General features: G+C 55.3%; 54 protein-coding genes and 1 tRNA gene (1 of these 55 running past the window's edge). 36 read left to right on the top strand and 19 right to left on the bottom strand.

Translation table 11 applies throughout. From position 1 onward, the window contains the following. The 4 genes from ACK4S7_RS03280 to ACK4S7_RS03265 all read right to left on the bottom strand — a co-directional run. Positions 1-1157, bottom strand: the 5' portion of a protein-coding gene (locus tag ACK4S7_RS03280; protein WP_409644507.1) for a BCD family MFS transporter. The gene continues 169 nt to the left of window position 1, outside the view; the window shows 1157 of its 1326 coding nt (coding positions 1-1157); its start codon is at positions 1155-1157; the stop codon falls past the left edge of the window. Then, positions 1154-2068, bottom strand: a complete 915-nt coding sequence (gene chlG, locus ACK4S7_RS03275; protein ID WP_409644505.1) for a chlorophyll synthase ChlG — start codon at positions 2066-2068, stop codon at positions 1154-1156. The genes ACK4S7_RS03280 and chlG overlap by 4 nt, the downstream gene beginning before the upstream one ends. 71 nt (positions 2069-2139) lie before the next feature. After that, complete coding sequence (gene ppsR / locus ACK4S7_RS03270) at positions 2140-3558, bottom strand: transcriptional regulator PpsR (protein WP_409644503.1); 1419 nt, start codon at positions 3556-3558, stop codon at positions 2140-2142. A gap of 16 nt (positions 3559-3574) precedes the next feature. Further along, positions 3575-4534 (bottom strand): B12-binding domain-containing protein, encoded by a 960-nt coding sequence (locus ACK4S7_RS03265; RefSeq protein WP_409644500.1) that lies wholly within the window; start codon positions 4532-4534, stop codon positions 3575-3577. A 277-nt stretch (positions 4535-4811) separates the two neighbouring features. Between ACK4S7_RS03265 and bchF the strand changes: the two genes are divergently transcribed. Genes bchF through hemA form a run of 14 tightly spaced genes read left to right on the top strand, consistent with a single transcriptional unit; the run spans position 4812 to position 19965 of the window. Continuing rightward, a complete protein-coding gene (gene bchF, locus ACK4S7_RS03260; protein ID WP_409644527.1) occupies positions 4812-5279 on the top strand; it encodes a 2-vinyl bacteriochlorophyllide hydratase in 468 nt (155 codons plus the stop codon). Next, positions 5276-6559, top strand: coding sequence for a ferredoxin:protochlorophyllide reductase (ATP-dependent) subunit N (locus tag ACK4S7_RS03255; RefSeq protein ID WP_409644498.1), 1284 nt, complete (start codon positions 5276-5278; stop codon positions 6557-6559). The genes bchF and ACK4S7_RS03255 overlap by 4 nt, the downstream gene beginning before the upstream one ends. A 3-nt stretch (positions 6560-6562) precedes the next feature. Next, positions 6563-8104 carry a ferredoxin:protochlorophyllide reductase (ATP-dependent) subunit B gene (bchB, locus tag ACK4S7_RS03250; protein WP_409644496.1) on the top strand — a complete coding sequence of 514 codons (1542 nt, stop codon included), beginning with the start codon at positions 6563-6565 and terminating at the stop codon, positions 8102-8104. Beyond that, positions 8094-11681 carry a magnesium chelatase subunit H gene (locus ACK4S7_RS03245; protein WP_409644494.1) on the top strand — a complete coding sequence of 1196 codons (3588 nt, stop codon included), beginning with the start codon at positions 8094-8096 and terminating at the stop codon, positions 11679-11681. Before bchB ends, ACK4S7_RS03245 begins: the two co-directional genes overlap by 11 nt. A 13-nt stretch (positions 11682-11694) precedes the next feature. After that, complete coding sequence (bchL, locus tag ACK4S7_RS03240; RefSeq protein WP_409644492.1) at positions 11695-12585, top strand: ferredoxin:protochlorophyllide reductase (ATP-dependent) iron-sulfur ATP-binding protein; 891 nt, start codon at positions 11695-11697, stop codon at positions 12583-12585. After that, entirely contained in the window at positions 12582-13277 is a 696-nt protein-coding gene (bchM, locus tag ACK4S7_RS03235; RefSeq protein WP_409644490.1) for a magnesium protoporphyrin IX methyltransferase, read from the top strand. Before bchL ends, bchM begins: the two co-directional genes overlap by 4 nt. Next, positions 13277-14701 (top strand): BCD family MFS transporter, encoded by a 1425-nt coding sequence (locus ACK4S7_RS03230; protein WP_409644488.1) that lies wholly within the window; start codon positions 13277-13279, stop codon positions 14699-14701. The genes bchM and ACK4S7_RS03230 overlap by 1 nt, the downstream gene beginning before the upstream one ends. Positions 14702-14724: 23 nt before the next feature. Next, positions 14725-15498, top strand: a complete 774-nt coding sequence (gene puhA / locus ACK4S7_RS03225; protein WP_409644486.1) for a photosynthetic reaction center subunit H — start codon at positions 14725-14727, stop codon at positions 15496-15498. After that, positions 15495-16112: a photosynthetic complex putative assembly protein PuhB gene (gene puhB / locus ACK4S7_RS03220; RefSeq protein ID WP_409644484.1), complete on the top strand. Its 618-nt coding sequence runs from the start codon at positions 15495-15497 to the stop codon at positions 16110-16112. The genes puhA and puhB overlap by 4 nt, the downstream gene beginning before the upstream one ends. After that, positions 16109-16585, top strand: a complete 477-nt coding sequence (gene puhC, locus ACK4S7_RS03215; protein WP_409644482.1) for a photosynthetic complex assembly protein PuhC — start codon at positions 16109-16111, stop codon at positions 16583-16585. The genes puhB and puhC overlap by 4 nt, the downstream gene beginning before the upstream one ends. Continuing rightward, entirely contained in the window at positions 16582-16878 is a 297-nt protein-coding gene (locus ACK4S7_RS03210; RefSeq protein ID WP_409644480.1) for a hypothetical protein, read from the top strand. Before puhC ends, ACK4S7_RS03210 begins: the two co-directional genes overlap by 4 nt. Continuing rightward, positions 16878-17954 carry a magnesium-protoporphyrin IX monomethyl ester (oxidative) cyclase gene (gene acsF / locus ACK4S7_RS03205; protein WP_409644478.1) on the top strand — a complete coding sequence of 359 codons (1077 nt, stop codon included), beginning with the start codon at positions 16878-16880 and terminating at the stop codon, positions 17952-17954. The genes ACK4S7_RS03210 and acsF overlap by 1 nt, the downstream gene beginning before the upstream one ends. Then, complete coding sequence (puhE, locus tag ACK4S7_RS03200) at positions 17948-18730, top strand: putative photosynthetic complex assembly protein PuhE (RefSeq protein ID WP_409644476.1); 783 nt, start codon at positions 17948-17950, stop codon at positions 18728-18730. The genes acsF and puhE overlap by 7 nt, the downstream gene beginning before the upstream one ends. 14 nt (positions 18731-18744) lie before the next feature. After that, on the top strand, positions 18745-19965 hold the full coding sequence (gene hemA, locus ACK4S7_RS03195; RefSeq protein ID WP_409644473.1) for a 5-aminolevulinate synthase: 1221 nt from the start codon (positions 18745-18747) through the stop codon (positions 19963-19965). Positions 19966-20035: 70 nt separating this feature from the next. Here hemA and ACK4S7_RS03190 read toward each other — a convergent pair whose 3' ends face one another. The 4 genes from ACK4S7_RS03190 to ACK4S7_RS03175 all read right to left on the bottom strand — a co-directional run bounded on the left by ACK4S7_RS03190 (position 20036) and on the right by ACK4S7_RS03175 (position 23119). Beyond that, entirely contained in the window at positions 20036-20554 is a 519-nt protein-coding gene (locus tag ACK4S7_RS03190) for a c-type cytochrome (protein WP_409644471.1), read from the bottom strand. A 112-nt stretch (positions 20555-20666) separates the two neighbouring features. Further along, positions 20667-21947, bottom strand: a complete 1281-nt coding sequence (locus tag ACK4S7_RS03185; RefSeq protein WP_409644469.1) for a DUF3422 family protein — start codon at positions 21945-21947, stop codon at positions 20667-20669. A 57-nt stretch (positions 21948-22004) separates the two neighbouring features. Next, positions 22005-22952 (bottom strand): NAD(P)H-binding protein, encoded by a 948-nt coding sequence (locus tag ACK4S7_RS03180; RefSeq protein ID WP_409644467.1) that lies wholly within the window; start codon positions 22950-22952, stop codon positions 22005-22007. 93 nt (positions 22953-23045) lie between these two features. Beyond that, positions 23046-23119, bottom strand: a tRNA-Cys gene (locus ACK4S7_RS03175). Positions 23120-23392: 273 nt separating this feature from the next. On the opposite strand from ACK4S7_RS03175, the gene ACK4S7_RS03170 reads away from it, so the two are divergent. The 9 genes from ACK4S7_RS03170 to ACK4S7_RS03130 all read left to right on the top strand — a co-directional run bounded on the left by ACK4S7_RS03170 (position 23393) and on the right by ACK4S7_RS03130 (position 37691). Further along, positions 23393-23977: a protein-L-isoaspartate O-methyltransferase family protein gene (locus ACK4S7_RS03170; RefSeq protein WP_409644464.1), complete on the top strand. Its 585-nt coding sequence runs from the start codon at positions 23393-23395 to the stop codon at positions 23975-23977. Positions 23978-23988: 11 nt separating this feature from the next. After that, positions 23989-25440: a TolC family outer membrane protein gene (locus ACK4S7_RS03165; protein ID WP_409644525.1), complete on the top strand. Its 1452-nt coding sequence runs from the start codon at positions 23989-23991 to the stop codon at positions 25438-25440. A gap of 23 nt (positions 25441-25463) precedes the next feature. Then, entirely contained in the window at positions 25464-25880 is a 417-nt protein-coding gene (locus ACK4S7_RS03160) for a DUF2497 domain-containing protein (RefSeq protein ID WP_409644461.1), read from the top strand. An 81-nt stretch (positions 25881-25961) separates the two neighbouring features. Next, positions 25962-27272 carry an amidohydrolase family protein gene (locus tag ACK4S7_RS03155; RefSeq protein ID WP_409644458.1) on the top strand — a complete coding sequence of 437 codons (1311 nt, stop codon included), beginning with the start codon at positions 25962-25964 and terminating at the stop codon, positions 27270-27272. A gap of 375 nt (positions 27273-27647) precedes the next feature. Next, positions 27648-29711, top strand: coding sequence for a prolyl oligopeptidase family serine peptidase (locus tag ACK4S7_RS03150; protein ID WP_409644455.1), 2064 nt, complete (start codon positions 27648-27650; stop codon positions 29709-29711). Positions 29712-29828: 117 nt separating this feature from the next. Continuing rightward, the gene (locus ACK4S7_RS03145; RefSeq protein WP_409644452.1) at positions 29829-31211 is read left to right on the top strand and encodes an amino acid permease; all 1383 of its coding nucleotides are present in this window, start codon (positions 29829-29831) and stop codon (positions 31209-31211) included. A gap of 164 nt (positions 31212-31375) precedes the next feature. Next, the gene (locus ACK4S7_RS03140; RefSeq protein ID WP_409644450.1) at positions 31376-34066 is read left to right on the top strand and encodes a valine--tRNA ligase; all 2691 of its coding nucleotides are present in this window, start codon (positions 31376-31378) and stop codon (positions 34064-34066) included. Between the two features lie 55 nt (positions 34067-34121). Next, positions 34122-35531, top strand: a complete 1410-nt coding sequence (locus tag ACK4S7_RS03135; RefSeq protein ID WP_409644448.1) for an MATE family efflux transporter — start codon at positions 34122-34124, stop codon at positions 35529-35531. Positions 35532-35573: 42 nt separating this feature from the next. Beyond that, a complete protein-coding gene (locus tag ACK4S7_RS03130; RefSeq protein ID WP_409644446.1) occupies positions 35574-37691 on the top strand; it encodes a protein-disulfide reductase DsbD family protein in 2118 nt (705 codons plus the stop codon). Between the two features lie 30 nt (positions 37692-37721). Here ACK4S7_RS03130 and ACK4S7_RS03125 read toward each other — a convergent pair whose 3' ends face one another. Beyond that, a complete protein-coding gene (locus tag ACK4S7_RS03125; protein WP_409644444.1) occupies positions 37722-38084 on the bottom strand; it encodes a hypothetical protein in 363 nt (120 codons plus the stop codon). Positions 38085-38440: 356 nt separating this feature from the next. Between ACK4S7_RS03125 and infC the strand changes: the two genes are divergently transcribed. Then, positions 38441-38959: a translation initiation factor IF-3 gene (infC, locus tag ACK4S7_RS03120; protein ID WP_125231149.1), complete on the top strand. Its 519-nt coding sequence runs from the start codon at positions 38441-38443 to the stop codon at positions 38957-38959. A gap of 7 nt (positions 38960-38966) precedes the next feature. Here infC and ACK4S7_RS03115 read toward each other — a convergent pair whose 3' ends face one another. From ACK4S7_RS03115 to coxB, 9 genes are read right to left on the bottom strand one after another with little or no spacing between them, the layout of a single operon-like run. After that, positions 38967-39722 (bottom strand): sulfite exporter TauE/SafE family protein, encoded by a 756-nt coding sequence (locus ACK4S7_RS03115; RefSeq protein WP_409644441.1) that lies wholly within the window; start codon positions 39720-39722, stop codon positions 38967-38969. Continuing rightward, positions 39719-40300, bottom strand: a complete 582-nt coding sequence (locus ACK4S7_RS03110) for an SURF1 family cytochrome oxidase biogenesis protein (protein WP_409644439.1) — start codon at positions 40298-40300, stop codon at positions 39719-39721. Before ACK4S7_RS03110 ends, ACK4S7_RS03115 begins: the two co-directional genes overlap by 4 nt. Beyond that, a complete protein-coding gene (locus tag ACK4S7_RS03105; RefSeq protein WP_409644436.1) occupies positions 40297-40683 on the bottom strand; it encodes a DUF983 domain-containing protein in 387 nt (128 codons plus the stop codon). The genes ACK4S7_RS03110 and ACK4S7_RS03105 overlap by 4 nt, the downstream gene beginning before the upstream one ends. Then, positions 40684-41571 (bottom strand): cytochrome c oxidase subunit 3, encoded by an 888-nt coding sequence (locus tag ACK4S7_RS03100; RefSeq protein WP_409644433.1) that lies wholly within the window; start codon positions 41569-41571, stop codon positions 40684-40686. A gap of 37 nt (positions 41572-41608) precedes the next feature. After that, the gene (locus tag ACK4S7_RS03095; protein WP_409644430.1) at positions 41609-42175 is read right to left on the bottom strand and encodes a cytochrome c oxidase assembly protein; all 567 of its coding nucleotides are present in this window, start codon (positions 42173-42175) and stop codon (positions 41609-41611) included. Beyond that, positions 42175-42330: a hypothetical protein gene (locus ACK4S7_RS03090; RefSeq protein WP_409644428.1), complete on the bottom strand. Its 156-nt coding sequence runs from the start codon at positions 42328-42330 to the stop codon at positions 42175-42177. Before ACK4S7_RS03090 ends, ACK4S7_RS03095 begins: the two co-directional genes overlap by 1 nt. After that, positions 42327-43232, bottom strand: coding sequence for a heme o synthase (locus tag ACK4S7_RS03085; protein WP_409644426.1), 906 nt, complete (start codon positions 43230-43232; stop codon positions 42327-42329). Before ACK4S7_RS03085 ends, ACK4S7_RS03090 begins: the two co-directional genes overlap by 4 nt. Positions 43233-43280: 48 nt before the next feature. Then, positions 43281-44948 carry a cytochrome c oxidase subunit I gene (ctaD, locus tag ACK4S7_RS03080; protein ID WP_409644424.1) on the bottom strand — a complete coding sequence of 556 codons (1668 nt, stop codon included), beginning with the start codon at positions 44946-44948 and terminating at the stop codon, positions 43281-43283. Between the two features lie 13 nt (positions 44949-44961). Continuing rightward, complete coding sequence (gene coxB / locus ACK4S7_RS03075; RefSeq protein WP_409644422.1) at positions 44962-46089, bottom strand: cytochrome c oxidase subunit II; 1128 nt, start codon at positions 46087-46089, stop codon at positions 44962-44964. A 228-nt stretch (positions 46090-46317) separates the two neighbouring features. Here coxB and pyrE point away from each other — a divergent pair, with 228 nt between their 5' ends. The 8 genes from pyrE to recQ all read left to right on the top strand — a co-directional run bounded on the left by pyrE (position 46318) and on the right by recQ (position 54080). After that, the gene (pyrE, locus tag ACK4S7_RS03070; RefSeq protein ID WP_409644420.1) at positions 46318-46899 is read left to right on the top strand and encodes an orotate phosphoribosyltransferase; all 582 of its coding nucleotides are present in this window, start codon (positions 46318-46320) and stop codon (positions 46897-46899) included. After that, the gene (locus tag ACK4S7_RS03065) at positions 46896-47639 is read left to right on the top strand and encodes a pyridoxine 5'-phosphate synthase (RefSeq protein ID WP_409644417.1); all 744 of its coding nucleotides are present in this window, start codon (positions 46896-46898) and stop codon (positions 47637-47639) included. Before pyrE ends, ACK4S7_RS03065 begins: the two co-directional genes overlap by 4 nt. Next, positions 47636-48046 carry a holo-ACP synthase gene (acpS, locus tag ACK4S7_RS03060; protein ID WP_409644415.1) on the top strand — a complete coding sequence of 137 codons (411 nt, stop codon included), beginning with the start codon at positions 47636-47638 and terminating at the stop codon, positions 48044-48046. The genes ACK4S7_RS03065 and acpS overlap by 4 nt, the downstream gene beginning before the upstream one ends. Next, positions 48043-48990, top strand: coding sequence for a signal peptidase I (gene lepB, locus ACK4S7_RS03055; protein ID WP_409644413.1), 948 nt, complete (start codon positions 48043-48045; stop codon positions 48988-48990). The genes acpS and lepB overlap by 4 nt, the downstream gene beginning before the upstream one ends. A gap of 52 nt (positions 48991-49042) precedes the next feature. Next, positions 49043-50107, top strand: a complete 1065-nt coding sequence (locus ACK4S7_RS03050; protein WP_409644523.1) for an AI-2E family transporter — start codon at positions 49043-49045, stop codon at positions 50105-50107. Beyond that, on the top strand, positions 50104-50388 hold the full coding sequence (locus tag ACK4S7_RS03045) for a hypothetical protein (RefSeq protein ID WP_409644411.1): 285 nt from the start codon (positions 50104-50106) through the stop codon (positions 50386-50388). Before ACK4S7_RS03050 ends, ACK4S7_RS03045 begins: the two co-directional genes overlap by 4 nt. A 41-nt stretch (positions 50389-50429) precedes the next feature. Beyond that, positions 50430-52241 (top strand): ABCB family ABC transporter ATP-binding protein/permease, encoded by a 1812-nt coding sequence (locus ACK4S7_RS03040; protein WP_409644521.1) that lies wholly within the window; start codon positions 50430-50432, stop codon positions 52239-52241. A 72-nt stretch (positions 52242-52313) separates the two neighbouring features. Continuing rightward, positions 52314-54080 (top strand): DNA helicase RecQ, encoded by a 1767-nt coding sequence (gene recQ, locus ACK4S7_RS03035; RefSeq protein ID WP_409644409.1) that lies wholly within the window; start codon positions 52314-52316, stop codon positions 54078-54080. On the opposite strand, the gene ACK4S7_RS03030 is transcribed toward recQ, so the two are convergent. Continuing rightward, entirely contained in the window at positions 54077-54940 is an 864-nt protein-coding gene (locus ACK4S7_RS03030) for a glycosyltransferase family 2 protein (RefSeq protein WP_409644407.1), read from the bottom strand. The two genes, recQ and ACK4S7_RS03030, sit on opposite strands and share 4 nt — an antisense overlap. A gap of 141 nt (positions 54941-55081) precedes the next feature. Between ACK4S7_RS03030 and ACK4S7_RS03025 the strand changes: the two genes are divergently transcribed. The 4 genes from ACK4S7_RS03025 to ACK4S7_RS03010 form a co-directional block, all read left to right on the top strand. Next, on the top strand, positions 55082-55513 hold the full coding sequence (locus ACK4S7_RS03025) for a TIGR01244 family sulfur transferase (RefSeq protein ID WP_409644405.1): 432 nt from the start codon (positions 55082-55084) through the stop codon (positions 55511-55513). Next, the gene (locus ACK4S7_RS03020) at positions 55510-55926 is read left to right on the top strand and encodes a hypothetical protein (protein WP_409644403.1); all 417 of its coding nucleotides are present in this window, start codon (positions 55510-55512) and stop codon (positions 55924-55926) included. Before ACK4S7_RS03025 ends, ACK4S7_RS03020 begins: the two co-directional genes overlap by 4 nt. Next, the gene (locus ACK4S7_RS03015) at positions 55919-56815 is read left to right on the top strand and encodes a sterol desaturase family protein (RefSeq protein WP_409644401.1); all 897 of its coding nucleotides are present in this window, start codon (positions 55919-55921) and stop codon (positions 56813-56815) included. Before ACK4S7_RS03020 ends, ACK4S7_RS03015 begins: the two co-directional genes overlap by 8 nt. Positions 56816-56883: 68 nt before the next feature. Further along, a partial coding sequence (locus ACK4S7_RS03010) for a GMC family oxidoreductase (RefSeq protein ID WP_409644399.1) occupies positions 56884-57671 on the top strand: 788 nt, incomplete at its 3' end.

Below are 57671 nucleotides of genomic sequence, written 5' to 3'. Positions count from 1 at the left end.
AGGCCGCCGGAGCCAAACGCAATTGCCTGCGCTGCGCCCCACACGCCCATTCGCGCGCCCTCGCCCGATGTCCGGCCGTCGCTCGCCAACTGAAGCATCGCACCCACCGCTGCGACCGCGAAAATCCCGTTGGCAACGCCAAGTGCGAAGACATTTGCTTTTAAGGGCCAAGCTGGGCCGACCGTTGCCGAAAAGGACAAGCCGAGCAGCATCACCGCCGAACTGAAGCAGCCCAAAATAATCCAGGCCCGTGAATTTCGCCCATATTTTTTGGCTAGCAGGCTGCCACCCGCGCCCGATATCAGCATGCCAAGCAATATGCCGCTATGCTGCACGCCCGCCAATCTGGTCGACTCACCGGGCGTCATGTTGAAGACAAATCCTGCAAATGGCTCAAGAATGAGGTCCTGCATGCTGTACGCGAGCATCGATATGAACACGAAATAGGTAAAGCGGCGGGCTGGAGCATCTTTCCAGATATTTTGAATGACCTCGCGCAAAGCTATATGCGGGTTTGGCGGCCCATTGGCCACGGGCGCGCTGCCGCGTTCAAGTCCATGCAGCGCCAACACCGCAGCGCAAAACGCGACCAGAACCACAAGGCTTGTCACGACAGCCAGCCGCGTTTCGGTGAACGGGTCAAGATAGCTGCCTGAAACGCCCGCGGCGACAACTATGCCAGCGACCATCATGGTCCAACTTATAGCTGCGGCGGCAGGCTTTCGCTCGAGCGACACCCGGGAGGCGAGCAAAGCAAGCAAAGCCGTACCGGACATGCCAACGCCTAGGCCAATCATAGAAAATCCGACGATAGCGAAGAGAACGGGAAATACGCCCTTCGACCCCATCATGATGGTCGCGTCGACCGAGAGCAATGTGCCCAGGGCCAATATGCCCAAGCCGCCGATGATCCAGCTGCTGCGATGAGCGGACCGGTCGGAGGTGTGCCCCCACACCGGCCGGGAAAGTTGAACGCCATAATGCCACGCCACCAGCGCGGCGGGAATTGACGCGGCGATGGCATATTCGACCACCATCACACGGTTCAGCAACGATGTTGCGAGCATGACAATGGCGCCAATTGCAGCCTGAACTGTGCCAAGACGGACAATGGAAAACCATCCAATGCCGGCAACCATTTGATGATCCGCGGTCATATATAACCCCCAAGTCCGAGCGCGGCGGCCAACATACCAAATACGTATAGCGACACACCGGTAGCGTTATACCAGGGTGCATGTTTCGCAGGGTCGCCGACAAGCCGCGTCATCAAGAGAAGCTGAAGCAGGGTGAATAACGCAACGATCGCCGCCGACAGCGGCAATGATTGGAAAAACAAAACAGCGATGACAGCGATCTGCGCAAGCGCCATGACCACACACGCGAAAATGGCAGCGGGACGGACCCCCATGGTCACGGGCAGGGAGCGCAGACCGGTGGCCTTGTCGCCCTCCACCGCCTTAAAGTCGTTTAAAGTCATAATGCCGTGCGCGCCAAAGCTGTAGAGCAATAAGACAAGCAAGACCGTTGCATCCGGCAACGCACCGAGCATGACGCTCGCTCCGGTAAACCATGACAAGCCTTCATAGCTCAACGCGCACAAAAGTGGTCCAAACCAGCCGCTGCGCTTGGCACGAAAGGGGGCAGCACTATAGGCCCAGCCGCTGAACAAGGCGACGCAAGTGGCTATGAATACCCACTGTCCCAACGCGGAGGCTAGAATTAGCGATATTAACGCCCCACTGATCGCAATGCCGAGCGGCCAATATCCTGGCACACGTCCCGACGGAATAGGCCTTTCGGGTTCGTTGATCGCATCGACATGACGATCACAATAATCGTTGATTACTTGGCTCGTGCCACACACCACGGGGCCCGTCAGGGCAATGCCCGCCACCAGAAACACCCAGTTTTCGCTGATAGAGACGCCCGAAGACACCACTCCGCACATGAAAGCCCACATTGGCGGAAACCATGTGACGGGTTTGGTGAGTTCAACAATATCGCCGATGCGCGGGCGTTTAGGGCCAAAGCGCGGGATTAGCGGCGAAATCGTTGAGTCTGACATACGCGGAAGCTATGGTACTTCACTTGCACTGTCAAATTAATTGGACATTAAATTGTCCAATAGTTTTGACATTAGTCGTCTCGGCCGATCAGATTTCCAAGACCATGCCTGTGAAGTTTCGAATATAGGCTTTGGCGGCTAAGCCCAAGGATTTCAGCCGCCGAAGCCCTATTATCCGCAGTGTGAACCAGGGCAGCCTCAATACACATGCGTTCGATCAGATCCGTACTCTCGCGGACAATTTCCTTAAGCGTCTTGCGGCCCACCAATTCGGTAAGTTGTTCGACAGAGCGGGGAAATTCGTTCCTGCTTTGCGGCAAGTCGCGCTCACGCCGACCGATGCCGCGGACCGAATATCCGAACAGCGGCTGTTCATGGTCGATCATAATGGCGGATATCTCAACAGGCTCTTCACCGCCGTTCAGATCATTGATGATAGAGCTGAAATTACGGACATTCTGGTGGTCCTTAAGCTGCTTTTTCAACAAGCCAACGTCGACGTCCGGCCGACCAACGAACCGGCTAAGCGACACGCCCAAAAGCTGTTCAACCGACCCTGCCTGGACGAGTTCAGCAAAAGCCCGGTTGGCCACAATGATTGCCTGCTTTTCATCCGTCAGAACAAATGCGTCAGGCATTTTTTCAACAACATCGAGTACGTAGCGATCCGACTGTTTGCCAGGCACTTCATGTAGGCCGTCGTCGATATTCACCAACCAGTATTGCTTGCCGGATTGCCGGAAGGCCGACGCTGCAATCTTGACGGACCCTGCCCGGCCAGCGAGCCGCACATTGGCGGGAACGGTCTGACTATTTACTGTCACTGCACCGATATAAGCAACAAGATCGTCCCGATAATCGGGATGAACAAGGCTTAATAGATTCTTGCCTTCCAACGATCCCGGAGCGGCGTTCACAAGCGCATGACATGCGCGGTTTGCTTGCTGGATATCGTGACTTTCAGCGTCAGCAATCAAGACAGGATAAGAAATATTGTCGAACAACAGCCGATATCGCGTTTCGGTCTGGCGCAGATGCAGATAATCGCGCTCCATCGACTGCTGCGTTTTTAATAACCGCTGCTGCAAAACGGATACTGACCGCAGATCACGACCAATGGCGACCTTCCAGCCACCGTTTTGGGGAATGATAACCTTATAATTGACAGGAACATCGTCGCCGTCGTGCATGTGATTGACTTGCCGCCAAGCTGCAGCGGATGCTGAACCAGAGTTCAGGAGCTGCGCGATCTTTGCTTGGCTTTCGACCGTAACCGTGTCAGTCCAGCGTTTACCGATCCACATATTGGCAAATCCATGATCGCGCACGTTCACTGCTATGTCGCGGATGACCCCCTCTTCATCGATCGCAAGCATGAAATCACCCGCGCAATAGGCAAGGTTGATGATATCCTCTTTCGAGAAACCATCAAAGATGACTTCAGGATCGCCGAAGGGGATCCGGTCCGTATGCGTTGACTCAAGGTTCATCGAGTGGACCAGTTTCCTAACTCAGGTTTTCAAAACTTGCGGCACTAATTGGAACCAGTTGGTCTGCGACTGCAACAGCAGACATTGCGTCCGCTGCTGTAGCATCTGCGCCACAGCTGGCCACCAGGTCGGGATGTTCGTTGATAACGCGTCCCCCAAGCAAAACTTTGACATAAGGATTGCTCGAAACAGCCTTGATCGTGCAAACTAGGCTGCTCAGCGCGCTCGTAGAACAATCATTGCTAACGGTCAATCCGATGAGATCATAGTGTCGCGTTGCAAATTTCCCCGTCAATTCAGATTGGGTCGGCTCGATTAGAACGTCGGTCTCCCAACCCGCTCTCTGAAAACATTCGGCGACCATAAGTGTTCCAAAGCTATGTTGTTCCCCTGGCATCGGCGAAAACAAAGCAGAACGCTGTCCGTGCCCTGGCCCAGTCACTGGCGGAATACGCATTGTGAGCACGCGTAGCACCTCTTGAATGCGCCACAGGCCCATGGTCACGCCTACGAAATCCTCGCTGTCTGCGTCCCAGAATTCTCCAAGACGTCGCGCCGCAGGTGCAAGTAAATCAACAAAGATATTTTCTACCGAACTGCCCATTGCAAGGCATTCATCAACGAACGACAGCAGGACATGCGCCTCTTCATTGACCGACAAACGAGAAAAAACGTCGACATCCTGTTCGCTTATAACCCGGCGGCAGTGCGCCTCGGCGCTCGCAGGGTAAGGTGTCAGTGCGTTAGCAGCGTCGGCCCACGAGGATGGGTCACGCCGGTCCGCTATCAAACGGGGGATAACAAGATTTTCAAGCAGCAGGGTCAAGTCAAATTGCCCAGCCTGTTCGGCAACGAGCCGGATGTTGCCAGTTAAAGCGTCGGCCTCCGCGATGTCGGGAATCTGTTCGGTTTTGGAGCTTCCACGCCAGTCAATAAGCCTCGATTTTAGTTCGGAAAGTCCGAAAACTGTAGCCATATTCAGACTCCCCTAAAAGTCTGGTCGGCGTGGCATGACGTCGGCCTATTCTTTTGATGAAAGCATCTCAAGTAGATCGTTTTCTATACCAATGGAACACTAATGGCAAACTTTATGTGTCAATTTTTTTGGACGTCTAAAAAACTTGACACTTTTGCAAATCCAGCCTTTATTTGCAGTCTGGAGATAGGGAGGATGTGTTCTGTCCATCAGCACGCATATTGAGTCGGAAACCACTTTGGCGATTGCAGCGCCTACTGCGGCAGCAAGCGGCAATATGCCTCTCTACACTGCCGCGCAGCGCAAACGCCGTGACGAAACGGTTTGGACACTCATCCAAGGCCTGCTGGCTCCGGTTCAATTTGTCATATTCGGTGTCAGCCTGTTTCTCGTGATTCGCTTTTTGATGACAGGAGCTGGCGAACAGGCCGCGGAAATATCCGTCCTCATCAAAACAATCGCGCTCTACGCCATCATGATTACAGGATCGATCTGGGAAAAAGTCGTATTCGACGAGTGGCTGTTTGCGAAGCCCTTTTTCTGGGAAGACGTTTTCAGCATGTTGGTCCTGGCATTGCACACTGCCTACTTGCTGATGCTGTTCAACCAATGGGGCTCAGCGCACGACCGCATGTATGTCGCTTTGGCCGCTTATGCCTCTTATGTCATCAACGCTGGCCAATTTTTGTACAAGCTCCGTATGGCCCGGCTGGATGCCCGCCAAGATAATATGGTGCCCGCATGAATGCCATCGCTCCACTCGCGTCCTCTCCATCGGCAGCCGTTTCGCCTGTCCTCAAGGAGCGCGGACAACGCGAAGTATTTTGCGGCCTAACTGGCATCATCTGGCTGCACCGCAAGATGCAGGATGCGTTTTTTCTCGTTGTTGGTTCGCGGACATGTGCGCATTTGTTGCAGTCCGCTGCAGGCGTCATGATTTTTGCAGAACCCCGCTTCGCAACTGCCATCATGGAAGAGCGCGATCTGGCTGGCCTTGCCGATGCCAATGTTGAGCTTGACCGAATAGTCGACCAATTGCTGGCCCGACGTCCCGAGATCAAGACATTGTTCTTGGTCGGCAGTTGCCCTTCCGAAGTTATCAAACTTGATTTGTCAAAGGCTGCACAACGATTAGGCGCAAAGCATAGTCCCCTTGTTCGCATCTTGAACTATTCGGGCAGCGGCATTGAAACCACCTTTACTGAAGGCGAAGATGCATGCCTCGCCTCTTTGGTTCCTATCATGCCCGAGCTGGATGAAGCCTCCCCAGCTAATCTGATCGTTGTAGGATCCTTACCCGATATCGTCGAAGACCAGTTCCGCCGCCTGTTTTCAGAGTTGGGCATTCCCAATATCGCCAGCTTGCCCGAGCGCGCGGTTGTCGACTTGCCCGGCATCGGCCCAAATACTTTGTTCCTCCTCGCGCAGCCTTTTTTGGGTGACACCGGACGGGCACTGGAAGCGCGTGGCGCAACGCGGCTTGATGCATTGTTCCCATTTGGCGTCGAAGGCACAACCAACTGGCTGCACGCTGCGGCTTCGGCGTTCAATGTTGACGAAGCGCATTTTGATGCTGTGCTGCATCCGTATCAGGAGCGGGCAACAACTGCTTTGGCGCATCAACGTGCGCGTCTGTCCGGCCGGTCCATCTTCTTCATGCCAGACTCGCAATTGGAAGTGCCGCTTGCGCGGTTCCTCGCCAACGAATTGGGCATGCGCCTGATTGAAGTGGGCACGCCCTATCTGCATCGTCAGCATCTAGCGCAAGAACTCGCGGCCTTGCCTGCTGGTGTCCTACTCAGCGAAGGTCAGGACGTTGACCGTCAGCTTGACCGCATCCGCGTGGCGCGCCCTGACTTGACTGTCTGCGGCCTTGGCCTGGCCAATCCGCTTGAGGCCGAAGGCTTGTCAACGAAGTGGGCGATTGAACTGGTGTTCTCGCCAATCCACGGTTTCGACCAGGCTGGCGATCTTGCCGAGCTTTTCGCGCGGCCATTGCGCCGCCGCGATGTATTGAGGGTTTAGGCGATGCAGCTTTCCGTCTGGACATATGAAGGCCCACCGCATGTAGGCGCAATGCGCGTTGCCACTGCAATGGAGGGCGTGCACTATCTGCTGCACGCGCCACAAGGCGACACTTACGCCGACTTGCTGTTTACGATGATCGAGCGGCGCGACAAGCGCCCGCCGGTTACCTACACAACATTCCAGGCGCGTGACTTGGGCAAGGACACGTCGCAGCTGTTCCAGACCGCGGCGATGGACATTATCGAGCGGTTCAAGCCTGACGCAATGATTGTTGGCGCATCCTGCACAGCGGAACTCATTCAAGATGACCCCGCTGGCTTGATTGAGAAAATGGGCCTGCCAATTCCGGTAATCCCGCTTGAACTCCCAAGCTATCAGCGCAAAGAACATTGGGGCGCCGCTGAAACTTTTTACCAGATTGTTCGCCATCTGGTCGACAAAGCCCGCCGTCCATCGGGCCGCGACAGTCGTCGCCCCCTTGTCAACCTGCTTGGACCAACTGCGCTTGGCTTCCGCCATCGCGACGATGTCATCGAAATCACTGGTTTGTTGAACAAGCTTGGCATCGACATCAATGTAGTTGCGCCCCTGGGTGCGAATGTAGCTGACATCGCGCGTCTGGGCGACGCTGATTTCAACATCGTGCTTTATCCCGAAACCGGCGATTTGGCCGCCGACTATCTGGCGCGCGAATTCCGCCAGCCAACTGTCCGCACTGTGCCAATTGGTGTTGGCGCGACGCAGGATTTTATCCGCGAAGTTGCCGATCTTGCCAAGGTTGACCCGGAGCCCATGCTGCGCGACGGCCTGTCACGTTTGTCATGGTGGAGTCGTTCAATTGATTCCAACTATCTGACCGGCAAACGCGTTTTCATCTTTGGCGATGGTACACATGCAGTCGCTGCAGCCCGCATCGCCAGCGAAGAACTTGGCTTCAAAGTTGTTGGCCTTGGCTGTTACAACCGCGAATATGCCCGTGATGTCCGTGTGGCGGCAAAGCTTTATGGCTTGGAGCCGCTCATTACCGACGATCATCTTGAGGTCGAAAAGGCCATTCAAGACGCGCAGCCAGAGCTGGTTCTCGGCACACAAATGGAACGCCATATTGCCAAGCGCTTTGCCATTCCGTGCACGGTGATTTCGTCACCCGTCCACGTTCAGGATTTTCCTGCACGCTTCTCTCCGCAAATGGGTTTTGAGGGCGCGAATGTCATTTTCGACAGCTGGGTCCATCCGTTGGTCATGGGCCTTGAGGAGCATTTGCTTACCATGTTCCGCGACGATTTCGAATTTCATGATGGCGCAGGCGCGTCGCATCTGGGCCCCGGTCATTCCGCTACACATGAGCACGCTTCAGCCACGTCGTCGGCAGACAACGCCGAAGCCGTCTGGAGCGATGAAGCCAGCCGTGAGCTTAAGAAAATTCCGTTCTTCGTGCGCGGCAAGGCCCGCCGTAACACGGAAGTTTTTGCAGCAGAGCACGGCGTGGAAACAATCGAACTTGCCACCTTATATGAGGCGAAGGCACATTATGCGCGATAATGCCCAACCTAGCGTCCGTGTCGTCATCATCACGCTCGACAACCATCTGGCCGCATCCGTCGAGCGCGCCAATCACGACCTGGCACGCGATAATGTAAGCATTGGTTTCTACGCAGCATCCGATTGGGACCGCGACCCCAAGGTACTTGAACGCGCGCAAGCCGATATTGCGCGCGCCGACATCATCATTGCTACAATGTTGTTCCTGGATGACCATGTCCGCGCCATTCATCCCGCGCTAATGGCGCGCCGCGATTCTTGTGATGCCATTGTCGGGATCATGTCGGCTGGCGATATTGTAAAGCTCACACGGCTTGGCAATTACAGCATGGACAAGCCCGCCAAGGGTCCGCTGGCGCTGCTAAAGAAATTGCGAGGTTCGGGTAAGCCAGGCAGCAGCTCAGGCGCAGGGCAGATGAAGATGCTGCGGAGATTGCCCAAAATATTGCGCTTCATTCCAGGCCCTGCGCAGGACGTGCGGCAATATTTTCTGACGCTTCAATACTGGCTGTCGGGATCGGACGACAATGTCGTAGATATGATCCGCGGTCTGATCGATCGATATGCCACAGGGGACCGCGCAGCGTTGAAGGGCCAACTACCTGCCCATGCGCCACGTGAGTATCCTGAAGTCGGCGTATATCACCCCGATATGCCAGCGCGTCTGACATCGGATGCCAGCTTATTGCCTGCAGTTCAAAATCCGACAGGAACGGTTGGACTGCTCATGTTGCGGTCCTATCTGCTCGGTAAGGATACCGGCCATTATGATGGCATGATCGAGACGCTGGAAGCACAAGGTCTTAAGGTCATCCCGGCTTTTGCCAGCGGACTGGATTCGCGCCCTGCCATCGATGCCTATTTTGTTAATAATGGCGAAACCGTCGTGGATGCGATCATCAACCTCACTGGCTTCTCATTGGTGGGAGGCCCTGCCTATAATGATGTTGATGCAGCCGTCGAAACGCTGTCGCGTTTAAATGTGCCTTATATCGCCGCACATCCCATCGAGTTCCAGACGCTGGAGCAATGGGGCGCTGGCAAAATGGGCCTGTTACCGCTTGAAACAACGATGATGATGGCGATCCCTGAACTTGATGGTGCGATCGCGCCAAGTGTGTTCGGCGGTCGTTCCGATGGCTCACCTGACGGTTGCACGGGCTGCCACCGCAATTGCAAGTTCACTGTTACCGACAATGTCCGCGCCATGCAAAGCTGCCCGGAACGCGCCGCATCATTGGCTGCGCGCATCACCGCGATCATCCGCATGCGCCAATCGGAAAAGGCTGAGCGAAAGGTCGCCATCGTCCTTTTCAACTTTCCGCCAAACGCCGGCGCAACGGGAACCGCCGCGCATCTGGCAGTGTTTGAGTCACTCCATGCAACGATGCGGCGTATGCGCGACGATGGCTATGCAGTCGAAGTGCCCGAAACCGTTGACGCCCTACGTGACACGTTGCTGCGGGGCAATGCCGCGCAGTTCGGAGCAGACGCCAATGTCGCCGCGCGTATCAGCGCCGATGACCATGTCCGGCGCGAGAAATATCTGACCCAGATAGAAGCGCAATGGGGCCCCGCGCCGGGCCGCCAGCAAAGTGATGGACAATCAATCCACGTCCTCGGCGCACATTTCGGCAATGTCTTTGTCGGCGTTCAGCCTGCCTTTGGCTATGAAGGCGACCCGATGCGGTTGCTGTTCGAAGGCGGATTTACACCAACCCACGCATTTTCGGCCTTTTATCGCTACATCCGTGAAGATTTCGGCGCCAATGCGGCCTTGCACTTCGGTACACACGGTGCGCTGGAATTCATGCCCGGCAAGCAAGCAGGGATGAGCGGCGATTGCTGGCCCGACCGCCTGATTGGTGATTTGCCCAATTTCTATCTCTACGCGTCGAACAACCCATCAGAAGGCATTATTGCCAAGCGCCGTTCGGGCGCCACCTTGGTGAGTTATTTGACCCCGCCCTTGGCTGAGGCCGGGTTGTACAAGGGCTTTGGCGACCTGAAGTCATTTCTGGAACGTTACCGCGCGATCGCGGACGACAATGCCGAACGCTGCGACCTTGAACAGCTTATCCGCGACCAATGTGCCACGCTTGATATCCAAGCGGGCGACCTCAGCGATCTGCCCGGCCGGCTTTATGAAATAGAGCGTCAGCTTATTCCACACGGCCTGCACATCTTTGGCGGCAAGATGACCGCGGAAGAGCGCGATGGTCTTGTTGATGCGATGGCTGGCGCATCGCCGGATCTTGCCCGTGCAGTTATTGAGGCCAAGATTGACGCAAATGATGAGCTCGGCGCTTTGATGCGGGCATTGGATGGCGCTTATGTGCAGCCAGCCGCTGGCGGGGACATCCTCAAAAATCCGGAAGTTCTGCCCACGGGCCGTAACATCCATGGATTCGATCCATTCCGTATTCCAAGCATATTCGCTTGCATCCAAGGCAAGGGGCAGGCCGATCAACTTCTCGCGCGCCATATCGCCGACGGCGGCAAGCTGCCCGAGACCGTCGCGATGGTGCTGTGGGGAACCGACAATCTGAAAAGTGAAGGAACGCAAGTCGCGCAGGTTCTGGCCTTGCTCGGGGCCCGCCCGCGCTTTGACGATTATGGCAGGCTCGCCGGCGCAGAACTCATCCCGCTGGAAGAGCTGGGGCGTCCGCGCATCGATGTGGTAGTGACCATGTCCGGCATTTTTCGTGATCTGTTGCCGCTGCAAACCCGGATGATTGCCGACGCAACCTATCTCGCCACGATGGCAGATGAGCCGGTCGAAGCCAATTTTGTGCGCAAACATAGCCTCGCGCATCAGGCGCAACATGGGTGTGATTTGGAAACGGCCGCGTTGCGCGTCTTCTCCAACGCACAAGGCGCATATGGTGCAAATGTCAACATGATGATCGACGGCGGCACATGGGCTGACCCTGAAGAGCTGGCCAACATGTTCGAAGCCAAAAAGGGCTTTGCTTATGGTCGCACCGGCGAGCCCGTGCAGCACCGCGCCCTGTTCGAAACCGAGTTGGCGGGTGTCGAATTGTCTTACCAGAATTTGGAGTCTGTCGAAGCAGGCGTTACCGACATTGACCATTATGTCGACGGCCTGGGCGGCATGAGCAAGGCGATTGAAAAGGCCCGTGGCAAGGCAAGCCCAATTTACGTGGTCGACGCTACTCAAGGCGACACGAAGGTTCGTACTTTAGGCGAACAGATCGACCTCGAAACGCGGACGCGGATGTTAAACCCCAAATGGTATGAAGGCATGTTGAAGCATGGCTTTGAAGGCGTGCGGCACCTTGAGCTGCATGTTACAAACACCATGGGTTGGTCCGCGACCACAGGCACCGTCTCGCCATGGGTATATCAACAAATCAGCGAGACATTCGTGTTGGACCCCGAAATGCGCGCACGCCTTTCAAACCTGAACCCGAAATCCTCCGCCCGCGTTGCCGACCGTTTGCTCGAAGCATGCGAGCGCAATTTGTGGACACCCGATGCAGATACTCTGGCGCGCCTGAAAGCCGCCAGCAACGACTTGGAAGACCGGCTGGAAGGCCTGGTCGCAGCAGAATGACTGGAGCAGCCACATGACACTAAATCTATTGGATACCTCACCACCTGATGGCGAAGGCAGTGTTCAAGTCGCTCTTGACCCAAGCGACAAGATCACCAGCGCGAAGGTTTTTGCGGTTTATGGCAAGGGGGGCATCGGCAAGTCGACGACCTCATCAAATCTTTCGGCCGCATTTGCCAAACTTGGCCATCGCGTCCTGCAAATCGGTTGCGATCCCAAGCATGATTCAACCTTCACATTGACGAAAAAGATGATGCCAACTGTCATCGATGTCCTCGAAACCGTCGATTTTCACAGCGAAGAACTTCGCCCCGAAGATTATATGTTCGAAGGCTATAATGGCGTGATGTGCGTTGAAGCTGGCGGACCACCCGCCGGAACTGGTTGCGGCGGCTATGTCGTTGGCCAGACCGTCAAGCTGCTTAAGCAGCATCATTTGCTTGAAGACCGCGACGTTGTGATTTTCGACGTGCTGGGTGATGTCGTGTGCGGTGGGTTCGCTGCGCCATTGCAACATGCGGATGCTGCAATCGTCGTTGCCGCCAATGACTTTGACAGCATCTTTGCCATGAACCGCATCGTTGCCGCCATCAATGCGAAGGCGAAAAACTATAATGTCCGCTTGGCGGGCGTTGTGGCCAACCGTTCGAAGGCAACCGACGAAATTGACCGCTTTGCCAGTGCCATCGGCATGAAACGTCTCGCACATTTTGCTGACCTCGACGCCATCCGTCGGTCGCGCCTGAAAAAATGCACCTTGTTCGAAATGGACAGCACTCCCGAAGTCGATGCAGCCTGTCAGGAATATATGGACCTGGCGCAAAAGCTTTGGGACGGCGTCGATTATCAGGAGGCCCGTCCAATGAAAGACCGTGATATCTTCGATTTTCTGGGATTTGAATGATGGACACTAGCCTCGCCTCGACCAGCTATCAGCAGAGCAGAACCAAGCTCGAAACCTATTTCGACAAGACCGCTCGCAAGGCGTGGGAGGATCTGACCTCCGACGTTCCAGTCAGCGGCATTCGCGCCACGGTCCGGGCCGGACGCGATAATATGCGCAGTCTGCTGCTGTCGACCTTGCCAACCGATATGCGCGGCATGCGTCTTTTGGATGCTGGCTGTGGCACGGGAGCACTTGCAATGATCGCCGCAGAGCGCGGCGCCGAGGTTGTTGCGATTGACGTATCACACGGCCTGATAGAGATCGCGCAACAGCGTACGCCGAGCCACTTGTCGATCGAGTGGCGCGTCGGCGATATGCGCAGCCACAATCTGGGCATTTTCGACCATGTGGTCGCGATGGACTCGCTCATCCATTATGATGAAAATGACATAATCGGTGTGCTAAAAGCTTGGTCGCAGCGCGCATCACATGTGGTCTTCACCTTCGCTCCCGGCACGCCTTTGCTCCGCACGATGCATTTTGTTGGCAAGGCCTTTCCCCGCGGCGATCGGTCCCCAGCCATTCTTCCCGTTTCGCAAGCACGACTGTCGCAGGATATCGGGCGAGCGTTGCCCGAATGGTCGATTGATTTCACGCAACGCGTCTCAAGCGGTTTCTATAAATCGCAAGCCATGGGGATCAGCCGCTAATGATCCAGAAACCGTCAGCAGTGACATTTTGGCAGGCCGTGGGAACGCGGTTTTTGCCATTTGCTGACGCGGCAAGTAATGAACTTCCTCTGTCCCGCCTGTTGCGACTTGCCCTTTTTCAAGTAAGCATCGGCATCGCAGCTGTGCTTTTGAATGGCACATTGAACCGCGTGCTCATCGTCGAATTGAAAACCCCAACCTGGATCGTGGCACTGATGATTGCCATTCCCTTGCTGGTCGCACCATTCCGCGCATTGATTGGTCACCGGTCCGATACGCACCGCTCAGTGCTTGGCTGGCGGCGCGTGCCGTATATTTGGTTTGGCACGCTCGGGCAGTTTGGTGGCCTTGCTATCATGCCATTTTCGCTCATTCTCATCACTCGTCCCGACACTTTCGCTTTCGGCGTCGCTGCGGCATGCCTTTCGTTCCTGATGACCGGTGCAGGTATGCATGTGACGCAGACCGCTGGACTTGCATTGGCAACCGACATCGCACCCGAAGACAAGCGCCCTCGCGTTGTTGCCTTGCTTTATGTCATGCTGCTCGTGGGAATGATGCTGGCTGCATTCACCATTGGCAATTTGCTGATCGACTTTACCGCGACACGGCTTGTGCAGGTCATACAAGGAGCAGCAGCGCTTACCATGGGCCTCAACATTATCGCTTTGTGGAAACAAGAGGCGCGTAACCGCAGCCTCACAACGTCGCCTTCGACCGGTCCAACCTTCGGGGAAATCTGGGCATCTTTCACGGCGCAACCTAATGCCAAGAGATTGCTTCTGGCCATTGGCCTTGGCGCGATGGCCTTTGCAATGCAAGACGCTTTGCTTGAGCCTTATGGCGGGGAGATATTGGGTCTTTCCGTTGGATCCACGACCGCGCTGACGGGCGCATGGGCGCTGGGGGCACTGGCAGCCTTCGCTTTAAGCGGTAAGCGCCTCTCTTCGGGCTCTGATCCGCTTCGGCTCGCAGGCTTTGGTGCTGTTGCGGGCATAGCGGCATTTTTGATGACGTTGTTCGCCGCCCCCCTTGCTTCAGTACCGCTGTTGTTTGCTGGTGCGACGCTTATTGGCTTTGGCACAGGATTGTTTTCAGTCGGAACGATGGTTGCCGCCATGGGTCTTGCCCAAAAAGGCAGCGCTGGCTTGGCGCTTGGGGCCTGGGGCGCAGTGCAGGCAAGCTGTGCAGGCGCAGGGGTCGCAATCGGCGGCTTGCTGCGAGACGGTATGACAACACTGGCGCTGCACGAAAACATGGGCGCTACACTGGCTGATCGGGCTACCGGCTACGGCGCCGTATATACGGCTGAAATTTTGTTGTTGCTGGTGACATTAGTGGTGCTTGGTCCGGTAATTGGGCTTCATCTGCAAAACCAGTCCAAGACAAGTGAGCGGTTTGAATTAACAGAATTTCCTACGTGAAGCGGGAAGTGTGAGGAGGACGTATGATAGATGATGTAAAAATTGTGGGCACACTTGATGTGACCGAGCTGGTATTTTTGGCATTCGTGCTCTTTTTCCTCGCGCTCGTGATGTATCTGCGCCGCGAAGATCGCCGCGAGGGCTATCCGCTGGAAGATGAAGTGACAGGGCGCATCGATACACCAGGCGGCGTGCTGTCCGCAGCTGCGCCAAAGTCATTCCATATGCCTTTTGACCGCGGCACTGTAACAACACCGACCAAAGGCCGCGAGCCTGTTGATATAGCGGCAGCACGGACATTCCGTTCGCCCGGCGCGCCATATTATCCAACCGGCAATCCGCTCGTTGATGGTATCGGTCCGGCAGCATGGGCCAATCGTGCCAAGCATACCGACTTGGACGGCGAAGGCCGCAACCGGATTGTTCCAATCGGCACTGCAGAACATATTTCGGTCGATACCCGTGACCCCGATCCGCGCGGAATGACGGCTATTGGTGCCGATGGTGCCGTTGCCGGCACCATTACTGACATTTGGGTTGATCGCGCCGAACATGTTATCCGCTATCTTGAGGTCGACACCGGCACGACCAAAGTGCTTGCGCCTATGGGCATGGCCAAGGTGCACCGCAAGAAGGGTCAGGTCGTCATTGACGCCATTAATGCTGCAGACTTTGCCGCCGCACCCGTACCCGGAACCGCTGGTCAAATTACCCTCTACGAAGAAGAGCGGGTCATGGCTTATTTTGGTGGTGGATATCTTTATGCCAACAAAGCACGGCAGGAACCCCTGATATGAGCGAATATTCTCATGAGCCAACCCGGGGGCTTCCCGGCGTGTTGCCACAGGATGAACAAATCCTGTGGCAGTCCAGCCCTGACTGGAAGCATATGGCGATGACAGCGCTGCATATCCGTCTTTCAGTCGCCTACTTCGCTGCCATCGCCATCTGGCTTGCAACGCAAGGGGACGCAGCTTCGGCTATGGCGGTATCGTTGCTCGGGATTTGCGTTGTTGGGCTATTCGCTCTGTTCGCATGGGGTGTGGGGCGGACCACGGTTTACACGCTTACCAACAAGCGGCTGGTGCTGCGTATCGGCGTTGCGCTAAACAAGTGTATCAACTTGCCATTGTCGGAAATCAAGTCGGCCAACCTTAAAATGCTTCCGTCGGGTCATGGCAACATTGTGCTCGATTTGAAGGGCGCGCCGCGGCTCGGCTACATCATGCTTTGGCCACATGCACGGTCGCTGCGCTTCGTCACACCGCAGCCGACATTGCGTGCCATTCCTGAAGCCCGTGCCTTTGCTGCATTGCTGTTCAAAACAACGCAGGCTGTGCAACCCGTCGCGCCTGTGGAAGCAACGCCGCAGCGCAGCCGCGACGTGCCGTTGATGGGAGTGCCCGCATGAGCCACGCAGTGCATCATGACCCAACGGTGCCGCGCGGTGCCCTGATCGGTGCTGCCATCCTTCTCCTGTTCGTCATTGCGCTGACTGGCGCGGTGCGCTTTGGCTTTATCCCCAGAGCTGCGGACCCATCAGTGACGCGCGCAGCGGCACAGGTCATGCCGGCACAGGAGCGTCTGTTACGCTTTATTGACAGGACAGATGGCGCCGTGGTGGTGAGCGACGCGGTAAGCGGCCAAATCGTCGCAGTTGTACCATTTGGCCAAGGCGGTTTTTTACGAGCAACTATGCGCCGCATGGCCAAGGCACGGATATCTGCCGGCATTGGTGCCGAGCCGCCATTCAAACTCATTCGTTGGGAAAATGGCGCACTATCGCTCAGCGACCCCGCGACTGGTCGCGACGCTGAAATCTATGGCTTTGGCCCAGATCATACCAAGAGTTTTGCCGACATGTTGAAAGCACCTGCATCATGACCAGACTCCTGTCCTCCGAGACATTTGACACACCGTGTCGCATCGAAGTCGAACAAAGCGCGGCCCATTTCCACGCGCATGTCAAATTGGCTGGCGGGATAGAGATTGAACCTGGCGATCGTGTGCAGGTGCATGGCGATCCCATCACCGTAGGATTTGGCGAAAGCATCGTGCTGCACCGACATGCCACGGTCCGCAAGGCCGGAATTCTGCGTCGCACATGGACGCGCTTTGCGGGCTATTTCGAGCTCGCCGAATTATATGAAGTCAGTTTCACAGCAGGGAGGTTGTAATGAACGCGCCGGCCAATTTTGCTAAACCCATCGTCGCCGACCATGACACGATGGCTATTGCCCGATCCGACACCGTCCTCGCGCCGCGTTTCTACACCACGGATTATGAGGCAATGGACAAAATCGATGTATCGCTAGTCCGCGACGACTGGGAAGGGTTGATGGAGGAAATGGAGGGCGACCCCAACAAGCGCCATTTTAAAAAGACCGACGCGTTTGACGGCGTAATCGAAGCATTGGAGCCCGAGCTACAGGCAGAATTCATCGACTTTCTAGCAAGTTCGCTGACCTCGGAATTTTCCGGTTGCATCCTGTATGCAGAAATCGCGCGGCGAACCAAGAACCCCGACATGAAGCGATTGTTCAAGCTGCTTGCCCGTGACGAAAGCCGGCACGCTGGCTTCATCAACGAAACGTTGAAAGGTTCAGGCATTGGAATTGACCTCAGCTTTCTGACCAAGACGAAGAAATACACTTTCTTCAAACCGAAGTTCATTTTTTACGCAGTCTATCTGTCGGAAAAGATCGGCTATGCGCGGTATATCACCATATTCCGGCACCTGGCCCGCAACCCGCAGAACAAATTCCATCCAATTTTCGACTGGTTTGAAGAATGGTGCAATGACGAGTTCCGCCATGGTGAAGCCTTTGCATTGCTGCTACGCGCTGACCCGAAATTGTTGCAGGGCGCCAATAAGCTGTGGATCCGCTTCTTCCTGTTGTCCGTCTACGCCACCATGTATGTACGCGACCACAACCGTCCTGTATTCCACAAGGCACTTGGCGTGCACCCGGCCGAATATGGCTATGAAGTCTTTGAAATTTGCACGCAGATCAGCAAGCAGGTCTTCCCAATTGAAATCGACACAGACGATCTTCGTTTCCGCAAGGCGATGGAAGATTTACGTCTGGCATCGGTTTCCATGGAAGACGCTAAGGCGCGCGGCGGTGTTAGTGGCTTTGTCGGCCGCTATATCGGCATGGCCAAGGCAGGCTTTGCTTTTGGCCGTATGTATTTCATGCGTCCACGGGTAAATGAATTGCCCAGCCAAATCCGGCTTTCGCCTGCGTGGTAGCGGCGTCCAGCCTGGTACTGCCGTTCACGGTGGTGATTGCCCTGTGGTTTTTCAGCACTGGCCTTGTGGCTATGCTGAACCACCGTCTGCGGCAATCCTTTGGCCGCGCGGTATTCATAGCGGGCATATGTGCCTCGCTTGGCCTCGCGCTGCTGGTGTTTACCAGCCATTCGACAGCCGTCTGGGCAACTTACGCTTCGTTTGTTGGTGGCTTGCTGATTTGGAGCTGGCACGAAATCAGCTTCCTGACAGGCGCTGTGGCCGGAACGCACCGCGATGTATGCCCAACGGGTGCAAAGGGCTGGCAGCGTTTTTCGCTCGCGACCATGGCATTGATCCACCACGAAGTTGCACTGGCCATGACTGCTGCATTGCTGCTGTCGCTGAGTGCAGTCACTGCCAATCCAACGGGCGCTTATACCTTTGCGCTCCTGCTGATTTTCCGACTGTCGTCAAAGCTGAACATTTATTGGGGCGTCCCCAATATGAGCGATGAGTTGCTGCCGCTGCATCTGGGCTATCTCAAAAGCTACTTCGGGCCCAAGCGGCTGAACGTCATGCTGCCGGCGTCGATTGTGCTCATTATCGGTTTGAGCGCTTATCTGGTCAATCAGGCCATAACGGCCGTCCGTCCTAATGAAGTCGTCCAGGCGAGCCTGCTGTGCTGCCTCTGTTTGCTGGCGGCACTTGAGCATATTTTCCTCGCCGTACCCTTTCGCGATTCTGCGTTGTGGAGTTGGGCGCTGGAAAGCAAAAACAGCAAAAAATTAAGTTGAGAGGGAGTGAGGGCATGAATTACGAGGCATTTTTCGGAAACGAACTCGCCGCTGTCCGCGAAGAAGGACGCTACCGCGTGTTCACCGAAATCGAGCGCACAGCAGGGTCATTCCCGCATGCCACGCGCTACATTGATGGCAAGACCAGCAAGGTCACTGTATGGTGCTCGAACGATTATTTGGGCATGGGGCAGCATCCAAAGGTGCTTGGCGCGATGCACAAGGTTTTGGACGAATGCGGCGCCGGCGCCGGTGGAACGCGCAACATTTCGGGCACCAACCATCACCATGTCCTGCTCGAAAGCGAACTGGCAGATTTGCACAATAAAGAAGACGCGTTACTCTTTACGTCTGGTTATGTCTCCAACTGGGCGGCGCTGGGCACATTGGCATCAAAAATCCCTGACTGCGTGGTCTTCTCCGATGCACTCAACCATGCTTCGATGATTGAAGGCATTCGCCACAGCCGCGCCGAACGCGTCGTGTTCGATCATAATTCAGCGGAGGATCTCGACCGCAAACTTGCGCGCATTGACACAGATCGTCCAAAGCTGGTGGCGTTTGAAAGTGTCTATTCGATGGATGGGGACATCGCGCCCATCGCTGAAATCCTTGACGTTTGCGAAAAGCATAATGCCATGAGCTACATTGACGAAGTCCACGGCGTTGGTCTGTATGGGCCCCGCGGCGGCGGTGTCGCCGAGCGCGAAGGGCTGATGGACCGGATCACGGTAATCGAAGGTACGCTCGGCAAGGCCTATGGCGTGATGGGCGGGTACATTGCCGCGTCGCGCGATCTTTGTGATTTCGTACGCACCTTTGCCAGCGGATTTATCTTTTCAACCGCGCTGCCACCAGCCGTTGCTGCAGGCGCATGTGCCAGCATCAAACATCTTAAGGAGAGCACGGCAGAACGCGAGCGCCATCAGGACCGCGTTGCCAAGGTGCGTGGCGCCCTTGACCGGATGGGCATTCCGCATATCCCGAACCCAAGCCACATCATTCCAGTGATGGTTGGTGACGCACACAAGTGCAAATTCATCAGCGATTGGTTGATGGATAATCACGGCATCTATGTGCAGCCAATCAACTATCCGACCGTCCCACGCGGCACCGAAAGATTGCGGATTACCCCCTCACCTGTGCATAGCGATGACGACATTGACCGCCTGTTGCGCGCGCTCAGCGAAATCTGGTCACATTGCGAGCTTGCACGCCGGGACATAGCTGCCTGAAACAAACGCAGGTCGCACAAACGAAAAAGGCCGGGAGTTACCCGGCCTTTTTTGTAATATAATCCAGATGTCAGCTTGGCGTTTCAAGATACGCGATCACGTCCGCACGCTTTTGCGCATCTGGAAGACCGGCGAAGATCATCTTCGTCTGTGGAATAACGCGCTGTGGCTTTTCAAGATATTGGAACAGCTTTTCCTTCGTCCAGGTAATGCCGCTATTTGCGTTAGCTGCCGAATAAGCAAAGCCAGGAACTGTGCCAGCTTTACGACCAATCAACCCATTCAGTGATGGGCCAGTCTTGTTCACGCCAGCATCCGTAACATGGCATGTCCGGCACTGCGCAAACACCAATTTGCCGTTCGCGGCATTTCCGGTGAAGCTTGCAAATGTGGTGCCATCGAGCGTCGCAACGTCAGTTGCAGCCGGCGGGCCAGCAGGTGCCGGTGCGGCAACCGGTGCAGCCGCCGGTGCAGCTGCTGGTGCTTCTGCCTGCGCAGTCTTGTCGGATTCGCCTTCTGAACCACCGGAGCATGCGGCAACCATTGCGGATAATGCCACCAAGCCAGCTATTGCTTTTATCTTGACCATATATTCTCCTATCGCATTTTCATCGGCCAATTGGCCAATTTTTTTACGTTCTCAACTCCATCGCGGGTCTAGCCCACAAAGCCTTCCATTGAAAGAGTATTGTGCAGCCATTTCAGGGCTTTTCAATACGGGCATTTTCCTCGCCCGTCTCTTTGAGTACCTTGTGTCGGAGGCGATTTACAAAGAGGTAAATCAGTAACACCACCGGCAACGTGACAGCGCCGATAAAGACATCGCTTCCAAATCCGGTTTTCATCGCCGATACGCCCTTGGTGATATAGGCAATAAGCCCAATCAGATAATAGGCTGCGGCAATAACCGAAAGCCCTTCCACCAACGTCTGAAGGCGCAATTGAAGCTGCGTCGAGCGCTCCATCGAACGCATCAACCCCAGATTTTGGGCCTTTATTCGACTGTCGATGCGAACGTCCAACGTGTGCATCACCCCTGAAATGCGATCGGCAATATCGCCAAGCCGTTGCCGGAATACCGAGCAAGTGCGCGAGGCGGGAACAAGCCGCCTTTCGGTAAAATCAGTGAGACTTTGAAAGTTTAATATCGGTTTGACGTCAAGTGCAGCAAGACGGTCTGCCGCAACTTCGGCATAAGCCGCCGTCGCGCTTAACCGGAACCCGGTGGCAGAACGAATAAGCTCAAGTTCGGACGAAATGGCAGCCAAGTCATTAAGCAATATTTCGTCATCGTCATCGGCCGAAGCGACGCGCCTGGCGTGGTCCGACAGGCGATGCTCCAACTGATCCAACTGCGGGCCATATTGCTGCACCACCGGGAACCCAAGCAAAGCAAGATTTCGGTAATTGCCGAGTTCCTGTACACGCTGAATAATCCGGCCGCGCTCGCCCTCTCCGACATTACCCGCGGTGATCAGCAATCGGCCATAACCATCGCCGTGAATGCTAAAGTCGGACCAGAGCCGGATTCCTGCATTGATATCGCAGCAGACCATTTCATCCGTCGAGATGCCCATGGCCAGTAGATCCGCGTCGATGCTCACGTTATCGGGGACAACCCGAATTTGTGTAGCGCGAACTACGCCGCCCGGCCAATTTTCCATCCATTGGATATACTCGTGACGAACCGGTTCGGGTATCTCGTCCGGAAAAATCAACGTCAAAGTGCTGGCTTCCGTGTGTCGTTCCCACAAAAAATGGATGCCTGCCGGCGTGTGCCCCGAGCCATGCCGCGCAGCCAGAGTCCAATCATTGAAGTCGGGACGCGCATTTATCAGCCAACGATCTTCTGCGCTACGTTCGTCAGGCTCAATCAACCGGACAACCTGATAAATTTCACAATGGGCACTGACAGGTGCGAAACGGCGCAAACGCATTTCATCGACAGCCCATCGGCGGAGCGGATGTTCAGTGAAACTCATTACCGAATATTCGCACAAATTTGCTGAAAGTCCATAGGCTTGAACGGCAATGCAAAATCAGAACATGGCATGATCACCAAGATCAGATTTGCGTTCCCCAGCCAGCGTTTTGCGGTAATGATCCGCCAGCGTCTCCTTGCCTGTCGATGGGGTGGCATCAGCATCATATCGGCCCCTGGCCGGGTCCCAGACCAGCATGGATTCAGTCGCATAATAACGCCCGATGCGCGCAAGTTCCGCCTTTCGCGCCAGTGGAGGTAAAACCCGGCCAACGGTAGATAGAACAGAAATTATGGAGTCCATCAAAGCGATGGGGACATGGCGAAAACGGGGTTCTGTTTGCAAGGCCTGAAACAGAAGATCGCCTTGCTGCCGCGGGGTAATTGCCGGCCCCGGTCCGCCGATGGAAAGAATGGCGTTCCTTCGTTCCGGCAGGTCAACCGTTTCCGCAAGATAATTACCGAGATCACCATCACTTATGGGTTTACAGGCTGTAAGGTTGCCGTCACCGAACAGCAGAAACGGTTTACCCTTTTGAACGCGCTCGATTTGGCCTGAAAGGGACTTGAAGAACGCAGTGGGGCGGACGATCGAATAATCTATTCCCGATGCCATCAGCTTAGCTTCAAAAGCGAGCTTTGCATGTTGGAAGGCAAGCTTCGGCTTTTGCACACAAATTGCGGACAACAAAACCATGTGCGTGACGCCGCCTGCACGGGCACATTCCAATGCATTGAGATGCGCCTGATAATCGACGGCCCACGCATCTTGCGCATTGCCCGTGCGTGACGCCATGCAAGATAGCAACACGTCAAACTGTTCGCCACGAAAGCCGTCTCGCCGCAACGAGTCCGGGTCGGTCACATATCCAAAACGCCATTGTGATGCGTCCATCTTGTTCGCGTCGCCCTGTGGGCTATGGCGAGCGAAACACACCACATCATAACCGGACTTCAACAAAGCCGCACGCGTCGCCCGGCCAATGGTTCCGGTTGCGCCAAGCATGAATATCCTTTTGGGCGTCATAAAAGCCTTATGCCACGGCATATAAACACCGCAAGTAGCGGCACGATCTGCACCAGTAACGCGTGGAGAAAATGGAGGCCCGAGCCGGAATCGAACCGGCGTGCAAGGATTTGCAGTCCTCTGCGTCACCACTCCGCCATCGGGCCTCTCAACAACAACTTGCCTTAACAGCAATGCCATTATGTGGTGAAGGCGGGCGTTTAGCGACTTGGCCAATTCAATGCAACCGGCAATCTATGCGCTCGTGCCATCCTTGCCACAACCCATGGAAAAAGTTGTCATTTGCAACCCGAAATAGGCCGTTCGTCTGAATCCAGCTTGGCGTAAGAGACAAGGCTGGCTAGAAACGGATTCGAGGACTGTATTGTATTTGCAATACAGTTGTGCCAAACGGCCAACAGGTTAATGGAAATATTCCGATGGAATCAGTGAATTTTGAAGATATGCGGCGGTCCATGGTGGACAGCCAGCTGCGTACAAGCGGCGTAACAGATGCATGGGTGATCGGCGCTATGGGCACCATCGCGCGTGAAGATTATGTGCCTGCATCGCACCGCGCGACCGCCTATATGGATCGTGCGATTTTGGGGGACGACGGCAATGTCCTCAACCCGCCCGTATCGATTGCTTTGCTGTTGCAAGCGGCTGAGGTTCGCCCAGATGACAAGGTTTTGCTCGTCAGTCAGGCCGATGGTTATGTCGCGGCGATCCTGCGCGCCCGCGTGGCCCAGTTGACCACTGTAGCGGCAGACAATATCTCCGCGGCACAATCGGCAGCTCCTTTTACGCTGATCATTATTGACGGAGCAGCCGAAGAGTTGCCAACGGAATTGTTAAGCCTTGCCGAAGACGGCGCGCGATTGGTTACAGGCGTGACCGAAGGCGCAGTCGCGCGTTTGGCCAAAGGCTATGTCCACAATCGAAAAGTTGCGTTGAAGTCCTTTGCCGACAGCGAGATTGCTCCTGTCGCGGCCTTTGCACGCAAGCCGGAGTTCGTATTTTGAACGCGCGGGTCATGATTATTGCAGCGTTGCTGGCGTCCACCGGCTTGGCCGCGCCGGCCACCGCCGACACATTGCGCGACGCTTTAGTTTCGGCTTATGAAACCAATCCCAATTTGACTGCCGCCCGGCAGGGTCAGCGCGCAACGAATGAAGGCGTTCCATTGGCAAAGGCAAATGGACGCCCTGATGTGACGGTGCAGCCAACTTACGTCGAAAATGTCCTTCAGGACAGCGGCGGATCGGTCGTTCAGGCGCGCGGCATCAACATTAACGGCACGATATCAGCGCCATTATATGCAGGGGGCGGAATTAGGAATGCTGTGCGCGCAGCGGAAAACCGCGTCGAAGCGGGCTTTGCCAATTTGCGCGGCACCGAAAGCGCAATTTTCTCTGCGGTCGTCGGCGCCTATATGGATGTCATCCGCGATGAATCTATCGTCGAACTTAATCGTACGCAGGTTGGTGTGCTTTCAGTCAATCTTGACGCTACGCGCGATCGGTTCGAAATTGGCGATCTGACCCGAACCGATGTCGCCCAATCCGAAGCGCGGCTTGCACTTGCGACCAGTAATCTGGAAACCGCACGCGCTAATCTCATTCGTTCGAAAGAAATATACATCCAGCTTGTCGGACGCGAGCCAGGTCAGTTGGAAGCACCGCCGCCGTTGCCGAATCTGCCATCCACCCCCGACAGCGCCGTAATTGTAGCGCTCGAAAGTAACCCGGATTTGATTGCGGCGCGCGAAACACGCGAGGCGGCACGATTTGACCGGCGGGCCGCCAACGCCTCTCGTCTGCCCACGATCAGCGTCTTCACGTCACCATCCTACAGCAACGCGCTAGGTTCTATTTCATCGAATATTCCTGGATTCCAGGCCGACAACAGCTCGTTGAATGCGCAGGCAGGCGTACGCGCGACGTTGCCTCTGTACCAAGGCGGGCAGCCAGCAGCGCAAATCCGTCAGGCGCAAGCCCGACTTGGCCAGGCACAGGAACTCGAAATTGCCGCCGAACGCGAGGTAATTGCCCAGACGCGCGCGTCTTATGCGAGCTGGCGCGCCGCACTTGATGTGATTGCTGCGTCCGAACGTGCGGTGTCCGCGAACGAACTGTCCCTGGAAGGCACGCGCGCCGAAAATAGCGTCGGCAACCGCACCATCTTGGACATTTTGAATGCGGAGCAGGAGTTGCTTAACAGCAAGGTGCAACTGGTTGCCGCCCGTCGCAACGCCTATGTTGCAGGGTTCACTTTGCTGGCCGCTATGGGCAAGGCAGAGGCACGCGATCTTGGCCTGGAGGGCGGGGCATTATATGACCCGGTTGCGGATTATGAAAAAGTCGAGGGCGCGTGGAACGACTGGTCATCACAGCCTGACCCGGTTGCCAGGTCGACCCGCACCGTTGACACGGCTGCGCAAAAGGCGGAAATAGAGCCCTTCCTCGTCAACGGAAGAGAGCGTTGATAATCGAAGCAGGGACAACAGATATGCCTGACGGCCGGAACGAACCATCAATGGACGAAATATTGTCTTCCATCAAACGTATCATTGCAGATGACGACCGCACCCGCCCGGCGCCCAAACGTGCGACCAAGGCCGGGACGTTGGACCGCGACGATGAAGAAGTCCTTGAGTTGACCGAAACGGACGAAAACTTCACGCGCGACGATGGTTTACTTGATGACAGCAAAGCTCAAAGTTTGCGGCACAGTTTTTCGGCGCTCCAGACATTGTCTGAGCCCGGCGTTGCGCCGCAGATCGTCCGGTCGGGGGAAACCTCGCTTGAAGGCCTCACGAGAGATCTGCTTCGTCCCATGTTGAAAGACTGGCTCGACACGAATCTGCCGCCGATAGTTGAGGCTATGGTTGAACGCGAGATTACGCGCATCACCAAGAAAGGTTGATGGGCGTCGTGCGGTTTGGGGCTCGTCGTACTGAACGTGTTTCAACACATTAACGTCTGCGCTGCCTCAAAAAGTGGGAGCTTGAGCCAAGTTCCTCGTGACGTTCGATTGCATGTCAAAAACGCTTTTAAGTCGCTGGCAGCGATCCTTGCTCTCACGTCAAGTCCCTCGCTCGCAACGGATACATATGTTGAGGCTGGCAAGCTTGTGGACGTTCAGGCTGGCACTGTCGTCGCCGGGCAGTGTATCAGCATAGCCGCCGGCATAATCAAGGCTGTCGCACCATGCGGCGCCACACCTATAGGGGCGAAGCGAATTGACTGGTCCGCTTATACTGTCGTTCCTGGACTGATCGATCTGCATACCCATTTGGCCGATGCCGGGCAAAGCGCTGACCTTTCACTGCCCCTGAAGACATCCCCGGTAGCGACGGCCTTGATCGGCGCTCACAATGCACGTTTGACACTCGACGCTGGTTTCACGACGGTGCGTGACGTCGGAACGTACCGCGGACTCATGGATGTCGCATTGCGTGACGCGATCAACGCAGGGCATGTGCCCGGTCCGCGGATGTTTGTCGCGGGCGCTTACATCACCTTACCCAAGGGCGGCGGAGAACTGAACGGCGTCGTACCGAACGAGGACCTTCCCGCAGATATGCGTCTCGGCATTGCCAGCTCGCCGCAAGAGGCCGCCTCGAAGGCAATGTTTCTGATAAGCCAAGGTGCGGATTTCATCAAAACTATCGCCACGGGTGCAGTGCTGGCCATCGGCACAGAGCCCGGCGAGCCCGAGCTAACGGAAAATCAATTGCGTGCCGTCGTCGACACAGCAAAAGCGAAAGGCGTTTTCGTGACTGCGCATGCCCATGGCGCTGTCGGAATCAAGAATGCAATCCGGGCTGGTGTCCGATCTATAGAACATGCCAGTCTGATCGACGACGAGGCACTCGCGATGGCAAAGGCGGCGGGGACGTGGCTCGTCATGGATATTTATAATGGCGATTTTATCGATGAGATCGGCACGACAGAGGGCTGGCCTGAAGAATATTTGAGAAAGAACCGAGAGACTACCGATGTTCAACGTACCGGTTTCTCAAAAGCCGTCAAAATGGGTGTCAAACTTGCCTTTGGCACCGACAGCGGCGTCTATCCACACGGCCAAAATGCCAAACAGTTCGCCTATATGGTCCGCTATAGCATGACCCCGATGCAAGCGATCCAAAGCGCCACAATCCGCGCGGCGGAACTCTTAGGTAAAGAGCACGAGATAGGCAGCATTGCTCCCGGCCGTTTTGCCGATTTGGTTGCGATAGCCTGCGATCCGCTTTTGAATGTATCGGCGCTGGAAAATATCGACCATGTTATGAAAAACGGTGTTGTTATCCGTTAGATCGCTCCAAAACAAAAGGGCGGGAGTTACCCGCCCATCCGTCTATACTCAGTCGATTCTCGGTCAGTCAATTAAACCATGGTGACTGAGAAAAGCAGGCTGCTTAGCGCGATTGCACCGATAAAGCTTGCCAATTTCTGCATGTTTTTTCCTTCACTTTGCCGCACAGCTTGAAGCCGGGTCGTCCTGTGAAAGCATCCCTTATGTTTTCGTTGAACAGCCCACATAACGTTGCATCGATAAAACTCAATTGTTTTAGTAGACAAATTAGTTGCGGAAAATGCAACTTGCAGGAAAATGTTTAGGTCAGTCGCCTTCCGTCTGAACTCTGCAATTTTCTTGCGTGGCTGCTTTGCGCTGACTAGCGTGACACACATGAAAAAAGCCATCTTGCTCGCTGCCCTAATGGGCACAACCGCCGCCTTGATCTGCACTCTATCTACCAGCGCCATAGCCCGTCCGATGACCGAGACAGATCTGGTGATGATGAAGCGGCTGTCTGCTGCGACGGCTTCGCCGGACGGAAGCTTTGTTGCTTATCAATTACGCGAAACCGACCTGGAGGCGAACAAGGGCAGGACTGACCTTTATTTGATCAGGCTAGGGGCCGCCAACGCCCAGCCCGTTATGTTCGCATCAAAGCCCGACAAAAATGAGCGCGACCCCACATTTGCGCCCGACGGTAAAAGCATATTCTACATAAGCAACGAAAGCGGATCCGAGCAAATCTGGCGCTATGACATTGCGTCAGCAATCACCACGCAAGCGAGTAATTTCAAGGCGGATGTCAGCGGTTTCAAAATTTCCCCGGATGGACAGAAATTCGCCGTCTGGGGAGATATTGCCCGCGACTGTATGGAATTTGGGTGCGACAAGGACGGCGACACGTCGAAGCCGGGCCCCGGCACTGGCCGCGAATATGATCAGTTGCTGGTCCGCCACTGGGACCAGTGGGAAACGCCGGGCAATTACAGCCGCGTCTTTACCGTTGTGCTTGGTGCCGATGGCAAACTTGGCACGCTGGGCGAGGCCATGGACGGTAATTTGGTCGGCGATACGCCAACCAAGCCCTTTGGTGGCGGTGAGGAAATCAGCTGGAACGCTGACAGCAGCGCGGTGCTGTTTACCTTGCGTAATGCCGACGCCAATGAAGCCAAATCGACCAATCTGGATATCTACCGCTCCGCATTGCAAGCCGCAAATCCCGTCAACCTGACATCAGACAATGCCGGGACGGACACGAACCCTGTGGCATCGCCTGACGGCAAATGGTTGGCATGGACGTCGATGGCGCGCGCAACTTACGAAGCGGACCGCCTCGTCGTGAAGTTGATGGATTTAAAAACGGGCAGAGTGACAGCACTTACCGAAAAATGGGATCGTTCTGTGGGTTCGCTTGCATGGTCCCCAGACAGCAAGAACCTTTTTGTCACAGCGCAGGATGTTCTGGAAACGCCGTTGTTTCGCCTCGATTTGAAAGGCAAGATCACGCGCCTCACGGAACGTGGCAACATATCCGAAGTCGTTCCTCTTAAAAATGGTGGCGTTGTGTATGCGATCAACAGTATCAGCGGACCATCTGACTTGGTCCACATGGATGCTAAGGGCAAAACCAGACGGCTTACCAATGTAAACGCCGAAGCGCTCGCCTCGGTTGACCCCGTCAATCACCAGAAATTTGATTTTGTCGGTGCCAATGGCGATCAAGTGTATGGCCAAATCGTCAAGCCGCAGGGCGTAAGCGGAAAGCTACCAGTCCTGTTGCTTGTCCATGGCGGGCCACAGGGCACGTTCAACAATAGCTGGTCCTATAGATGGAACCCAGCCGTCATGGCATCGCAAGGCTATGCCGTTGTCAGCATCGATTTTCACGGTAGCACGGGTTACGGCCAAAAATTCACCGACAGTATAAACAAGAATTGGGGCGGCTGGCCGCTCGAAGATTTGCAAAAAGGTATGGTCGCAGTCGGCAAGATCGACACGCAGCTGGATACCGCTAATGCCTGTGCGCTCGGTGGGTCTTATGGCGGCTATATGATGAACTGGATTTCGGGCAATTGGCCCGACCGATTCAAATGCCTCGTCAACCATGCCGGCATTTTCGACCTGCGCGCCATGGCTTATGAAACCGAAGAATTATGGTTCGACCAATGGGATCATGGCGGATCATGGACGACCCGGACCGAGGGCGAAAAATGGAACCCCGTCAACCATGTCGACAAATGGAAAACGCCGACTTTGGTCATCCATGGCGAGAAAGATTATCGGATTCCCTACTCCCAATCGCTTGCTGCCTTCACCGCTCTGCAGCAGCAAGGGGTCGAATCAAAACTGCTGGTGTTTCCCGATGAGAACCACTGGGTATTGAAGCCTAAAAATTCAATTCAGTGGCACCGGACGGTGTTTGATTGGGTTGGCAAATATTTGAAGCGCCAATAAGCGAAACAACCATAAGGTGTCGCCCCAGCGAAGGCTAGGGCGCATGGCATCTATTCGTAGCATCATAGTGGAAATAGGCCCAGCCGTCGCTGGGGCGACGGGGGCATTGGGGGAAATATGACGGACATTGCACATAATGTTGCAACCGAAATTAGCGGCGGTGCGGAGCTTTCGCGCAGCTTGAAGTCGCGCCACGTTTCGATGATCGCCATTGGTGGCATTATTGGGGCCGGATTGTTCGTTGGTTCTTCTACCACCATTAGCCAAGCCGGCCCCGCCGCAGTCTTCTCCTTTGCGATTGCGGGGTTTATAATTCTTTTGGTCATGCGGATGCTCTCCGAAATGGCGATAGCGGTGGATGGCGTACAAACCTTCCCTGACTTCGCCCGAGCTGGCCTCGGCCATTTGGCGGGTTTTATGTCAGGCTGGCTTTATTGGTATTTCTGGGTCGTCGTTGTTGCGATCGAGGCAATTGCAGGCGCGCAAATCTTGCATAGCTGGTTCCCATCGGTTCCAGAACTTGGCATCGGCATCGGCTTGATGGCCATTTTGACTGCAGTGAACCTGATGTCGGCCCGCGCTTACGGCGAATTCGAATTCTGGTTCTCGTCAATCAAGGTTGCCGCAATTATCGTATTCATCTTGGTCTGCGCCGCGTGGGCATTCGGCTATACTTCAGGCAGCGGTTCGACCTTTGGCAATCTGACGGCGCATGACGGCTTTGTTCCCAATGGTTGGGGCGTGGTGCTGGCGGCTGCGACATCCACCATATTCAGCCTCGTCGGCGCAGAAATTGCCACCATCGCTGCCGCAGAGTCCGAAGAGCCGTCGAAAGTTATCGGCCGCATGACCGTTTCGGTCACGGTGCGCATCCTAATCTTTTACGTGCTGTCGATCTTCTTGATCGTAGCGGTCGTACCTTGGACAGAGATTGTCCCCAAAGTGTCACCTTTTGCCACGACGTTGGCATATATGGGCTTGCCCGCGGGCAAGTTGATCATGGAAGCAGTGGTTTTGGTCGCAGTGTTGTCGTGCCTGAACTCTGGCCTTTATGTCACGTCGCGGGCCTTATTCGGTCTGGCCAAACATAAGGATGCGCCGCAATGGCTGGTTCAGGTCAACAGGCGGAAGGTACCGGCGCGCGCCATCCTGATTGCCAGCCTCTTCAGCTATTTCGCGCTCGCCGCCGACGCGGTTTCACGCGACGTGGTGTTCAGCTTCCTGCTTAACAGCTGCGGCGTGACCATGCTACTCCTCTACTTGATGACCTCTGGCGCGCAGCTACGGCTACGCCGCAAATATGAGGCGGAGGATCCAAGCCGGTTGCAGATCAAGATGTGGTTCCACCCCTATGGCACTTATGTAGCGATGGCAGCTATGCTGGTCATTTTGATCGCAAAAGGCCTGGACCCATCAGCCTCCAAGGAATTGTGGTTGAGCCTTGTCGTCGCGGGCGGCTTCGCGGTGGCATTTTTCATGTTGCGGCGTGGAAAGTCGTGACGCGCCACGATAACCGTGAGGTTTAGGGTTTGCCCGCCTTGGACTACAGAATTTTTCTCCTCTTTAATTTGCAGTGAAAGATTCATGATGGATGCCGAAACAAGTTCGGTATGACGTGCGGTGAGGGTTTCCCTTTTTAGTCAGGCCCGTTATGGCCCAAACCCATGACTATCGACAAGACTTTCGATCCCGCCGCGATTGAGGCGAAATGGTACGCGCATTGGGAATCCACTGGCGCATTTCGGCCCAATCGTCCCGATGCCGAGCCCTTCACGATCGTAAACCCGCCGCCCAATGTGACAGGTAGCTTGCACATCGGCCACGCGCTCGACAACACCCTGCAGGATATTCTGATCCGCCATGCACGCTTGCAGGGCAAGGATGCATTATGGGTGGTCGGCATGGACCATGCGGGCATTGCAACGCAAATGGTGGTTGAACGGCAACTTAATGCGCGCCAGCAAAAGCGCACCGATTTCACACGCGATGAATTTGTTGCAAAAGTGTGGGAATGGAAAGCCGAAAGCGGTGGCGAAATTACGGGCCAGCTCCGCCGTCTTGGCTGCTCCATGGATTGGGAGAATGAACGCTTCACCATGGATGAAGGCTTTTCAAAAGCTGTCATCAAGGTGTTTGTGGAGCTTTACAATCAAGGCTTGCTCTACCGCGACAAGCGTCTCGTCAACTGGGATCCGGGTCTAAAAACCGCGATTTCCGACCTTGAGGTGGAAACGCGCGAGATCAACGGCAAATTCTGGCATTTCAAATATCCGTTGGAAGACGGTAGCGGCTTCATCAGCGTTGCGACAACGCGCCCCGAAACTATGCTCGCCGATATGGCTGTGGCGGTAAATCCTTCGGACGAACGCTATGCGCATCTTGTTGGGAAAAATGTCCGCCTGCCTATTACGGGCCGGCTGATCCCGATTGTGACGGATGAGCATGCCGACCCCGAACTGGGTTCGGGCGCGGTCAAAATTACGCCCGGTCATGATTTCAACGACTTTGAAGTCGGCAAACGAGCCGGGTTCAAGGCCAGCGACATGTTCAACATGCTCGATGGTGAAGGCCGCGTGGTGCAAACCGCCGATGGCCTTATTCCAGCGGAATATATCGGGCTTTACCGCTTTGGCATTGAAGGTGAACCCACCAACGCCCGTAAGATGGTGGTTGAGGCGATCGATGCCTTGGGGTTACTCGAGAAGGTGGAAGACCGCGTCATCCAGACACCCTTTGGCGACCGCTCGGGCCAAGTGATTGAACCTTGGTTGACTGATCAATGGTATGTCGACGCAGAAACACTTGCAAAGCCTGCCATACAAGCCGCCCGCAAGGGCAAAGCCGACGGCGGTTTCGACATCGTGCCCAAAAGCTGGGAGAAAACTTACTTTAACTGGATGGAAAATATTCAGCCATGGTGCGTCAGCCGCCAATTATGGTGGGGCCACCAGATACCGGCATGGTTCGACGCCGACGGCAAATGCTATGTCGCCGAAACCGAAGAGGCTGCGCAGGCGCTAGCGGGCGCTGGTGCAGAACTGACGCGCGATCCGGACGTTTTGGACACATGGTTCTCTTCTGCGCTTTGGCCCTTTGGCACATTGGGTTGGCCCGACCAGTCTGCCGAACTCAACCGCCATTACCCCAATGATGTCCTCATCTCCGGCTTCGACATCCTGTTTTTCTGGGATGCGCGCATGGCGATGCAAGGCATTCATTTCATGAAACAGGTACCATGGAAGACGCTCTACCTTCACGGCCTCGTTCGTGCAGCAGACGGCAGCAAAATGTCCAAGTCAAAGGGCAATACGGTAGATCCGTTGGGTCTAATTGACCAATATGGTGCCGACGCCTTGCGCTTCTTCATGGCGGCGATGGAAAGCCAAGGGCGCGACATTAAAATGGATGAAAGCCGGGTTGCCGGTTACCGCAATTTCGCAACCAAGTTGTGGAATGCAGCACGTTTTGCGCAATCCAACGGCATAGGTGGGTCGCACAGCGTCAGCGCGCCAAAGGCTGACCTTGCCGTTAACCGGTGGATCATTGGCGAAGTCGCCAGCACTGTTGAAAAGCTCAATAAAGCTTTCGCGGAGTTTCGGTTCGACGGCATGGCCGACGTTATTTATCACATGGTCTTCGACCAGTTTTGCGACTGGTATCTCGAACTGATCAAGCCAGCTTTTGTGGATGGCGAAAAAGGCGAAATGGATGAAGAGTCCAAAATTGTCGCCGGGTGGGCGCTTGATCAAATCCTGGTGATGCTCCATCCGTTCATGCCATTCATTACCGAAGAATTATGGCATGCATTGTCCGACTCCACGGCACCGCGCACCTATGACATTATTCATGCCAAATGGCCTGAACCAGATGCCACCATCGATGCAGAGGCCATTGCGGAAATCAACTGGGTCGTCGACACCATTAGCAAAACGCGTTCATTCAAGGCCGAACTGAACATTCCGCCGGGAACCCGATTGACGGCCAACATCGCCGAACCACAGGCATCGACAGTAGCCGTCATCGACCGTCAGGGACCTGCACTATCTCGGCTTGGGCGCATTGACGCATTTGTCTATGCTCCAGTGGATACCAATAATGTCGCGCAAATCGTAGTGGGTGACGACACCGTCATTTTTGCGCTGGATGGCGTTATTGACCTCGACGCAGAACGCGGCCGGATTACCAAGGCAATTGAGGCAGCGACGAAAGAGCGTGATGCGCTTGCTGGTCGCCTATCCAACGCCGCGTTCGTCGAAAAGGCCAAGCCCGAGGCGGTAGAAAAGGCGCGTACGGACCATGCCGAGAAGGCTGCGGAAGCCGAGCGGCTCACAGCTGCCTTGGCGCGGCTGGGGTGAATAAAGGGCAAACCCTAGCTTGGGCGTCTCATCATTCAGGCGCATTGCCCTTGCTATGAGAACGCCAGTCCATCAGCATGACCTGACAATTGGTCCGGTGGCCAAGACATTGTTCGTGTTTGCGCTACCGTCGCTTGGGGTAAACATCCTTCAGTCGCTGAACCACTCGGTCAATTCGGTGTGGATCGGAAAGTTTTTGGGCGAAGAGGCGCTCGCTGCGTCGGCCAATGCAGGGCTCATCATGTTTTTGATGTTCTCCACCTTGTTCGGCTTCACGATGGCGACGACAATATTGATCGGCCAGAATATGGGCCGCCGCGATGTGGAATCTGTACGGCGCATCATGGGCACGGCGTTCGGCATATTTTTTGTAGCAGGCCTGGTCTTTGCGGCGGCTGGCTGGATTTTTGCACCTGACATGCTGCGCCTGATGGCAACGCCGGAGACGGTCTATCCGCTGGCGCTCGCATATTTGCGCGTCATCTTTCTGTCGATGCCGGCATCATTCCTGATGGTGCTTGTTTCCTCGTCACTGCGCGGTGTTGGCGATTCAGTCACACCGTTTTGGAACACGGTGTTGAACGTTGTCCTCGACATCATATTGAACCCCATATTTATATTGGGCTGGGGCCCTGTTCCGGCGATGGGCATTTCGGGATCCGCACTTGCGACAATCCTTGCCGGGGTTATCAGCCTAGGGCTGCTCCTCCACAAGGTTTACGCACGTGACCTCACTATCCGCTTGCGCGGACATGAACTTAGGTGGCTGCGGCCCGATGCGCGGTTCCTAAAGCCAATTGCGCGCATGGGCCTGCCCATGGGCCTGTCGATGATCATCATGTCTGGGTCCGCTGTGGTAATGATTGGCCTCGTCAATCTTGAAGGCGTGAATACAACCGCGGCATTTGGAGTCATGAACCAGCTTTGGAGTTATGTGCAGATGCCAGCGGTCGCAGTTGGCAGCGCAGTCAGCGCCATGGTTGCCCAGAATATAGGCGCCAACAAATGGGACCGCGTCGGCCGTATTGTATGGTCGGGTATTGGCATCAACCTGCTCATGTCGGGCGTGCTGATTTTACTAATGACCTTGTTTGCTTCTCCCTTGCTTGGCTTGTTCCTGCCCAGCGGCAGCCCAGTCATCGATATCGCAATTCATATCAACCATATTGTCGGGTGGACCTTTGTTCTGATGGGAGTATCGGTTGTCGTGACGTTTGCGGTGCGTTCCAATGGCGCAGTGCTTGCGCCGCTTCTGATCCTGATATTCAGCGCGGTCTTTGTACGTTTCAGCGTTGGCTTCGGACTATATGACCGCTTTGGAGCGAACGCCATTTGGGGCTCGTTTGTCGCAACCGCGATTGCCTCGTGCATTTTGTCGATTGCATATTATCTGCACGGTGGATGGAAGAAAGCAAAGATCATGCCGTCCATGGGTGCCGCTCCTTTGCAGGCGGCGCCCGAATAATCCGCTGTCCTACAGATACTGCATTATGCCATTGGGATTTGCATGAACCGCGACACTGACCTGTTCCCGAATTTGAAAGCGCCCATGTGGGTGGTGGCGCGAATGTGCCAGTTGTTGCTGGCTTTGTTCATGGCGGCTGGCATCGCGTATGCGCAGCTTCCTGCACCGACAGCCCCTCCGCAAAATGTCCGCGCTTCGATTGATGCCGAGACCCGTCGCCCCGCGCCGGGCGATATCGTGACAGTCGCGATCATCATGGACCCAAAGCCGGGCTGGCATGATTATTGGTTGAACCCGGGCGATGCTGGAACGCCGCTCGAGCTAGAATGGAAAATGCCTTCTGGTGTAATGGCTGGGCCAATCCGCGCGCCCGTACCCGAGACTTTGATCGTCAGCGGGTTCATGAACCATATCTACAAGACGAAACACGCTTTTCTGGTCGATCTGGAGATCCCGAAAAACGCTGTAGTAGGGCAGAATATGGATATTAGGGTCGATGCACGCTGGTCGGCCTGTTCGGATTTGGTGTGCGTCCCGGAGAGCGCGACATTGTCCGTGCCAATGACCATCGGTAGAGGGACTATCAACAACGCCGACCGCGCCCGGTTCGATCTATGGCGCAGCGCATTACCCGTGCCGCTCGACCGGAAGGCGCTGTACGCGATCAGCGGCACCCGGATTGAAATTGCCATTCCCTATCCACGCACGGCTGACGCAAGCCGAGTCTGGTTTTTCGCCCAGAGCGATAATGGGTTCCGTTACGCAGCCCCGCAGAGCGCACGGCGCACAGGTGACTGGCTCATCGTCAGCAGCGAAGTAAAAAAACCATTTGGTGGACAAATTGACGGGCTTCTGCGCTTTAACGACGCGCAAGGCCTTTCGGTGCGCGCAGTTCCAGGCGCAGTGCCGACCGGCGGCAATGCTGTATCGGTGTTAGGCGAGGGCGCCGCCGCGGAAGGTCAAGCACCACAATTTGGTTTTGGCTGGATACTCGCTTTTTCGCTGCTGGGCGGTTTGCTTTTGAACCTTATGCCATGTGTGTTTCCTATACTGGGGTTAAAGGCGTTGAGCCTCGCCAGAATGGGCGGCGATGAAAGCAAGGCGCGCCGCGATGCCATCGCGTATACCGTGGGTATCATGCTGAGCTGCCTTGTCCTTGGCGGTGTTATGTTGGCCTTACGTGCAGCGGGTGAAGAGGTGGGTTGGGCATTCCAGTTGCAGGACCCGGCAATTGTCCTGTTGCTTCTGCTGCTTATGGTTGCTGTTACAGCAAATCTGGCTGGCATATTCGACGTTGGCAGCATTGGCGCAGGTGAAAAGCTGACTCGCAAAGATGGCATGGCCGGGTCATTCTGGACTGGCGTGCTTGCGGCGGTTGTTGCCACGCCATGCACCGGGCCGTTTATGGCCGCCGCGATGGGTGCAGCTTTGCTTTTGCCGGCGACCTTGGCTTTGTTGATTTTTGCAGGGCTGGGGCTGGGGCTTGCACTTCCCTTCCTCGCCATTGCCTTCATTCCGGCGCTGCGCATGCGAATGCCGCGGCCGGGTCCATGGATGGTGCGCTTTCGCCAGTGGATGGCACTGCCGATGGCTGTCACGGCGTTGGCGTTGCTGTGGCTGCTGTATCAGCTTGCGGGCTCTGGCGGTTTGCTCATTGGCGCGGTAGCGGCGTTGATCATATTGTCGCGGCTGTTCGAGCTGGGGCGGAAACAGAAAAGCGATGCCCCGCGCAAATATGTCGTGGCAGCCATATTAGGCATTGCCGCTGCCGCTCTGCTCATCATCGACAATGCCGCAGTTACGCCACCAGCCCCGCCGTCATTAAAAAATGGCAGCTTGGCGTTCAATGAAGAACGCCTCACGTCATTGCGCGCCGAGGGCAAGCCAGTGTTTCTCTATTTCACTGCAGACTGGTGTGTAACCTGCAAGGTAAACGAAAATGTCGCCATCAACCGCGCTGAAACCGCCAATGCATTTGGAAAGGCGGGCATCGTTACGATGGTTGGAGATTATACGCGCAGAGATCCCGATATCACTCGGTTCTTGGCGAAATATGGACGCTCGGGCGTACCTTTTTATCTTTATTACCCCCCAAATAAGGAGGCCCGTGTCTTGCCACAGATCTTGACGGTAAATGACCTAACGGCTCTGCCCGAATAGACGACGTGCGGCGCTCTGATCGGCGCCGTGTCAGGCCGCAGGAGTCTCAGCGATTTCAATACGCTGTAACCGGTTCGCGCCAATCACCGTGATTCCCCGAATGCCGGTCACTCCAACCAACGGTATCGCACATTCGAAAGTTGCCATTTCATCCGCTGTGCCAGTCGACAACATCATTGGACGGATAGCAGCGACCTCAATTGCCCAATAATCAGGGCGATCACTGTAATAGCGAGGCGCGAGGCGGACATGCATATCCGGTCCGGGGTGCGGACCGGTTACCCATAAATACAGGCTGTCCTGAAAAGGCACTGCCCTGATCTCTGCGCATTCAAAGTCCACAATCCGTCCATTGGGCAAGCTCGACAAAGAGCCACTGGCATTGGTGATCATATTCAAACCTAATATAATTTCGTCAAAATAGGATAATAAAATCCTAATTGGTAATTTTATTACGCTCGTTAGGTGTCGTTAAACTGAACAGACAAGCAAAATCTTCCGCCTAAATGAGAGCCGTTTGAATAGATTGGGATAAATATCTTCCCCAGCATAGCTGTCGCGGCGCGGTTCCGCATAGCAATGCGAATCGCTGTGAGGATCGCGCGGTACTGCTCTACCGCGCTGGCTGCAGAGCACAAAAGGTTCTGCCGCCCCGCTAAAAGCCTTTATTTCCGGACGATTTGGCTGTAATGGCGCAATGAACATCACAAGGAGTATCGACTATCGCCACCCCGCCTACCCGGCGCGCCATGACCCCACCTGTTAAAAGTGGTCCGCGCTACAATAATCTGATCACAGTCGAAAAAGTGCGGGTCATTGACGATGACGGCGAGAATTTGGGTGTCATGTACACCCGTGAAGCTATAGCACAGGCTGCGGAGGTTGGGCTTGATCTGGTTGAGGTGTCACCGAACGCTGACCCCCCCGTGTGCAAGTTTCTGGACATCGGTAAATTCAAATATGAGGCCCAGAAAAAGGCCAATTTGGCACGCAAAAGCCAGAAAACCCAAGAAATTAAAGAAATCAAGATGCGTCCCAACATCGACGACCATGACTATATGGTGAAGATGAAGAAGGTTGCTGAATTTATCGAAGAAGGTGACAAGGTTAAAATCACGCTTCGTTTCCGCGGCCGCGAATTGGCGCACCAGCAATTGGGCATGCAACTGCTTCAGCGCGTTCAGGCCGATACGACCGAAACTGCCAAAATAGAAGCGCACCCCCGAATGGAAGGTCGCCAGATGCTGATGGTGCTGTCGCCCAAATAGGGCGCAGTCACCAGATGGCTTGCCGAATCAGTTCGGCACCAATGATGACCATCAACAGATTGATGATAACGTTGAATCGCTCGGGCGAAATGCGTTTGACCAGCCTCACGCCTGCTAAAGTACTTAAAATAGCGAGTGGCAGGAATATTGCGGTCAATGTCATATTCTGCATGTTGAACTGGCCAAGTGCCGCATAAGCGGGCACTTTCATCCAGTTGATGATGGCAAAGAATATTGACGATGTGCCAACAAAAACCAGATGCGGGAAATTACGCGACAACGCCCATATCTGAAATGGTGGCCCACCCGCATGGGCAATTTGGCTAGTGAACCCGGCGATGGCACCCATGACTGTTCCCACCCACTCAGGCGCAGGCCCGGATAGCTTCACTGAGCGTCCCAACAGGGGTAGCAGGCGATATGTGCCAAAGGCGAGTGCAATGCCGCCCACAAAACCTCGCACGGCGTCTGCGGGGATGATTGAGGCCAGATACCAGCCCAAGAAAATTCCGACGATAGCGCCCGGCACAGTCAGCATTAATGTGCGGGCATCGTAACTGCGCCGAAACGCCCAGACGCTGACGATATCTTGCACCATAAGGATAGGGAGCAACATCCCTGCCGCTGCCACTGGATCCATAACCAGCGCCAGCATTGGCATCGCAGCTGCGCCAAGCCCGGCAAAGCCACCCTTGGCCAATCCGACGAGAATCACCGCGGCGCCCGCCACGATGTAAAACAGGATATCAGTCGGCAAGCTCAAGACGCTTTGGTGCGCTTTCGAACGGCGAGGACATAAATAATGGTCGCTGCTGCTGCAAAGATGAACCACTGGATTGCGTATAAAAGATGGTTATTCGGAATTTGGCTTGGCGATGGCTCTGCCAATATCTCCAAGCCATCCAGTGGATCGGTCGAGACCAGCTTGATAAGCTGTGCACCTTCGGGCGCGATAACACCGCGAACCGGCCCCCCTCCCCATTTTGGTGATTGCGGCCGCTCGGACCAGCCAATAGCGACTTGCGCACCGGGGCCTTCGGCGCCGCCGGTCTGACACGATGCCACATGGGCAAAGCCGGCCTTACCGGAGGCGTTCGATCCCGACACAGTCTCAATTTTAATCACGCGGACGCACATCAGGCTTGAACGGCGAAACAAGGGCAATGCCTTGGGGTCCGGCACGGCAGGCCATGCAACGGCTGGCAATCCTACCGCCGCTTCATAGCGCGACAGCAACGCGTCCTTCTCGCCCTTGCGCTGCAATTGCCAAATGCCGAGGCCGATCATGGTTGCCACTGCAAGGGTGACCAATATGGTCGGGATGACAGGAAAGCGGTTCATAGCAAGTCACTCTTTCCGGCTTCGCGGGCGCGATTACGATGCTCTGCTGCCAAAAGCGCAGCCTTTGCCATGCGTAATGTGATCACGGTCAGCGCAGCCGTTATCGGCACCCATATAACAACATGAACCCAAAAAGGTGGCCGAAAGGCGGAATCGACGATAAGCGCGAGTACTATAATCAGCGCGCCAATTACCATTGTCAGCAAAGCTGCGGGGCCGTCACCGACGTTATAGCTGCTGTAATCAAGACCACAATTGGTGCATTTGTCAGCGAACTGGCCGAGCCCGGCGAATAAAGTTTTGTCGCCGCATTGAGGGCAGAGACCAAAAAGGGCAGCTTTCGCGATGCTAGGCTGCCCTTCTATGGAATGGTCTGTTGTCATTTAGGCGTGAACTGGTGCGCCCCAGCCACCCCAAATGTAAATGGTGATGAAGAGGAAGAGCCATACGACATCGACAAAGTGCCAATACCATGCTGCAGCTTCAAACCCGAAATGCTGCTTTGGCGTGAAGTGGCCCTTGTAGGTACGCGCGAGGCAGACTGCCAAGAAGATTGTCCCCACAATAACGTGGAAGCCATGGAAACCAGTCGCCATGTAAAAGGCTGTGCCATAGTTCAGTCCGCCGAAAGGAAAAGGCGCGACGGCATATTCATAAGCCTGGATGGCACTGAACAGAAGACCCAACAAAATGGTCAGCCAAAGGCCTTTTTTCAAACCCTCGCGGTCGCCATGGATAAGCGAGTGGTGCGCCCAAGTAACAGTCGTCCCTGAGCACAACAGGATCAGTGTATTCAACAAAGGAAGCTTCATTGAATCAAGCACTTCCAAGCCCTTTGGCGGCCACTGCATCAACGCAGCAGCACCCTCTTGGCCAATTAAATTGGTGACCGTAAACGCATGGGTTTCTGCGTCCTTCACGATTTCCAACGGCACAGGGAACAGGGAGAAATCAAACCATGCCCAGAACCAGCCAACGAAGAACATGACTTCGGAGGCGATGAACATGATCATGCCGTAACGCAAATGCAGCTGCACCACTGGCGTGTGGTCACCCGACTGCGCCTCATGCACGACGTCGGACCACCATGCGTAAAAAGTGTAGATGACGCCAATCAAACCAAGACCGAAGATCAGGCTGCCATAGCCAAACTGTTCGGGATGCATCCACATCACCAAGCCAAAGAACATTGTCAGGGCCGAAAACGAACCCAGCAAAGGCGTAATGCTTGGTGGCAAAATATGATAATCGTGATTCTTGGCACCCGCCATGGTCAATTCCCTGTAGTCTTACCGATTAAAAATTGCCTTAGCCACCGTTCGCCGCCTGGTCCACCGTCTTTGGCTTCTCAACTGGGTAGAAGGTGTAGCTAAGTGTGATTTCTTCAATATCTTTGGTTTCCGGGTCTGTCATGATCTTCGGATCAACATAGAACAACACCGGCATCCGGACTTGCTCACCGGGTTGCAGCGTCTGTTCGGTGAAACAGAAGCATTGAATCTTATTGAAATATTGCCCAGCCAAAGCTGGCGTCACGTTAAATGTTGCGGTGCCGGTCACGGCCTCGTTCGACAAATTCTTTGCAAGGAAAATCGACATGTCTTTAGCGCCGATGCTGACGGTTTCGGTCGGGCGCTCGGGCTTGAATTCCCATGGCAAGCCGCCGCGCTGATTGGCATCGAAACGGACGACGATGGTTTTGCTAGAAACTGCAACGGTCGCGGCTTGCGCAGCGTCAACGCGCATCGTGGTGCCGCCAAAGCCAGTAACCTGGCAGAATAAACGGTATAAAGGCACCGCAGCAAAGCCGACGCCAACCATGGAGACTGCAAGCGCAGCCGCCAAAAACCCCGTTTTTGCGTTTGAAACTGCCATCAGCCCCAGACCCCAACTTTCACGACAGTGATCAGGAAGAACAAGATGCATAGTCCGACCAAAGCCAAGCCCATGACACGCGAGCGCGCAGCCTGACGTTTGCGGATAATCGCCGTTTCTTCGGCAGTGTACGCAGAAGGCTCATTCGGGGTCATGATATTACCATCCGATCGAAGGCGAAAATTGCAAACAGGAGAAACAAATACAGGATCGAGAATCCGAAAAGCTGCTTTTCAGGCTTCATCGCGGCTGCGTCCGTGGCCTCGTTCTTCCAGACCCTATAAGCCAGAACCAAGAATACTGCATTCAGCACGACGGCTGCTACACCATAGACCAAGCCTGTTTCAGCCAACGCAAATGGCAGAATGGCAGTCGCCGCCATGGGAAAGGTGTAGCCGAAAATCTGGTTGCGAGTGACTCGCTGCCCCCTCACATTTGGCAACATCGGGATACCAGCGGCGCCATAATCCGTCTTCATGAACAAAGCGAGCGCCCAGAAATGCGGCGGCGTCCACAGGAAGATGATGGCAAAAAGAAGAACGGGCAACAACGTCACATCGCCCGTAACCGCCGCCCAACCAATGACTGGTGGAAACGCACCTGCAGCGCCGCCAATGACGATATTCTGCGGCGTGTTTGGTTTCAACCAGATGGTGTAAACAATCGCGTAGAAGAAAATCGAGAACGCGAGCAGACCAGCCGACAGCCAATTGACGGCGACGCCCATGATGCCAACCGAAAATGCCGCTAGGCCAATACCGAAGTTAAGGGCAGCTGGACGGTCCATGCGGCCCGCAGGCAATGGGCGCCGAGCAGTACGTGCCATTTTGGCGTCAATGTCAGCTTCGAAATACTGGTTAAGCGCACCACAGGCGCCCGCGCCCAGTGCAAGGCACAATATGGCTGTAAATCCGATGACCGGGTGGATGTTACCAGGAGCAGCCAACAGTCCGCAAAGCGCAGTGAACACGACAAGCGACATCACCCGAGGCTTGGTCAAAGCCCAGAAATCGCGCCACTCGGCCGGCAAAATAATGTCACGCGTTGCGGTTGTCATGCTTGTTCCTAAACGCCCGAAACGTTCAAAACGGCGAACCGCCGCCGGTTACTTGATAACCGGCAGCGTTTCGAACTGGTGATATGGAGGAGGGCTTGTCAACGTCCACTCGAGCGTGGTCGCACCTTCACCCCAATAATTGTCTTCTGCCCGGCGGCCGGCGACCAACGACCAAATTACATTGACGAAGAAGATCAATACGCCAACTGCCATGATCGCATAGCCGAACGACGCAACGCCATTCCAATATGCAAATGCCTCCGGATAATCGGGATAACGACGGGGCATGCCCGAGTTTCCAAGGAAGTGCATCGGGAAGAACAATACGTTCACGCCAACGAAGAACACCCAGAAGTGCAGATGACCAAGGAATTCGTTCAAGTGGCGACCCGACATCTTGCCGAACCAGTAATAGAACCCGGCAAAAAGCGAGAATACCGCACCCAGCGACAACACATAATGGAAGTGGGCAACAACATAATAGGTGTCGTGCAGGTTATCGTCGAGACCACCATTGGCGAGCACAACACCCGTCACGCCACCAACGGTGAACATGAAGATGAAGCCCATCGCCCAGACCATCGGCGTCTTGAAGCTGACAGAACCGCCCCACATGGTCGCAATCCAGCTAAAGATTTTAATGCCGGTTGGTACCGCGATCACCATCGTTGCAGCGGTGAAGTACATCTTCATGTCAACGCTCATGCCCGTGGTGAACATGTGGTGCGCCCAGACGACGAAACCAACAACACCAATCGCAACCATGGCGTAGGCCATGCCGAGATAACCAAACACTGGCTTGCGGCTGAAGGTTGCGACGATTTGGCTGATGATCCCGAAACCCGGCAAGATCATGATGTACACTTCAGGATGGCCAAAGAACCAGAACAAATGCTGATACAACACTGGGTCACCGCCAGCAGACGCATCGAAAAATGCACCGCCAAAGTTACGATCAACCAGAAGCATAGTGATAGCCGCTGCCAGAACCGGCAAAGCGAGCAGCAACAGGAAAGCCGTTACCAACACCGACCACACGAACAATGGCATTTTGTGCAGGGTCATGCCCGGCGCACGCATGTTGAAGATGGTGGTGATGAAGTTGATGGCACCCAAAATCGACGCTGCACCTGCAAGGTGGAGTGAGAAAATCGCCATATCAACGGCAGGCCCAACGGAGCCCGAAGTTGATAGCGGCGCATAAACCGTCCAGCCAGTGCCCGCACCCAATCCTGTACCACCCGGCACAAAGCTGGAGCCAAGCAGCATGATGAACGCAACGAATGTCAGCCAGAAGCTGATATTGTTCATGCGCGGGAACGCCATATCAGGCGCGCCGATCATCAACGGGACAAACCAGTTACCGAAACCACCGATAATGGCTGGCATCACCATGAAGAACACCATGATCAGGCCATGGGCCGTGATCAAAACGTTCCACATATGGTAGGCTTCATCAAGCGACGCTTCCTTACCGGCCATCATCGATGCCCAGCCCTGGAGATACTGGATGCCCGGAGCAGCAAGCTCCATACGCATCAAGCCCGAAATCGCACCACCGACGATCCCTGCAAAAATAGCAAAGATCAGATAGAGCGTTCCAATATCTTTGTGGTTGGTCGACATGAACCAGCGGGCAAAAAAGCCGGGCTTGTGGTCCGCGTCATGATGGTCATGCGCATGGAGGTCGGTACCTGTGGCAGCAATCGTGGTCATCCGTTTGGCCTTCTTACTTAGTGGGTGCTGCAACAGGTGCAGCAGCTGAGTCAGTGGTGGTGGCGATTCCGGCAGCAGCCACTGGAACGGCTACATTTTGCCCCGGAGGTGCAATCGCTGCTGGTGCAGGCTTATCAGCGCCGGGCATTGTGCCGCCCTGTGCCTTCACCCAAGCAGCAAACTGCGCAGGCGGAAGCGCCTCTACGACCAGCGGCATGAACGCGTGGCGCGCGCCACACAGCTCAGAGCACTGGCCGAAATAAACACCGGGCTTGGTAATCGTCAGCGATTTTTCATTCAGACGACCGGGTACGGCATCAAGCTTGAACCACAATGATGGCACTGCAAATGCGTGAATGACATCCGCAGCCGTAGTTTGAATGCGCAAAGGAACGCCGGCGGGCACAACCATACGATTGTCGACAGCCAAAAGCTTCGGGCCGTCATTTTCGGTGCGGAAACGCTCGCCCTTACCAACGTCGCCCTCTTCCTTTAGCATGTTCGACACCACTTCAAACCCGCCATGGTCAGGATAAGTATAACCCCAATACCATTGATAGCCGGTCGCCTTGATGGTTACGGCATCGGCAGGTGCTGGCTTAAACTGCTTGGCCAGCAAATCGAGCGATGGATAGGCAATGCCCAAAAGAATGAGGACGGGAACCAAGGTCCACACGACTTCAATGAAGGTATTATGTGTTGTCTTCGAGGGCACCGGGTTGGCACGGCGGTTAAACCGAACAATTACCCAAAGGAGAAGGGCGAGGACGAACAATGAGATGATTGTGATGATTGGCAAAAGGACCGCGTTGTTGATCCACTTGGCATATTGACCATTTTCAGAAAACTGTTCCTGAAAATCGACCTCCTTTGGCTTGGGCATGCCGACGCTGTTTTCATAGTCGGGGCGCATAGGGGTATAACCCGGAAGCGATCCATCCATCGATTTTGGCGCAGCTTCTGCCGGCGCCACAGCGTCAGCAGCAGGTGTGGCAGCGGTTGCAGCCGCAGGCGTCGCCACAACTGGCGCGGCCACTTCCTTGGTTACTGGCGCAGGCGCAGGATTCGCTGGCTGCGCGATCGCCAATGACGGCATCGTCATTGCGGCGACGAGAACCAGTAATTTCTTCAACATATTCATCAACTTAGCCCCGTATTCTTGGTGCGGCGCACGAACTTTGCGCAAGTCTGGTTCCCCCATGGGCGGCCGGACTTGCGCGACCTATAGTCGCGCTAATCTGAACCCTCAAGCGGTCGATTAAAGATTTTTAGCATTTAAATGCTCCACTTTTCTACCTATTTGCGTTGCAATCCGCTAAACGGAAGATGCAAAACATAACATTCGCCAGCGAGGACCCTTCTCCCGATCATGACCGAAGATGAAATATTGTCGGAATTCCGTAGCGTCGATGCGTTGCTTGAGGGACATTTCCTGCTGTCGTCTGGCCGACACAGCGCTTATTATCTGCAGTGTGCCCGGCTGTTGATGAACCCCGAACGCGCGGGTCGGATTGCACTTGCAATCACCCAGAAAATGCCGCGGGAAATCCGAAGCGAGGTTCAGGCCGTAATTTCTCCCGCCATGGGCGGCATCATCATTGGCCATGAGATGGGTCGCGCTCTTGGAGTCGATGCGATGTTTGTCGAACGTCCTGACGGCGTCTTCGGGTTGCGCCGTGGCTTCACACTTGCACCGGGTACCAAGATTCTGATGGTTGAGGACGTTGTCACCACTGGCCTGTCGTCGCGTGAAGCGATCGCCGCGATTGAAGAGGCCGGCGGCACGGTCGTCGCCGCTGCGGCCGTGGTGGATCGCTCGGCAGGCAATGTTGACCTGGGCGTCCCCTTTTATCCGCTGATCCAGCTAAACTTTCCCACTTATGCGCCAGACGAATTGCCGCCAGAACTTGCTGCAACTGAAGCCGTAAAGCCAGGTAGCCGGAAACTATGACCGAAGCGCCCAAGTCAAATCGGCTCAGATTGGGCGTAAATATCGATCACGTAGCGACGATCCGGAATGCACGCGGCGGCGAGCATCCAGATCCCGTTCGAGCAGCTGAAATTGTCGCTCATGTTGGCGGCGATGGCATTACCGCACATCTGCGCGAGGACCGGAGACATATTCGCGACGCAGACATTCAGCGCATCATGGCCGCTACCACTTTGCCTTTGAATCTGGAAATGGCTGCAACCGAAGAAATGCTGGCAATCGCGCTTCGGCACAAGCCGCATGCAGCGTGTATCGTTCCCGAAAGACGCGAGGAACGCACAACCGAGGGCGGTTTGGATGCGGCAGGCCAACATAACCATCTGGCCCCTATGGTCACAAGGCTTACCGATGCCGGTATTCGTGTGAGCCTGTTTATTGAACCTGACGCCCGCCAGATTGAGGCCGCCATACGGTTGCGCGCGCCTATCGTTGAGTTCCACACCGGAAAATATGCCCATTCCGAAGGGGAGCAGCGCGAAATCGAACTTCGGCGTATCGCCGATGCTGCGGCTTTGGCATCAAAAAATGGCATTGAGCCCCATGCGGGCCATGGCCTGACTTTCGAGAATGTGCAGCCGATTGCTGCCATCCCCCAATTCGCGGAACTGAACATTGGCCATTACCTGATTGGTGAGGCAATTTTCATTGGCCTGGAAGAAAGCGTGCGCAAGATGCGGACCTTGATGGACCTTGCCCGGTGATAATCGGGCTGGGTTCCGACTTGTGTAATATCGAGCGCATTGCCAATTCGCTTGAACGCTTTGGTCAACGGTTCGAAAATCGTGTCTTTACCGATGTTGAGCGTGCAAAAGCCGCAAAACGTCCGTTCACTAAAGCCGGCACCTATGCGAAACGATTTGCCGCCAAAGAAGCCTTTTCAAAGGCTGTCGGAACCGGTTTCAAACATGGCGTGTTTATGAAGGACATCGGCGTCGTCAACGCGCCCTCGGGTGCGCCCACGCTGTCCCTTGCAGGTGGCGCAAAAGCGCGGCTCGACGCAATGATTCCTTCCGGCTATGAAGCCCATATTCATCTGACGCTGACTGACGACCATCCATGGGCGCAAGCATTTGTCATTATAGAGGCGTTGAAATCGCAAAAGGCATGACCAGTTTGACCACCGATACCAGCAGCAGTCCTGATACGCCACCCGCCCCGACACCCGAAAAAGGTGGATGGGCATCAGCAGCCTGGGCAGAAATAAAGGGTATGTTCTGGCTATTACTTGCCGTTCTTGCCTTTCACAGCTTCATTGCAAAGCCTTTTTACATTCCGTCGATTTCGATGATGCCGACCTTGTTGGTGGGTGATCGCCTGTTCGTCAGCAAATATCCTTATGGCTGGAGTCATGTGTCGCCCACAATACCCAACCCGGCAGCTGTTTTCCGTTGGCTTGTTTTACGTGAAGAAGTGGAAGCCCTTGCCGTACCTTTGCCCGAGAGCAACACGCGAGTGTGGGGCAAAATGCCTGAGCGGGGCGATATTGTCATCTTGACACCAAAAGGCAAATATCAGGACTGGATTAAACGCGTCATCGGCTTGCCCGGCGACACCATTGCACTGCGCGAGGGTCAGATCTTCTTGAACGGCAAGCCAGTAAAGCAGGACACGCAGCCCAATCTGATTTTGCCTGTCGACGCCAACAACCCGTGCAATGACTATGACTTTCCCGGCGCATTGACGCGAAGCAATGAGGGCGTTCTCACATGCCATTTGCCGATCATCCGCGAAACGCTGCCCAATGGCGCGCAATATGATACAATCGATGCACGGCGCCGTGATACCGATGATATGGAGCCAGTAAAAATCCCTGCCGGGCATGTTTTCCTGATGGGTGACAACCGCGACAACAGCTCCGATAGCCGTGTTGCTGCAGAGCTTGGCGGGCTCGGAGGCCCTGTAGCGTGGGATCGTATTGGCGGTCGCGCAGAAATAATCACATTTTCCGTTGATGGCAGCACTGGCCTTAATCCGGCAACTTGGATCAGTTCACTTCGAGGTGATCGCGCCGGCACAAGCCTGCGCCCCAAAAAGGTTCGCAGCATTGAATGATATCCCCTCCCCTGCCAAAAGCAAATCACGTCGGCCACCTCATAAGCCCGAGTTGCAGGACGATACCTTCCGGGAGGAAGTAGGGCCGACAGAACTTTACGATCCACTCATCCGTTCGGAAATTAAGCGCGCGGCTGTCTGGATCGGCCTCGCGACGCTTGTCGTGGCGCTCATCTGGCTGGCACAACCCATTCTTCTGATTATTGGCGGTGTTGTTCTGGCGGCGATGTTCGACGGTGGCGCGCGCTTGTTGGGGCGGATTTTGCCTATTCCGCGTGGTTTCCGTCTGACAATCGTCGTGCTGGCCGTGTTCGGTTTTATGTATTGGACATTTGTTTTTACAGGCTCCGAACTTGCCGCGCAGGCCGCAAGTCTTCAAGCAATCGTTGAGGCGCAGATTGACACAATCGGTAATCAGATCGAAGCGGCAGGGTTCAACATTTCAGCCGACGATGTAAAGGGTATTGGGTCGCAAATCCTGAACTCGGTGGGCCGCGTGACTGCGGCGGTTTCGTCCGTTCTGGGCACCCTCACGAATCTGGCGATGATGCTGGTTCTTGGCATTTTTATCGCGGCCGAACCCCGATTGTATGAACGTGGTGTTGCGTGGATGTTGCCACTCGCCGAACGTGAGCATTTCTATGTGACCGCAGCAAAAATGGGCAGCGTTTTGCGCCGCCTGATGGCAGGCCGACTGCTCGGCATGGCAGTTGAAGGTGTTGGGACATGGGTATTGTTGAGCCTTGGCGGCGTACCTATGGCCGCTTTGCTCGGCATATTGACGGGCCTGCTTGCCTTCTTGCCTAATATCGGCGCGATCGTTTCAGGCGCACTGATCATTCTCGTCGGATTTTCAGCCGGGGTTGATGTCGGTCTTTATGCCATTTTCGTCTATTTCGTTGTCCAGATGGTCGATGGTTATTTGATTGTGCCGATGGTGGCCAAACGCGCGGTCGATCTGGCACCCGCGCTTGTTCTTGGCGCACAGATCCTGTTTGGCGCTTTGTTCGGTTTGCTGGGACTTGCGCTTGCTGACCCGATTATCGCAATGATCAAGGTCGCGCTTGAGCGGCAATCAGCGCGCAATGAAGCCCGCGGTATCCGCGAAGGACCGTGAGCCTCGGGCCTATGCTGCTGATCACTTGCTTTGTGTTGGGCGTTGCCAATTTCGCGATGCACAAGGCTGTCGCAGAATCAGGCCATCCATTTGTAGAGGATACCAAGCGTTTTTTTGGAGCGCACTTTGGTCCATACGGAAGTTACGCCATTGAATTGGCGCTGCTGATCGGCGCAATGTGGTCGGCGAATGGAGGATCGCCGGCGGTATCGATATTGTACGCAGCGTACACTGCCATTAATGGCGTCGCGACATGGCTTTTGCTGTCAGGCAAGGCATGATGGGCATTTGTGATTTGCGTTAATCTAACTATATGGCGCCTGTGCCGCCACTAGCCCCCTCTTCAGATGCCAAGCCCGATTTCGCCGTCATGCGGCGCTTTCTGCCCTATTTATGGCCAAAGGATGAGGCCGGCTTACGAGTCCGCATAGTCTTTGCTTTGTTGCTGGTGATTGTTTCAAAACTGATCCAACTCAGCATGGCTTGGCTTTACGGTCAGGCCATCGACCGGATGGTTCCGGGCATGGAAGACGGTGTCGCTATCGCCGTTGCATTGGTTGCAGCCTATGCAGGCGCTCGCTTCGGGGGCGTATTATTCGACAATCTGCGCAACGTTGTATTCGAACGCGTCGGACAAGAAGCCACTCGGCGTTTGGCCGAAAATGTGTTCAGCCATTTGCATAATTTGTCGATGCGGTTCCACATGAACCGCCGCACGGGCGCAGTGACCAAAGTCATTGAGCGCGGCACAAAGAGCATCGACATCATGCTCTATTTCCTGTTGTTCAATATTGCGCCGACATTGCTTGAGCTGGTTTTGGTATCCGTTTATTTTAAGATTTCTTTTGGCTGGGGCATGGTCGTTGCCACGCTGATCATGGTCGTCAGTTATATTGTCTACACGGCGGTCATCACCAACTGGCGCAACAAATTGCGCGAGGAAATGAACGAGCTCGACACGCAAACCGTCGCTAAGTCAGTCGACAGCCTGCTGAACTACGAGACCGTAAAATATTTCAACGCAGAAAAGCGTGAGACGCGCCGCTATGCCGAGGTCGTACATCATTATGCCAATGCTGCTGTCAAATCGGAAAACTCGCTTGCCGCGCTGAATATTGGACAGTCGCTTATCACCAACCTGATGATGGCTGGCGCGATGGGCTATGTCGTATGGGGCTGGTCACGCGGACAGTTTACCACGGGCGATGTCGTCACGGTGAACACATTGCTGGCACAGCTCTTCCGGCCACTGGATATGCTGGGTATGGTCTATCGCACGGTACGCCAAGGCCTCACCGATATGGCCGCGATGTTTGACCTGATCGATACCCCCGCCGAAATTACCGACAAACCAAATGCGCCTGCGCTGGCGGTTAATGGTGGCGCGGTAGTGTTTGACGATGTGTATTTCGCCTACGACGCAGAACGACAGATACTCAATGGTGTCAGCTTTGAAATCAAGCCAGGCCATACTCTCGCGGTGGTTGGTCCATCGGGCGCGGGCAAGTCGACAATTGCGCGGCTGTTGTACCGATTTTATGACGTGACGGACGGCCGCATCACCATCGACGGGCAGGATTTGCGGGATGTCACGCAATCCAGCTTGCGCAGCTCCATCGGCATCGTTCCGCAGGACACCGTGCTGTTCAACGACACGATCGGCTACAATATCGGCTATGGCCGCGAAGGCGCCAATCAAGCTGAAATCGAAGAAGCCGCACGGGGCGCATCGATCCATGGCTTCATCGAATCGCTTCCCGACCAATATGCCGCCAAGGTTGGCGAACGCGGATTGAAACTGTCCGGCGGCGAAAAGCAGCGCGTGGCGATTGCGCGCACGTTGCTCAAAAATCCGCCTTTGTTGATCTTGGATGAGGCCACCAGCGCCTTAGACAGCCGCACAGAATCCGAAATTCAAGCAACGCTCGAGCGCATTTCCGAACGCCGCACAACGATCATTATCGCGCACCGGTTGTCGACGGTGGTCAACGCTGACCAGATCATCGTGCTTGAAGCTGGACGCCTAGCGGAGAAGGGTACGCATCTTCAGTTGCTCCGCAAAAATGGCCTCTATGCCGACATGTGGGCGCGTCAGCAAAGCGAGGCGGAAGAAGAAGCGATCCCCGCCGCGTAAAATCACGCGCTATCCACAAGCCAGCGCACGTGGACTCTGTCATTGGCACTTCGCTCGCGCTAGGGCTGGCACATGGCCTCCGTTGCTCCCTCCCCCACGCCAGCCGATGTTTTGCACCGCCTGTTCGGCTTCGCTGGATTTCGCGGGCAGCAAGAACAAGTCGTGACGCGCGTGCTCGCTGGCCAGCGCACGCTGGCGATCATGCCAACGGGCGCAGGCAAGTCGCTTTGCTATCAATTACCCTCCGTGATCATGGACGGGACCTGTATCGTCATATCGCCGTTGATCGCGTTGATGCACGACCAGATGCGGGCTGCCGATGCTGTAGGGATTCGCGCAGCAACACTGACGTCAGCTGACGACAACCGCGCCGAAACCATTGCGCGGTTCCGCGCGGGGGACCTCGATTTATTATATGTCGCGCCGGAACGCGCGTCCGGACAGGAATTCCGCAACCTGCTGCGCGAGACGAAGATTTCGCTGTTCGCGATCGATGAAGCGCATTGTGTTTCCGAATGGGGCCATGATTTCCGGCCCGATTATCGATTGTTGCGGCCATTGCTGGATGACTTTTCCGATGTGCCAAGGCTTGCGCTGACGGCGACGGCAGACACGCATACCCGCGAAGATATCGCCGAGCAATTGGGCATACCCAATGATGGCGTCATGGTGGCAGGCTTTGACCGGCCCAACATCCGCTATGCCGCCGAAGCAGCCGCGAGCAGCGGAATCGCTGCGTTGGTAAAGGGATTGCAAGGCGCAGGCATTGTTTACGCCCAAACTCGGGATCGAACGGAAAAAATTGCCGCACAAATTAGCGCGACTGGTCGCAAGGCGCTTTTTTATCATGCGGGCATGGAGCCGCAGACTCGCGCCCGTGCCCAAGCCGAATTTGTCTCTTCCGAAGACATGGTCATGGTGGCAACAGTGGCATTCGGGATGGGCATCGACAAGCCTGATGTGCGTTTCGTCGTGCATGCCGGCCTGCCAAAATCCATTGAATCCTATTATCAGGAAAGTGGCCGCGCGGGACGCGACGGCGACCCTGCGGTTGCGCATATGCTGTGGTCGGCAGGCGACTTCGCACGGGCGCGGGGGCGGTTGAGCGAGCTTCCGAAAGACAGGCGCGAAGCCGAACTGGCGCGCGTGGCTGCGTTGTCGCACCTTGTGGAAACACCCGGATGTCGCCGTGCAGTGCTGCTTCGCCACTTTGGCGAAAGCCCGCCAGAATCTTGCGGCAATTGCGACAATTGCCTGAATGCGCCAGACGTACACGACGCGACGGAACTTGCGCGCAAATTGCTATCCGCAGCTTATCGGACAGGGCAAATGTTTGGGATGGGCCATTTGGAAAAGGTCCTGTTGGGCAATGGAGACGACCGGATTATGCAACTCGGGCATGACCGGCTTTCGGTGTTCGGCATTGTTGATCGGTCTGATGCAACGATGCTTAAACCCTTGTCGCGTGCGCTGCAGGCACGGGGTGTCCTGGTGGCAAATGAACATGGGGGCCTGAAACTGGCAGGCGATGCCCGCGCGATCATGCGGGGCGAGCATAAGATCGAGATCGCCGTTATTAAGCGGGACGGCAAGCGCCGGGCAGGCCGCCCCACCAATCCAGTTGGCGACCCGCTGTTTGAGGCTTTGCGGGCAAAGCGACGCGAACTTGCCGAAACGGCTGGCGTGCCCCCTTATGTTATATTTCACGACGCGACCTTGCGCGAAATGGCGCTGGAAAAGCCAGCATCCCTAAGTGCGTTATCGCAAATCACCGGGGTCGGTAGCCGCAAACTTGATGCCTACGGCGCAGATTTCCTGAACATCATCCACAAATATTAAGCGCGCAATGGCGCGGCAGCTATTCTGGCAAAATGGTAACAAAGTGCGGGCAGTTTCACTAGCGCAGCAGCCGGGCTCGCTGCGAAAGCCTTGCTAACCAATGTTGACCGAAATTGCGAATGATCCGCGAGCACCAGGTTTAGCAACGCCTTGGACCGCAATGCTACATCGGACACATCCTCCAACTCGCGCTCTATTATCATGGCGACCAAATCTTTAATTTGCCTTGATCTCTGATTGGTCAAACTATCATTGTGGCGACGGTAGAGATACAAATCTCGGTCAATGGGCTGAAGCAGAAAATTGCGCGCGGCACGCAGCCAGAAGTCATAATCTTCAACGCCGAACAGGTTCTGGTCATAACCGCGAAGCTTTTCTGTTACCTCGCGCCGGTAAAGAAACGCAGCGCCGACAGGATTGCCGAACCAGCGATCTTCAGCAGGACGGGGCGGCTGATACCGCAAGATCTGGCCGTCACTGTTGATGACGCTATATCCCGCATAAGCAACGCCAATGGCAGCATCGGCATCGAGGACTTGTACTAAAGTCGACAGCATCTCGGGACGCAGTACATTATCATGGCTGGTCCAGCTGTGATATTGTCCTCGAGCATGAGCGAAGCCGCAATTGAGCGTTGCGGGCAAACCCAGATTACTTTCGTTACTGAGATGTACAATCCGGCTGTCTCGCCGCGCATAATCAGCCAGAATCTGTGGAGTGGTATCGTTCGATCCGTCGTCAACACAGATGAGTTCGAAATCGCCAAAGTCTTGCGTCAATATGGAATCGAGTGCGGCACCCAGATATTTTGCGCCATTGAAGACTGGCACGATCATGCTGACGCGCGGTATCCTGACCATATGCCTGCCTAACTGCCTACCGCCTGCTGCTGCGATGCAAGCAGCCTCGCCTCTGTTTGTCCTTCCTTGTTATCGTCTTCGGATTAAAATATGGCAAATCTCAACGCATCAGATGTGATGATTTTACAATGAGGAAATTGGATGTTCCGCCAACTTACAGATCGCATTTTTGTCGCACCGCAAATCAGCGTTGGCGATGTCATGGACGCGGCGAGTGCTGGCGTGACGCTTATCATCAACAACCGTCCCGAAGATGAATCCGCTGATCAAACACCGGGGGAAGAGATAGAAACTGCGGCACGAGCTGCGGGGATGGACTATATCGCTATTCCGGTAACCCATGCCGGTTTCGCAGAATGGCAAGTGACCGCCATGTCTGATGCTTTGGAAAAGGCGGAGGGTAAGGTGCTGGCTTATTGCCGCTCAGGCACGCGGTCGACTTTGTTATGGGCTTTGGCACAGGCTTCAAAGGGCGAACATCCGGCTGTGCTGGCCGAGAAAGCAGCCGATGCAGGCTATGATCTGACGCCCGTTGCCGCCATGATGGATATGCTGCGCGGACGGGCCTCGTGACGGCAGAATTGTTGAAACTTGCAGGTTCCGTTGCCGCGATCCTGTTCATCGCATGGCTTGCGCGCTTTTGGCAGCTCGGCGGAGATGTCCGCATCCGCAGCGAAGAACAGGCACGTGAGATTGCCAACGAAATTATGTGTGGTTTCGATCCCGTCGAAATAGCGGTGGATAAAGCGGGTATCGCCGCGCTCATGCGCGATGCGGGTGGCAGACACCTGCTGGTGCGCCGACATGGCGTGCAATGGGCAGGGCGGTTGCTTGACCATCATCACGAGTCGCGCCTGGACCAGAATTTCCTCACCGTAGGAACCGGCGAAAAGACCTTCGGGTCGGTAACGCTCAATCTGGGTACGCAAGCCTCGCATTGGGCGGCGGGGTTACGCCATTTAAATGCAGGACGCAGGCATGCCTGAATTGTTCAGCCCGGTCGATTATGCCATCCCGGCATTCATTATCCTGATCGTTGCCGAGATGCTGTGGGCGCGCCGTCGTGCGCCCGAGAAGTACGAACCGCGCGATACGCTGACGTCGCTTGCGTTGGGCACTGGTAGCACGGTTGCAGGTGCATTGACCGGCGCATTGGTATTCAGCCTTGCGTTGTGGATTTACGAACACCGCCTGTTCGATATTGGATGGGTGTGGTGGGCATGGCCCTTATGCTTTGTGCTCGATGACCTTGCTTATTATTGGGCGCACCGTTCGGGGCACCGTGTGCGCTGGTTCTGGGCAAGCCATGTGAACCACCACAGCAGCCAGCATTACAATTTGTCGACTGCTTTGCGGCAAACCTGGACCGGATTTATCGCGCTTGGGTTTATCTTCCGCATCCCATTGGCCTTTTTGGGATTTCATCCCGCGATGTTACTCTTTGTTGGTGCCCTCAATCTCATTTACCAATTCTGGATTCACACTGAAACAATCGGCAAGTTCCCGCGGTGGGTTGAGTATGTGATGAACACTCCAAGCCATCACCGCGTCCACCATGCGACAAACCCGCGTTATCTCGACCGCAATTATGCCGGGACTTTCATCATTTGGGACCGCCTGTTCGGTACATTTACCGAAGAAGTTGAGGGCGAAAAAATCCGCTACGGCATTGTAAAGCAATTGGGTACATTTAACCTGCTCTGGAGCGTGTTTCACGAATGGGTGGGCATCGCACAGGACCTTTGGTCCGCCCCGTGGCGACACAAATTATCCTATCTGTGGCGACCGCCCGGCTGGAGCCACGATGGGAGCAGGGACACGTCTGACGTTATCCGCGCGCGATGGGTGAAAAGCCAGCAAGCCAAGGCAGAGTAACGCTATTTACACTCTTGCCAGTAGTTAATCGCCCGCTTAAACCTTGGCTCGAAGAGGGAGCAGGCGACATGGACGAATTTGACATCATTGTTATTGGCGGTGGTTCAGCAGGTAGCGCGGCGGCCGGGCGGTTGTCTGAGGGTGGAAAATTTAAAGTCTGCTTGATCGAGGCGGGCGGCACCAACAACAATATGCTCATTAAGACACCGGGTTTCATGCCGTTTATCCGCAACGCGTCCAATTACAAATATGAAACTGTCCCGCAAAAAGGTTTGAACGGTCGCACTGGTTATCAGCCGCGTGGCAAGGGGCTGGGCGGGTCAAGCGCGATCAATGCTATGGTCTACATCCGTGGGCATAAATATGATTATGATAATTGGGCTGCCTTGGGCTGCACCGGGTGGTCTTACGAAGATGTATTGCCAGTGTTCAAACGCTGTGAAGATAATGAACGCGGCTCTGACGAATTTCACGGATCGGGCGGGCCGCTTTCGGTTATGGACCAACGCTGGCCTCAAGCGGGCAGTCTTGCTTTCATCGAAGCCGCCGCCGAATTACAACTGCCCGTCAATGCGGATTTCAATGGCGCAACACAGGACGGTTTCGGTCTGTATCAAGTCACGCAAAAGGGCGGCGAACGCTGGACCGCAGCGCGCGCCTATGTCGAGCCAGCACGTGACCGTATGCAAATTCTCACTGGCGCGCTGACTGAAAAAATTATCGTTGAAAATGGCCGTGCAATAGGGGTGGTCATCAGGCAGGGGCGCAAGCGGCGCACGATCAAGGCGCGCGGCGCAGTTATTCTTTCCGCTGGTGCCTTTGGTTCGCCGCAAATTCTGATGCTGTCGGGCTTAGG

Source organism: Sphingorhabdus sp. (assembly GCF_046292425.1).
Lineage (GTDB): Bacteria > Pseudomonadota > Alphaproteobacteria > Sphingomonadales > Sphingomonadaceae > Sphingorhabdus_B.
Note: the sequence above shows the minus strand (reverse complement) of the source record. Positions and strands in the feature narration are given on the sequence as shown.

Excerpts from the sequence above, each read along its gene's own strand:
- chlG (WP_409644505.1), bottom strand. The coding sequence starts at position 2,068 with ATGTCAGACTCAACGATTTCGCCGCTAATCCCGCGCTTTGGCCCTAAA.
- ppsR (WP_409644503.1), bottom strand. The coding sequence starts at position 3,558 with ATGAACCTTGAGTCAACGCATACGGACCGGATCCCCTTCGGCGATCCT.
- ACK4S7_RS03265 (WP_409644500.1), bottom strand. The coding sequence starts at position 4,534 with ATGGCTACAGTTTTCGGACTTTCCGAACTAAAATCGAGGCTTATTGAC.
- bchF (WP_409644527.1), top strand. The coding sequence starts at position 4,812 with ATGCCTCTCTACACTGCCGCGCAGCGCAAACGCCGTGACGAAACGGTT.
- ACK4S7_RS03255 (WP_409644498.1), top strand. The coding sequence starts at position 5,276 with ATGAATGCCATCGCTCCACTCGCGTCCTCTCCATCGGCAGCCGTTTCG.
- bchB (WP_409644496.1), top strand. The coding sequence starts at position 6,563 with ATGCAGCTTTCCGTCTGGACATATGAAGGCCCACCGCATGTAGGCGCA.
- ACK4S7_RS03245 (WP_409644494.1), top strand. The coding sequence starts at position 8,094 with ATGCGCGATAATGCCCAACCTAGCGTCCGTGTCGTCATCATCACGCTC.
- bchL (WP_409644492.1), top strand. The coding sequence starts at position 11,695 with ATGACACTAAATCTATTGGATACCTCACCACCTGATGGCGAAGGCAGT.
- bchM (WP_409644490.1), top strand. The coding sequence starts at position 12,582 with ATGATGGACACTAGCCTCGCCTCGACCAGCTATCAGCAGAGCAGAACC.
- ACK4S7_RS03230 (WP_409644488.1), top strand. The coding sequence starts at position 13,277 with ATGATCCAGAAACCGTCAGCAGTGACATTTTGGCAGGCCGTGGGAACG.
- puhA (WP_409644486.1), top strand. The coding sequence starts at position 14,725 with ATGATAGATGATGTAAAAATTGTGGGCACACTTGATGTGACCGAGCTG.
- puhB (WP_409644484.1), top strand. The coding sequence starts at position 15,495 with ATGAGCGAATATTCTCATGAGCCAACCCGGGGGCTTCCCGGCGTGTTG.
- puhC (WP_409644482.1), top strand. The coding sequence starts at position 16,109 with ATGAGCCACGCAGTGCATCATGACCCAACGGTGCCGCGCGGTGCCCTG.
- ACK4S7_RS03210 (WP_409644480.1), top strand. The coding sequence starts at position 16,582 with ATGACCAGACTCCTGTCCTCCGAGACATTTGACACACCGTGTCGCATC.
- acsF (WP_409644478.1), top strand. The coding sequence starts at position 16,878 with ATGAACGCGCCGGCCAATTTTGCTAAACCCATCGTCGCCGACCATGAC.
- hemA (WP_409644473.1), top strand. The coding sequence starts at position 18,745 with ATGAATTACGAGGCATTTTTCGGAAACGAACTCGCCGCTGTCCGCGAA.
- ACK4S7_RS03190 (WP_409644471.1), bottom strand. The coding sequence starts at position 20,554 with ATGGTCAAGATAAAAGCAATAGCTGGCTTGGTGGCATTATCCGCAATG.
- ACK4S7_RS03185 (WP_409644469.1), bottom strand. The coding sequence starts at position 21,947 with ATGAGTTTCACTGAACATCCGCTCCGCCGATGGGCTGTCGATGAAATG.
- ACK4S7_RS03180 (WP_409644467.1), bottom strand. The coding sequence starts at position 22,952 with ATGCTTGGCGCAACCGGAACCATTGGCCGGGCGACGCGTGCGGCTTTG.
- ACK4S7_RS03170 (WP_409644464.1), top strand. The coding sequence starts at position 23,393 with ATGGAATCAGTGAATTTTGAAGATATGCGGCGGTCCATGGTGGACAGC.
- ACK4S7_RS03165 (WP_409644525.1), top strand. The coding sequence starts at position 23,989 with ATGATTATTGCAGCGTTGCTGGCGTCCACCGGCTTGGCCGCGCCGGCC.
- ACK4S7_RS03160 (WP_409644461.1), top strand. The coding sequence starts at position 25,464 with ATGCCTGACGGCCGGAACGAACCATCAATGGACGAAATATTGTCTTCC.
- ACK4S7_RS03150 (WP_409644455.1), top strand. The coding sequence starts at position 27,648 with ATGAAAAAAGCCATCTTGCTCGCTGCCCTAATGGGCACAACCGCCGCC.
- ACK4S7_RS03145 (WP_409644452.1), top strand. The coding sequence starts at position 29,829 with ATGACGGACATTGCACATAATGTTGCAACCGAAATTAGCGGCGGTGCG.
- ACK4S7_RS03140 (WP_409644450.1), top strand. The coding sequence starts at position 31,376 with ATGACTATCGACAAGACTTTCGATCCCGCCGCGATTGAGGCGAAATGG.
- ACK4S7_RS03135 (WP_409644448.1), top strand. The coding sequence starts at position 34,122 with ATGAGAACGCCAGTCCATCAGCATGACCTGACAATTGGTCCGGTGGCC.
- ACK4S7_RS03130 (WP_409644446.1), top strand. The coding sequence starts at position 35,574 with ATGAACCGCGACACTGACCTGTTCCCGAATTTGAAAGCGCCCATGTGG.
- ACK4S7_RS03125 (WP_409644444.1), bottom strand. The coding sequence starts at position 38,084 with ATGATCACCAATGCCAGTGGCTCTTTGTCGAGCTTGCCCAATGGACGG.
- infC (WP_125231149.1), top strand. The coding sequence starts at position 38,441 with ATGACCCCACCTGTTAAAAGTGGTCCGCGCTACAATAATCTGATCACA.
- ACK4S7_RS03110 (WP_409644439.1), bottom strand. The coding sequence starts at position 40,300 with ATGAACCGCTTTCCTGTCATCCCGACCATATTGGTCACCCTTGCAGTG.
- ACK4S7_RS03105 (WP_409644436.1), bottom strand. The coding sequence starts at position 40,683 with ATGACAACAGACCATTCCATAGAAGGGCAGCCTAGCATCGCGAAAGCT.
- ACK4S7_RS03100 (WP_409644433.1), bottom strand. The coding sequence starts at position 41,571 with ATGGCGGGTGCCAAGAATCACGATTATCATATTTTGCCACCAAGCATT.
- ACK4S7_RS03095 (WP_409644430.1), bottom strand. The coding sequence starts at position 42,175 with ATGGCAGTTTCAAACGCAAAAACGGGGTTTTTGGCGGCTGCGCTTGCA.
- ACK4S7_RS03090 (WP_409644428.1), bottom strand. The coding sequence starts at position 42,330 with ATGACCCCGAATGAGCCTTCTGCGTACACTGCCGAAGAAACGGCGATT.
- ACK4S7_RS03085 (WP_409644426.1), bottom strand. The coding sequence starts at position 43,232 with ATGACAACCGCAACGCGTGACATTATTTTGCCGGCCGAGTGGCGCGAT.
- ctaD (WP_409644424.1), bottom strand. The coding sequence starts at position 44,948 with ATGACCACGATTGCTGCCACAGGTACCGACCTCCATGCGCATGACCAT.
- coxB (WP_409644422.1), bottom strand. The coding sequence starts at position 46,089 with ATGAATATGTTGAAGAAATTACTGGTTCTCGTCGCCGCAATGACGATG.
- pyrE (WP_409644420.1), top strand. The coding sequence starts at position 46,318 with ATGACCGAAGATGAAATATTGTCGGAATTCCGTAGCGTCGATGCGTTG.
- ACK4S7_RS03065 (WP_409644417.1), top strand. The coding sequence starts at position 46,896 with ATGACCGAAGCGCCCAAGTCAAATCGGCTCAGATTGGGCGTAAATATC.
- lepB (WP_409644413.1), top strand. The coding sequence starts at position 48,043 with ATGACCAGTTTGACCACCGATACCAGCAGCAGTCCTGATACGCCACCC.
- recQ (WP_409644409.1), top strand. The coding sequence starts at position 52,314 with ATGGCCTCCGTTGCTCCCTCCCCCACGCCAGCCGATGTTTTGCACCGC.
- ACK4S7_RS03030 (WP_409644407.1), bottom strand. The coding sequence starts at position 54,940 with ATGGTCAGGATACCGCGCGTCAGCATGATCGTGCCAGTCTTCAATGGC.
- ACK4S7_RS03025 (WP_409644405.1), top strand. The coding sequence starts at position 55,082 with ATGTTCCGCCAACTTACAGATCGCATTTTTGTCGCACCGCAAATCAGC.
- ACK4S7_RS03015 (WP_409644401.1), top strand. The coding sequence starts at position 55,919 with ATGCCTGAATTGTTCAGCCCGGTCGATTATGCCATCCCGGCATTCATT.